Source organism: Streptomyces sp. H27-H1, assembly GCF_026627445.1.
Taxonomy (GTDB): Bacteria; Actinomycetota; Actinomycetes; order Streptomycetales; family Streptomycetaceae; genus Streptomyces.
This window is the reverse complement of record NZ_JAPNLJ010000020.1, coordinates 57672-113359: the sequence shown is the minus strand read 5'-3', so window position 1 is coordinate 113359 and position 55688 is coordinate 57672. Positions and strand designations below refer to the sequence as shown.

Sequence of the window (55688 nt, the reverse complement as noted above, 5' to 3'; positions counted from 1 at the left end):
CCCGCCCCGGCGTCGACTCCGAGATCTCGGTGCTCGGTGCGATCGAACCGGAGGCCGGCTGGCGGCTCTGGCAGGGGCCCGACTGGACCTACCCGGTCACCACCCTGCCCGCGCTCGAAGCGGTGCACGCCGCCAAGTCCCAGTCCCTGGAGGCCAGCGAGCGGCTCGACCGCGCGCTGCGCCGGGCCTTCTGGGCCGAGGGCCGCTGCATCTCGATGCGTCACGTCATCCTGGACGTGGCGGCCGCGACGGGCGCGGTCGAGGTGGACGAGCTCGCCGACGCCCTGGACACGGGCTCGGCGAGGGCCGCCGTGACGGCCCAGTACGAGTCGGCGCGCGAGGGCCGGGTCAACTGCAGCCCGCACGTATTCCTTTACGACGGCACCGACATGGCCAACCCCGGCATCGAGGCGCACTGGGTGAACGGCGACTTCGGGGAGGGCTTCCCGGTGATCGACCGGGACCGCCCGGAGGTGTACGAGGAACTCCTCGCGCACGCCGCCCGGCTCCTCTGAGGCCTCGCCCGGTGCCGGGCCCGCCGGCTGACCGACCCGGCACCGGCGCCGTCCGTCAGACGCGGTCGGCCGCGATCAGGACGTACTGGAAGGAGCCGTCCTTGTAGGAATTGATGAACGCCTCCTCGATGCCGGTGACCAGCGAGGACGTGGCCCGCAGCTCCCAGTAGGGCAGGGTCGCGGGCGTCAGGTCGATGACCGCCTGCGGCACGAGGCGGTTGTCGGCCATGGAGCGCAGGTACTCCCGGCGGGAGTGGATGTTGCACTCGAAGTGCGCGTTGATCTGGGAGACCCACTTCGAGGGCTGGCCGTAACGCGGGTTCCAGCAGCCGGTGATGGTCACGTACCGGCCGCCGACCTCCAGGACGCGGGAGTGCTCGGCGAAGAGGTCGTCGAGGTCCACGTACATGCTCGACTCGTTGTTCCACGAGGCCGCGGCCTGCCCGGTCTCCAGGGGCGTGCCGAGCATGTTGCAGACGCGGGCCCGGACGTGGTCGTCGATACCGAGCTCGCGGGCACGCTGATTGCCGAAGTCTGCCTGCTTGGCGGACAGGGTGACACCCTCCACCTTGCAGCCGAAGCGCTGGTGGGCCATGACCATCGAGCCGCCGCGGCCGCACCCGGCGTCCAGGAGCGTGTCCTCCCGGCCGATGGGTCCGAGGTGGTCCAGGAGGAGTTCGGCCTGCGCCGACTCCAGCCGGTGGAGCTCGGCGACCAGCTTCTTCTCGTACGCGCTGTCGTCGGTGTCGCCGAGGGCGGAGTGGTCGACGTCGCCGATGCCGTAGTGGTGGTGGTAGAGGCCGTCGACGTCGCCGAGGCGCAGGTTCACGGGCCTGGCTTCGTTGTTCCAGTAGCGGGCGATGTCTCCCTGGTAGGGGGTCGCCGGCCCGGGGATGATCACGGAGGCGGGGGTGGTGCCGTTGGTATTGGTGGTGAGATCAGTACTGGTCACTGATAGGTCCGTCCTTACCAGAAGTCGGGCAGGCTGTAGCGATAGGTATTGGTCTGGTGCCAGTAGTGGTTGCCGTCGACCCATACGGCGACTCCCCGCAGGAAGCGCAGCACGGTCGGCACGGGGCAGGCGGCGGCCAGGGCGGCGGCCTCTGCCTCGAAGGCGTGCATGAGGTCGTTGTGGACCTCGACCGCCTTCAGGTAGGCCTCCCTGTCGGAGGTCCGCTCCCGCTCGGCGATCACCACGGGAAGGTTCATGTGCCGCCCGGGGGCGGCGAGTTCCTTGGTGTACGAGTACAGGTCGTTCACGATGGTGGTGGCGTTGCCGGCGAGCGCGATGACCCGTTGCATCTGCGCCTGGGCGTGCAGATCGGCCGGCAGCTCGTACCCGCCGACGGTGTCGGTGATGGTGGGGCAGGGGCGGAAGTTGTTGAACTGCCGCATCGCCAGGTACTCCCACACCTCGGGGACGTACTCCGTCTGCGTCCAGGCCGCCTCCGCCAGGTACCCCAGGTGCAGCCGGGCCATGTCGTGCCGGTAGCGGTCCGCCTGGGAGGGACTGGCCTGCCGGAGGAAGTACTCCATGGCGGAGCTGTAGGCGCGCCGGGGCGCGTCCGACTGGAGCGAGCCGGCCCACTCGGGCTCGTACTCCTTCGTCGTGTGGAGCGGGTCGAGCGCGGTGTGGGCCAGCAGGAGGCGTCCGCCGAGGCCGATGGGCGAGCCCCCGTGGTCCTCGCAGTAGCAGTCGTCGAGCGCGTTCTCGGCGACCATCAGCCGGGTGGCGACCATCAGGTGCTCGACGGTGGGAGCGTCCGGGTGACAGGCGACCATGTAGCGCCCGACATGGAAGCCGTCGAACTGGTTCTCCCAGTCGTCGGGGAACAGGTCGACCTCGTCCACCGCCCATGCCTTGATGCGGCGGCCGACCTCCTCCACGCGCACCGGGTCGGGCTCCGCCACGGGGTGGTGGTAGAGGCCCGGGACCGGAGTGCCGACCGCCGGTGCCCCGGGCTCCGCGGCCTCCGGAGCCGTGGGGGGATCCTCGCGGCGGGCCAGGTGCAGGCCGTGCGTGCCCAGACCGCTGGGTCCGCGCAGCAGCCGTTGCAGGGCGGCGCTCGGGACGGGACTAGGCGCGGATGGTGCCGGCGGGAGCGACAGGCCGGGCAGCGCGGGTGGGGCCGCCGGGAGCGACAGGCCGGGCAGTGCGGGCAGGACCGGCAGGCCGCCGGAGGCCTGGGCCAGAGCGCTGCCGAGGACATGGGCCCCGAACTGGGCCGCCGCGCCGGGCAGGCTCGACTGCAGAGGGGAGAGCCCGGGCTCGGGCATCCGTAACTCCTTGGTGGGGTGGATGGGCTGTCCCGGATCCCGGGCACGCCCGGCCGGCCGGGGGGCCTGGCTGTGGCCGGGCGGCCCGGCGGCGGGTGGGGTCGTCTCTTTCGGATCTTGTCGGGCGGACCCGTGATGTCCGGTGCCGTATGGGCGCGTTGTCGGGGCGCCCTCGTACTGGACGTACTCGGGTGCCCGGGCAGCGCGGCCAGGTGCGATGCCGGGCGCCGCGGGCCCGGCGGGATCCGAAAGGGGCGGCCTAGCCGCTCCTGCGGGCGATCTGCACGTTCTCCAGGACGCCGAGCGCGTCGGGCACCAGGATGGCGGCGGAGTAGTAGGTGGTGACCAGGTAGGAGATGATCGACTTCTCGTCGATGCCCATGAAGCGGACCGACAGGCCCGGCTCGTACTCCTCGGGGAGGCCTGTCTGGCGCAGTCCGATGACACCCTGGTTGTCCTCGCCGGTACGCATGGCGAGGATCGAGCTGGTGTTCTCCTTGGTGATGGGGATCTTGTTGCAGGGCAGGATCGGGACCCCGCGCCAGGCCGGGACCTGCTGTCCGCCGACGTCCACGTGGTCCGGGTAGAGCCCGCGGGCGTTCATCTCGCGCCCGATCGCCGCGATCGTGCGGGGGTGGGCGAGGAAGAACTTGGTACCGCGCCGGCGGCAGAGCAGCTCGTCCATGTCGTCCGGGGTGGGCGGGCCGGAGTGGGTCTGGATCCGCTGCTTGAAGGCGGCGTTGTGGAGCAGGCCGAAGTCGCGGTTGTTGACCAGCTCGTGCTCCTGGCGCTCGCGCAGCGCCTGGATGGTGAGCCTGAGTTGCTCCTCGGTCTGGTTCATCGGGCCGTTGTAGAGGTCGGCGACCCGTGTGTGGATCCGCAGAACCGTCTGGGCGATGGAGAGTTCGTACTCGCGTGGGTTCTGTTCGTAGTCGACGAAGGTGCCGGGGAGGTCCGCCTCGCCGGTGTGGCCGGCCGACATCGCGATCTCGGCCTCGCCGTGCTTGTTCTGCCGCTGCAGGGGCAGCGCGCTGAACTGCTCGATGTGCGCCTGGAGATGAGGCGCCGAGGACAGGATGCCGGCGAAGTCCGCGCGGGAGAGCGTGAGCAGGGTGCCGGGCGTCTCGGCGGTGGCGGTGTAGTCCCATCGGGCATCGGCGTCCAGCAGGGCGTTCTCGCCGAAGTGGTCGCCGTCCGCGAGTACCGCGACGGCGATCTCGTCGCCGTACTTGCCCGCGGAGGTCTGACTGATCCGGCCGTGGGCGATCAAGTGGATCTGCTCGGCGGGAGCACCCCGCTCGACCAGCACCTCGCCGGCCCGGAAGTCGCGCTGGACGCAGCGGCCGGCGATCGCCGTCAGCACTTCCTCGTCGTCGAAGCCGCGCAGCAGGGCCAGTTCGCCGAGCTCGCGCGGGATCACCTGGACACGGGCACCGTCCTGGACGAACTCGATGCTTCCGTCGCCGACGGTGTAGGTCAGCCGGCGGTTCACCCGGTAGGCACCGCCCTTGGTCTCCACCCAGGGGAGCATCCGCAGCAGCCAGCGGGAGGTGATCTCCTGCATCTGCGGGGCGGACTTGGTCGTGGTGGCGAGGTTGCGGGCGGCCGACGTGCCCAGGCTGGACTGCTTGGGCGGATCCAGCTGTGCTTCCGGGCTGGTGTCAACGGTCATCGGTCGAGCTCTCCTTCATCAGCGGGAACAGGAGGGCGAACGTCTGCCTGGCGTCCGTCCAGATCCCGGGGAACCGTAACTGCGGAGATCCACGCCAAACCCTGAAAAAACGATGCCGTTGCTTCCTTCTGGTGATCCTGTGACGCATGGGGTTTGTTTGGCGAAACGACGGTTTTCAGCCGGGGCCGGCTCCCCCGGGAGCGCACATCGGCCAGGACCGCCTGCGGGCTTCTCGGCCGGACCAGGCGGCAGAGCCGCACCACTCCAGGCGTTTACCGGGCACAAGCCCCTGCTCGCCGATCGCGGTGTTCGGCGAGCAGGGGCTCCGTCATTGGCCGGGCATTGTGCCAGAGGCGGGTGGGGCGGTCATGTCACGTGTTCCCGTGGGGTGCCACCGGGGTCTCCGGGATGGCGCAATGAGGGCAACGAACAGGGCGGACCCGCCGCCCCTCACCCCGGAAAAGGAGGACAGCCATGGCTGCCCTGATCCCCCTGCGCAAGTCGCTCCTCATCGCCGTCTCCGCCGTCGCCGCGCTCCTCGGCACCGGCTCGGCCTTCGCCTCGACGGGCTCCGCCCACCTGGCCAACGATCCCTCCGGAGCGAAAGTCCAACGCAGCAGTCCGGTGAAGAGCGCACTCGGCGGCCAGGGCAATGACACCGCGTATTACTACTACCACGTACAGGGACGTTGATCCGTGCTGTCGACCCGCGTGCCGCCCGGCCCCACCGGGGCCGGGCGGCACGGCAACAGGCGAGCTTTCGAGCGTGACCACCTCGGATTCCTGCTCGAACAGCAGCGGTACGGCGACCTGGTCCGCTTCGACGACGACCTGTACCTCGTGAACTCGCCCGTCCTCGCCGAGGAAGTGCTCAAGCACACCAACACCACCTACACCATCTCCAGGGACCTGCTGGGCGAACCGGCCGACGGCAGCCGCGCCTCCGAAGACCTGGCCCTGTGGATGCGGGCCCGCGCCCTGACGGGACGCGGCCTGAACCGGCCCAGCATGCGCGCCGTCGAGGACCGCCTCGCGGCGACCGTCGCCCGCCACGCGGAAAGCTGGCACACCCGCGGCAGGATCGAGGCGATCCCCGCACTGGAGGACCTCACCGCCCACCTCATCGCGGAGTTCTGTCTCGGGCCCGACACGGGCACGGTCCCCGACCTCCTCGCCCGCCTGCAGGACACGCTGCTGCCCCCCGCCCTGCCTCTGCCCACCCGCTGGCAGGCGCTGCGCAGGCAGCGCCTGCGCCGGGCCGGCCGCGACCTCGCCGACGAGGTCTCCGCCCTGATGCGCCGACGGCGCGCCACCCGGCAGGACGACTCCCCGCCCGCGGTCGCCGACCTCCTCGACACCGCCTGCGAGGAAGGCGCCATCACTCGCGAAGGCGCGACCAGCGTGATCGTCGCCAACCTGTTCGCCGCCCACGAGACCACGGCCGCCGCGCTCGCCTGGCTGCTCCTGCTCCTCGACCGGCATCCGCCGGTCCACGGACGGGTACGCGAGGAGGCCGACCGGGAACTCGCGGACCGGCTCCCCACCGCGGCCGATGTGCCACGGCTGGCCGTGACCGGGGCCGTCGTGAAGGAGACCTTGCGCCTCTACCCCCCGCTCTGGCTCATCCAGCGAACCGTGGAAGAACCCACCGAACTCGCCGGCTACCCGCTCCGGCGCGGCCAGCGGGTCGGCGTCAGCCCCTTCGTCCTCCAGCGCGACCCCCACCACTACCACCAGCCCGCCACCTTCGACCCGGACCGCTGGATGGAGCGCCCCGCCACCCCGCTGCCCAAGTACGCTTTCATGCCCTTCGGCGGCGGACCGCGCAACTGCCTCGGCACGCACTTCGCCACCACGGCCATGACCATCACCGCCGCGGCCCTCACCCGCGACTACCGGATCACCCAGGCCCCCGGCACCACGACGACCTTCGACACCCGCACCATCCTCCAGCCCCACGGACTCACCCTCGAGGTCGCCGCCCGCCCCCGGCCGTCCGGTCCCCGATGACCGGCCCGACCCCGGAACTCCGCGGGTCGGCGACTGGTTCCGCATACGAACGGGCGCACCGTGAGGTCTCCGGCCTTCGTGGAATCGACCAACACCTGCTTGACCGATCAACCGTCGGCACGTAACTTCGACCGCACCAACTCGTGAGCCCCCTGGAAGGAGACGAAGCCGGATGTCGACCATCTCCGTACCGCTTCGCCTCGCGCACCAGACCGCCTGGGCTCCGGGTCGTGTAGCGCACGGCTGCTGACCAGCCCTCTTCCCGGCGTGCCCGATCGCGGCCCCGGAACCTTTCCAGTACCTGTGTCACCACCTCTGTCACCACTTACGGCACCTCTCCGCGTGCCGATTTGTCGCGCTCCGGGTTATTGAGCTGCGACCCCTGAACGAGAAAGCTCCTGAAATGGCGACTAGGACTGTCCGATCGACCGCGCCCCGGAACGGGGACGCGCCGTGGTAGCGGCGCGGATCACGGTCAACGGGAAAGAGACACCGATCTCACCGGCCGCAGCCCACACCACGGTGCTGGATTTCCTGCGCGACCGCGGCCTCACCGGCACGAAGGAGGGCTGCGCCGAGGGTGAATGCGGCGCCTGCTCGGTCCTCGTGGCCCGGCCCGGGGTGAACAAGCCCACCGACTGGGTGGCGGTCAACGCCTGCCTGGTTCCGGCCGCGGCGCTCGACGGCCAGGAGGTCGTCACCTCCGAAGGCCTCGCCACCGTCGACGCATCCGGCGCACCGACCGCGTTGCACCCCGTACAGGAGGAGATGGCCGTCCGCGGCGGCTCCCAATGCGGTTACTGCACACCGGGGTTCATCTGCAGCATGGCCTCCGAGTACTACCGGCCCGACCGCTGCGCGCACTCGGCCGACGCCCCCGACGCCGCTTCCGAGTCCGAGTCCGGCTCCGGCTCCGGCTCCGAGCACGGTCCGAACGGTTTCGACCTGCACGCGCTGAGCGGAAACCTGTGCCGCTGCACCGGATACCGCCCGATCCGCGATGCCGCGTTCGCCGTCGGTTCGCCCCCCGAGGACGACGTCCTGGCGCGGCGCCGCGAGCAGTCACCGCCCGAGGCGGCCGCCACCGAATACGCCCAGGACGGCAGCGCGTTCCTGCGGCCGGGCACCCTGGCGGAAACGGTGCGGCTGCTGCGCGAGCGGCCCGAGGCGGTGGTGGTCGCGGGCAGCACCGACTGGGGTGTCGAGGTGAACATCCGCTCCCGTCGGGCGAGTTGCGTGGTCGCGGTCGACCGGCTGCCCGAACTGCGGGAGCTGCGCGTCGAATCCGGTCACATCGAGATCGGGGCGGCGCAGACGCTCACCGAGATCGAACGCCGCCTCGACGGCAGCGTCCCGCTCCTGGCCGAGCTGTTCCCGCAGTTCGCGTCCCGGCTCATCCGCAACAGCGCGACCCTCGGCGGCAACCTGGGTACCGGCTCCCCCATCGGTGACAGCCCCCCGGTGCTGCTCGCGCTGGAGGCCTCACTGCTGCTGGCCGACGCCGACGGCGAGCGCCAGGTCCCCCTGGCCGACTACTTCACCGGCTACCGGCAGAGCGTGCGCCGTCCCGGCGAGCTGATCCGCGCGGTGCGCATCCCGCTGCCGCTGTCGCCGGTCACGGCCTTCCACAAGATCGCCAAGCGGCGCTTCGACGACATCTCCAGCGTGGCGGTCGCCTTCGCGCTCGACATCGAGGACGGGACCGTCCGCAAGGCACGCATCGGCCTGGGCGGCGTGGCCGCCACCCCGATTCGCGCCCTCACCACCGAGGCGGCCCTGGAGGGCAGGGCGTGGACGGCGCAGACCGTCGAGGCCGCGGCCCGGGTCCTGCGGGCCGAGGGCACGCCGATGGACGACCACCGTGCCAGCGCCGGCTACCGCTCCGCGATGCTCGGCCAGAGCCTGCTCAAGCTGTACGCACAGACCACCGAGGCGGTGTCGTCATGAGCCATTTGTCCGAGCGTCCCGAAAAGCCCGTCGTCGGAATCTCGATGCCGCACGAGAGTGCCGGTCTGCACGTCACCGGCGCGGCGCTCTACACCGACGACCTGGTCCACCGCACCAAGGACGTACTGCACGCCTACCCCGTCCAGGTCATGAAGGCCCACGGCAGGATCACGGCGCTGCGCACCGAGCCCGCGCTCGCCGTGCCCGGTGTGGTCCGCGTACTGACGGGGGCCGACGTACCCGGCGTCAACGACGCCGGGATGAAGCACGACGAGCCGCTGTTCCCCGACACGGTCATGTTCCATGGCCACGCGGTCGCCTGGGTACTGGGCGAGAGCCTGGAGGCGGCCCGGCTCGGTGCGGCGGCCGTCGAGGTGGAACTCGACGAAGAGCCCTCCGTGATCACACTGCGGGAAGCGATCGAGACCGAGAGCTTCCACGGCGCCCGGCCCCTGATGGTGACCGGTGACGTCGACGCCGGCTTCGCCGACTCCGCGCACGTGTTCACCGGTGAGTTCCAGTTCTCCGATCAGGAACACTTCTATCTCGAAACGCACGCCGCGCTCGCCCTCGTCGACGAGAACGGGCAGATGTTCGTCCAGAGCAGCACCCAGCATCCCTCGGAGACGCAGGAGATCGTCGCGCACGTACTCGGCCTGCACAGCCACGAGGTGACCGTGCAATGTCTGCGGATGGGTGGCGGCTTCGGCGGCAAGGAGATGCAGCCGCACGGGTTCGCGGCCGTCGCCGCGCTCGGCGCCCGGCTCACCGGCCGGCCGGTCCGGGTGCGGCTCAACCGGACCCAGGACCTGACCATGTCCGGCAAGCGCCACGGTTTCCACGCCACGTGGAAGATCGGCTTCGACACCGAGGGGCGCATCCAGGCCCTGGACGCCACCTTGACCGCCGACGGCGGCTGGAGCCTGGACCTGTCCGAGCCCGTGGTGGCCCGCGCCCTGTGTCACATCGACAACACCTACTGGATTCCCAACGCACGGGTCGCCGGGCGCATCGCCAAGACCAACAAGGTCTCCAACACGGCCTTCCGCGGCTTCGGCGGACCGCAGGGCATGCTGGTGATCGAGGACGTCATGGGCCGGTGCGCGCCGCTGCTCGGCCTGGATCCGATGGAGCTGCGCGAGCGCAACTTCTACCGGCAGGGCCACTCGACCCCGTACGGACAGCCGGTCCCCCACCCCGAACGCATCTCCGTCATCTGGCGGCAGGTTCAGGAAGACGCCGCGATCGCCGAGCGCAAGCGGGAGATCGCGGCCTTCAACGCCTCGCACCCCGACACCAAGCGGGCCCTCGCGCTCACCGGGATCAAGTTCGGGATCTCCTTCAACCTCACCGCCTTCAACCAGGCCGGTGCGCTGGTGCTGGTCTACAAGGACGGCTCCGTCCTGATCAACCACGGCGGCACCGAGATGGGGCAGGGCCTGCACACCAAGATGCTGCAGGTGGCCGCGACCACGCTGGGCATCCCGATGCACAAGGTACGGCTGGCCCCGACGCGTACCGACAAGGTGCCCAACACCTCCGCCACCGCCGCCAGTGCCGGGGCGGACCTCAACGGCGCGGCGGTGAAGAACGCCTGCGAGCAGATCCGCGAACGGCTGCTCCAGGTGGCCGGCACCCAGCTGGGTACGAACGCTTCGGACGTGCGCATCGTCGAGGGAGTCGCGCGCGCCTTCGGCAGCGACAAGGAACTGGCCTGGGACGACCTGGTGCGCACCGCGTACTTCCAGCGGGTCCAGCTGTCGGCGGCCGGTTTCTACCGGACCGAGGGGCTGCACTGGGACGCGAAGGCGTTCCACGGCTCGCCGTTCAAGTACTTCTCCTACGGCGCCGCCGCGACCGAGGTGGAGGTGGACGGTTTCACCGGTGCGTACCGCATCCGGCGGGTGGACATCGTCCACGATGTCGGCGACAGCCTCTCCCCGATGATCGACATCGGTCAGGTCGAGGGCGGTTTCGTGCAGGGCGCGGGCTGGCTGACGCTCGAGGACATGCGCTGGGACTCCGGCGACGGGCCGAACCGCGGCCGCCTGTTGACCCAGGCCGCGAGCACGTACAAGCTGCCGAGCTTCTCGGAGATGCCCGAGGAATTCAACGTCAGGCTGCTGGAGAACGCCACCGAGGAGGGCGCGGTCTACGGGTCCAAGGCGGTCGGTGAACCCCCGTTGATGCTGGCCTTCTCGGTGCGGGAGGCATTGCGGCAGGCTGCCGCGGAGTTCGGGCCCGCCGGGATCAGCGTGGAACTCGCCTCGCCTGCCACGCCGGAGGCGGTGTACTGGGCGATCGAAGGAGTCCGCGAGGCCGGCGCCCGGTACGGAGGGCACGCGTCCGACGCCGGCGGGGTCGTCCCCGCGGACGCAAGCGCTTTGAGCAATGTCTGACATGGGCTGGATGGCCGCGGTCGCGCGGTTGCGAGCGCGCCGGGAACCCGGTGTGCTCGTGACCGTCGCGACCGTGCGCGGCCACGCGCCCCGCCGGGCCGGTGCCAAACTCGTCGTGGGCCCGACCGGAACCTGGGGTTCGATCGGCGGCGGCAACATCGAGGCCGTCGCCATCGACCGGGCGCGCGAGCTGAACGGCGCGGCCGATCCGGAGCCGGAGCTCATGGAGTTCGCCCTGAACGACAAGGTCACCGGCCGGCACGGCGTGCAGTGCTGCGGCGGAGCCGTCACCGTGCTGCTCGAACCGCTGCCGGTGGTCCAGGCGGTGGCCGTCTTCGGCGTCGGGCACGTCGGGCTGGAACTGGCGCGCATCCTGGCGCGCCACGACCTCGACCTGCACCTGGTCGACTCCCGCCCCGACATGCTCACCGACGAGCGGCTCGGCGTGCTTGTCGATGCGGTGGCGCAGGTCCACGTGCACCACACTCCCCTGCTTCCGGAGGCGGTGCTCGGGGAGCTGCCGCCCGGCACCCACGTCCTGATCATGACCCACGACCACGCCGAGGACGCCGCGCTGTGCGACGCCGCCCTGCGTACCGCCGGTCTCGGCTCGATCGGTCTGATCGGCTCCTCCGCGAAGTGGTCGCGGTTCCGGCAGCGGCTGGCCACCGAGGGCGGTCACGACGCAGCCGCCATCGACCGGATCACGACCCCGATCGGCCTGACCGGGATCACGGGCAAGGAGCCCGCCACGATCGCGGTGAGCGTCGCGGCGGACCTGCTCCGCACCTTCGAGCAGGACCGCCCTTGGGCGGTCCCGAACACCATTGCCGAGGTGGCGTACCCGACGGCCGCCGGCAGCGCGTGAGACCCGGCGGGCACCCGGCCCGGACGGCCGGGTCGGCGCCACCGGTCCGGCGCCCCCGCCCGCCGGTGGCCCGCTCCGCCGGTGGCCCGCTCCGCCGGGCTCGCCCGCTCAGTTCCCGCAGGCCCGTGCCGGGCGCCTGAGCAGGTAGGCGGCCGCGGCCAGGACGAGCACCGCCATGCACGCGATGAACACCAGCCCCGCACCCTCCAGCCCGAGGTGGCCCTCCAGCAGGCCCACCCCGATCACCGGCACCGAGATGCCCACGTACGCCACCAGGAACAGCGTGGAGATCACGGCCGCCCGCTGGTCCGCGGGTGAGGCATCGGCCACCGCGGACAGCGCCCCGCGAAACGTCAGCCCCTGCCCGAGACCGCCGACCAGGGCGCTCAGCACCACCAGCGCCAGCAGGTCCCACCGCAGCCCGCCGGCGAGCAGCGCCAGGCCGGCGAAGAGCACGGCGCACCCCAACGGCAGCGAGCGCCCCGCCCCGACCCGGCCGGCCGCCAGCTGCCCGGCGATCGACGCGAAGAAGGCCAGCGCGACGACCAGGCCGCTCACGGCGCGGTTGTGCACGCCCAGGGACTGCGCGAGGAACGCCGGGCTGACGGACGTGAACACTCCGAAGAGGGCGAACCCCACGAACGAGGCGATCGCCGCGGGCCCGAACACCGCCCGCACCTGCCGGGGCAGACCGGGCCGCTGCGGTCGTACGGTGCTCAGCCGACGCCGCTCACGCACTGTCTCCGAAAGCAGCAGCACGACGACGGCCGCGCCGGCCACCAGCGCGAGGTGCACCGCGAACGGCAGGTACAGCGGCCAGGAGGCGTACTGCGCGAGCAGCCCGGCGAGCAGCGGACCGCAGCCGAGCCCGCCCATGTTGGCGGCCGTCGCGACGAACGTGGCCCGCGAGGCGCCTCCGGGCGGGGCCAGCTCCATCACGTAGGCCGTGGCGGCTCCGGTGAACAGGCCCGCGGACAGGCCCGACAACAGTCGTCCCGCGTACAGCCAGGTCATCCCGTCGGCGCACAGGAAGCAGACGGCGCTCGCCGCCGAGAACCCGAGCCCCGCCAGCAGCACCGGACGCCGGCCCACGGCGTCGGAGGCGTTGCCGGCCAGCAGCAGCACACCGATGACCCCGAAGGCGTACACGGCGTACACCACGGTCACCATCAGTTCGGAGAAGCCGAACTTCTGCTGGTAGAGGCCGTAGAGGGGAGTCGGCAGCGTGGTGCCGGCCATGCACACGGCGAACACCGCTGCTACGAGCGAACACTGGCGCCACCCTTGTCGATCACCGTCCATGCCGCCGACGGTAACCCGTGGGACGCCCGGGGGCCCGGAACGGGCGATCACTCGGCTGACGGGGCCCCGGCCGCCCGCGTCAGTACACGAGCTTGTAGGTCACGTCCTTGGGGACCGGGTCCGGTGCGGTGTCGGTGTAGAGGACGCGGATCGTGGTGAAGCGCCGGACGTCGGGGTGCTCGGGCCAGACCTGCGGATTGCCCAGGGTCACCGTGACCGGGTAGGCGCGGAACCGGCCGGCCGCGCAGTACGGGCGGCAGTCGTTCACCATGTCGGTGCCGGTGGCCGTCGCGGTGCTCGAACCCCAGGTCTCCCAGCGGAGGTCGACGAGACGGTTGTTCCCGTCTCCACAGGCCAGGAGGTACTCCCCCGGGCGCATGTGGGCCTGCGAGGAGCAGTCGACGACCACGACCGGATCCTGTGGAGCCGGAATCCGGGCCGAGGCCGTTCCACCGGTCTGCGCGGAGGCCGGGATCACGGCGGCCGCCATCGCCGCCGCCGTGCACAGCAGGGTGGCCGCCCGCACCCTGCGCCGGGATGCGTGTGCGGGGCGGCCACCTGATGAAACGTTCACGGAAGACCTTTCTCGACCCTCTGCCCGCAGCCGGCACCGCCGCGGTATTCCCAGCTTCCCCCATCGGTGTGAACCGCGCACCTGCGGGAAACCGGCCCGGGCGACCGCCGGTATCACTTGTGCAGCAGGGCGCAGACGAAGTCCTCCTGGACGTCCCGGACCTGTGCGAGCAGGTCGGGGTTGTTGGTGAGGGAGGTCTGCGTGGTGATCGAGAAGGTCAGCGAGCGCCGGCCGTCCGCCGTGGCCGCCGCCAGCTGCGTATAGCCGGCCGTGTTGCCGGTGTGGCCGTACACGGCTCCGCAGCGCGTGGTGTAGCGGTAGATCGCCAGGCCCGCTTCGGTGCGGCCGGGCCCGGGGGGCTGGGACAGGGCGCCGGGGATGAAGGTGAACTGCTGGCGTCGGGTGCGCTCCGAGATGAGGGCGCCGCCCGCGTAGCCCCGGATGAAGGCGGTCAGGTCCTTCGGGGTCGAGACGATGCCCCCGGCCGCCCAGGCTCCCGAGGCGCCCACGGCCTCGCTGACGTCGACGGGCCCCTCCTGCGGGTCGATCTGGTAGCCGTGGAGGAAGGGCGTGGGCAGCCGGTATCCCTGGGGCAGGCTCGTGGCGCCCATGCCCAGCGGCTCGTAGACGAGCTCGCGCAGCAGCGTCTCGTACCGGCGTCCGGTGGCGGCCTCGGCCATGAGGGCGACGGCGATGTTGTCGGAGTTGGAGTACTGGTAGCGGCTGCCCGGCCGGAATGCGAGGCCCTCGTCGGCCACGAAGTCCAGCAGACGCCGGGAATCGAAGCGGTGGCGGGGGTCCGCGGAGACGATCTCGAGAAATCCCGGGGAGGCCGAGTAGTCGGGCAATCCGCTGGTGTGATTGAGGAGTTGCCGCAGCGTCACCCGATGCCACGCGGCCGGCTGTCCGGGCAGCACCTCGCCCACCGTGTCGTCCAGGTGCAGCCGCCCTCGGTCTACGAGACCCAGGGCCACCGCTCCCGTGAAGGCCTTGGCGACACTGGCGATCCGCATGTGGTCCGTCGCCCTGGGCGGCCGGCCGTTCTCCACGTCGGCCACGCCCGCCCGGTAGGTCTGGGTACGGTCGCCGTCGCGCAGGACGGCGATGACCCCGGGGGGACCGTCGGGCCTCTCCACCAGCTCCCGCAGCTCCTGGTGGAGGTCGGCGCCGGGCGGCGGATTTCGGCCCGCACCGGCCTGCGCGGGCTGCACGGAGACCGCGAGCAGGGCGCCGCACACGGCGGTGGCGGCAGCCAGGCGCAGCGACGGACGGGACCGGCCGAAGTGGCCGTACGGACGTCGGGACACGGAGGTACCTCCCGGGAAGACGGAACGCGGTGGCCCACGATGGCAGGAGCCCTACCGGTGCCGGCGGCGACGCGGCCGCGCACCCCCGAGCCGTGGCCCATCCGGCCCTGGCGGTGGCGGATGGGGCCGGATGGGCCAGGGGGCTGCCGTCCGCCGTGGAGTAGAGGCAGCTCAGCGAGCCGAACCCGCCGCCGTTGTGCCCGTACAGGACCACGGTGGAGCCGTCCGAGCAGGTGATCGTGCGGCGGGTGAGCCCGAGACCGCAGTCGGCCTGGACGGCCTTCCAGGGGCGGCCGGCGTACCAGTAGCCGGGCGTGGCCTTGTCTCCCGAACTGACCGTGCTGATGGCCGGGTTGACGATGCACTCGGGCCCGGCCCGGGCCGGGTCGCAGGGCACGCCGGGGAGTGCGGAGCCGGGAGCTCCGGCCCCGGTGGGGTTCAGGTCGGTCATCATCTGCGCGAGCTGCGCCGGGGGCAGGGGCCGGATGACCCGGCGGGTGATCTCGTCGGCCCACGGCTGTCCGGTGCGTGCCGCACGTGTGGTGTTGGTGGTGCTTGTCCTGGGTATGCCCCTCATCGCTCTCCCCCATGTCGCCGCAGCCGGGCGCAGCCGCCCGGGAGCGGGGAAACTACGCAGGTCGAGCCGACAAAGGGAGGGTCGCGGGCGAGCTCGGCGCATGCCCTGACGGTCGCAGTGCCCGGTGGCGTCGCGTCGGATTAGAGTTGTGAGGATCGCACTTTCGAATTCCGGTCCCGGTTCCGTGATGCCCCTTCCGCGCAGAGGGTGGCAGCGGGTACGGCCCGGTGCTTGCGGCTCCGTGGAGAGGAAGCAGGTTGAACCGGTTCGCCCGGCTGGCCACTCGTCTGCTGTCGGCCCCGCAGGGGCTCGTATGGCTGAACGCTCCCGGCGAGACGGCCGGGGCGGCTCCCGAGTGCTGGCCTGCCGAGCTGCCCGTCGCGCCGGCCGTGCTGGATCGGTGTCGACAGGTCGCGGAGCTCGGACAGCCCCTGTTCCTGCCGGTGGCCGGGGACGGCCCCCTCGCCTTCTCCTTCGCCGGTGTGCCCCTCGTGGGCAGCGCGGGAGAGTTCCTGGGCGTGCTCGCGGTGACGGACGTCGCCCGTCGCGCCTGGGGCGCGGACGAGGCGCGGGACCTGACGGACCTCGCGGGTGCCTGCAGCGCCCAGATCCGTACGCGCATGCGCTCGGGCGCGGCACTCCAGGCCCGGGAGGACGCGGAAAGGGCGGCGAACGCGGCCGAAGGCGAAGCCACCCGCATGCAGACGCTGCTCGACCGCTCGCAGCTGCTGCTGCGGGCATCCGAGGACCTGGCCGACACCAGGGGCCTGGACGATGTCCGCCGCCAGGTGGGAGAGCTGGTCAGCGGGGACCTGAAACCGTCGTACATCGGTATGGCCCTGCTCCGTCAGGGCATGCTGCACCGGGTCGCCGATCCGATCGACGGAGACATGCCCTTCGAGGACGTCCCCGAGCACTACGCCCTCGGCCCGAACTGGCCCACCGCCCGGGCGGTGCGCGAGAACCGCATGATCGTCATCAACGACCGCGCCGAACTCGCCGCCGCGTACGGCCCGGAGGCCGTGGCCGGATTCGACGCCCTGGACCTGCGCGCCGCCGCCTGCCTCCCGCTGCGCGGAACGCGCGGCACCCTCGGAACGCTCGTCCTGGGCTGGAGCAGCCCGTACCGCATCGACGTGGCGGAGCGGGCGATTTTGACCACGATCGCCGGGTACGCCGCCCAGGCCGTCGAGCGCGCACTCCACCTCGACGAACGCGTCAGCGCCGCCCGCGAGCTCCAGCAGGCCCTGCTGACCGAGCTGCCCGACGTACCCGGTCTGGAACTGGCCGCCCTGTACTGGCCGGCCGCGCAGGACGACATGGTCGGCGGCGACTGGTACGACGCCTACCCCCTGCCCGGAACTCCGGGCGAGGGTGCCACGGGGGCACTGGCCGTGACCGTCGCCGACATCGCCGGGCACGACATACGGGCCGCCGCGCTCATGGGCCAGGTCCGCAGCATGCTGCGGCAAGCCGACCACGACCACCCCGGGAAGGGCCCGGAACAAGTCCTCAGCGCCCTGGAGCGGGCCTGCCGACGGCTGGACCTTCCGGTCGGCGGCACCCTCGTCCATGCCCACCTCCGTCCCGAGGCCGACGGCCACTGGCTCCTGAAGTGGAGCAACGCCGGACACCCTCCCCCGCTCCTCGCCACCCCGGGCTGCGCTGTCGAACAGCTCACGCCGCACGACGTGCTGTTGCACCCCTCCTTGTCTCCGGGGCCCCGCAGTTGCGAGACCCGTCTCCTGGCACCGGGCAGCACGCTGGTGCTGTACACCGACGGACTCGTCGAGGAGCGGGGACGGGACATCGAGGAGAACATCGACCGCGTCGCCCGCCGGCTCGCCGCCCAACCGCCGGACGTTCCACTGGAGACACTGCTGCGGTCCCTCGCCGACATCGCCACCAACCGGGAGGGGGAGGACGACACCGTCCTGCTCGCCCTGCGCATCCGCGCCCACTGACACCCCGGGCGGCGCGAGCGGCGCGTACGAGCGGTTCCGATCGGGTCGGCGGCACCCTCTCCCGCTCCCGTCAGCCCCGCAGGGCAGGGAGCAGCTTCGCCTCGGCCCAGTCGAGGAAGGCCTCTTGGTGGCCGCCGCCGATCTGGATCAGGGCGACCTCCGTGAATCCCGCGTCGATGTAGGGGCATACCGCGCCGACGAAGTCCTCTACGTCGTCTCCGCACGGGATGGCGTCCGCGACGTCCTCGGGCCTGGTGTACTGCGAGGCCTGTTCGAAGCCGGCCGGGCCGGGGAGCTCCGCGTTGACCTTCCAGCCGGCGACCGACCAGCGGAACTGGTCGTGCGCACGCGCCATGGCCGCGTCGCGGTCGGTGTCGTAGCAGACCGCGAGCTGACCGACGCTCGGCTTGCCGGAGCCTCCGTACGCGCCGAACGCGGTCAGGAGATCCCGCTCGGGCTCGGTCGCGATGAGCAGATCGCCGTACCTGCCCGCGATCTCGCAGGAGCGGTCGCCGGAGGCCGCGATCCCGATCGGCGGCGGATCGTCGGGGAGGTCCCACAGTTTGGCGTTGTCCACATCGAAGTGGGCGCCGTGGTGGGTGACGGACCCGCCCGCGAGCAGGGAGCGGATGATCCCCACGGCTTCTTCGAGCATCTCCAGGCGGACGTGCGCGGCAGGCCAGCCCGCGCCGACGATGTGCTCGTTCAGGTTCTCGCCCGAGCCCAGCCCCAGCCGGAAGCGCCCCTGGGACAGGAGCTGCATCGTCGCCGCCTTCTGGGCGATCACCGCGGGGTGGTAGCGGAACGTCGGGCAGGTCACGTACGTCATGAGCGGGATCCGGGTGGTGGCCTGCGCGGCGGCGCCCAGGACGCTCCACGCGTAGGGCGCGTGGCCCTGGGAGGCCAGCCAGGGGAAGGAGTGGTCGGAGATGACGGAGAAGTCGAAGCCCGCGCGCTCCGCCCCCACCACATGGCCCACGAGTTCCCGCGGCCCGGCCTGCTCGGTCATCATCGTGTACCCGATTCGCGTCATATCGGGCGCCTTACCGCTTCGGCCCGGTTGAAACGTGCCCGGCGGCGCCCCTACATCCCGATACCACCGTGCACGTCCGGAGGCCGGGGCGCTCAGAGGCCGAGGTCGAGGAGGGCGTTCTCCACGACCTCGGTGAGCGCGGGATGGATCCAGTACGGCGACCCGGCGAGGGTGGCGGCGTCGATGCCGAGGGTCGCCGCCACGACGAGGGGCTGGATGAGCGCGGACGCCTGCGGTCCCATCAGGTGGGCTCCGAGGAGCTTTCCGGTGCCGGGCTCGGCGAGCACCTTGCAGAAGCCGGTGGTGTCCTCCATCGCCCAGCCGTAGGCGACGTCGCCGTAACGGGCACTGCCCACCAGGTAGTCCAGCCCTTTGTCCCGGCACTCCTGCTCGGTGGCGCCGACCGAGGCGATCTGCGGGCTGGTGAAGACCGCCGCCGGCACCAAGTCGTGGTCGGCCGCGACGAGGCCGTCGGGGTGGCGCAGGTTGTGCGCGACGAACTCCGCCTCGCGGTTGGCCACGTGCTTCAGCGCCGTCGGCGAGGAGACGTCGCCGAGCGCGAAGACGCCTTCCGCGGTGGTGCGCTGGTAGGCGTCGACGATCACCCGGCCGTCGTCGTGCGTGTCGATGCCGGCCGGTTCGAGGCTCAGCCGGTCGCTGTTCGGGACGCGGCCCACGGCGACCAGCAGCATGTCCGCCCCACCGTGGATCCGTCGTCCAGGGTCAGCCGAAGCGCGCCGGGCCGACCACCGACCGCCGTGAGTTCCCGGCCCAGCCTGAGGTCGTGGCGGGATGCGGCCAGCTCCGTGAACCGCTCCGCGATCGTCTCGTCCAGCGGGCCGAGCAGGCGGTCCTCCTTCTCCACGACGGTGACGGAGGATCCCGCCGCGGCGAACACCTCGGCCAGCTCGACGGCGATGTACCCGCCGCCGAGGATCGTCAGGCGCCGGGGTGGAGCATCGATGCGCATGACGGTGTCGGACGTCTCGTAGGGCAGATCCGAGTCCGCGGCAGGCCCCGGCACCAGGGGACGACCGCCCACCGCGATGACGATCTGGTCGGCGCTGACGTCGAGAGCCCCCTCCGCCCGGTCGATCCGCAGGGTCCTCGGGCCGGTGAACCGGGCCCTGGCCTCGTACACGGTGACCGAATCCTCGTCCCGACGCCCCCGGCGGCCCTGCTCCCGCTCGGCGTCCAGCCGGCCGAAGACCCGGTCGCGCATCTCGCGCCAGCGCACTGCTCCCGGTACGGCGTCCACGTCGTAGTGCCCGGCTTCCCTGACGGTGCGGGCTACGTGCGCGGTGTAGGCGAGCATCTTTCTCGGGATGCATCCGGCATTGAGGCAGGTTCCGCCGAACCACCGCTCCTCCACGATGGCCACGTCGAGCCCGGCGAACGAATCGTCGATGACGGCGTTGCCGGAACCCGCACCGATGACGACGAGATCGTGGTGGCGCATCCGTCCAGCCTACGAGGCCGTTTCCGCCCCGGCGCGCCGAGGCGGAGCCCCCGGCCGTCGGCGGGCCCCGCCGAATCGGTCCCGCGCCTGCGGGCCGGACGCCGCCGCCAGGTCTACCGTGGAAGGGTCCCGTCCCACGTGAGCGGCAGATGAGGCTGGCAGCTGTGTCTACGTCGAGCCACGAGATCCCCGGTGTCCCCTGCTGGGTCAGCCTGCTCGCGCGGGACCTCGAATCAGCGCAGCGGTTCTACAGCGCCGTGCTCGGCTGGGATTTCCGCCCCACCCACCTCGGGAAGGGCGTCCTGGTCGCCTTCAAGGGCGGGGCCCCCGTCGCGGGCCTCGGCGCGCTCACCGCGGCGGTACGGATGCCGGCGGTGTGGACGCCGTACTTCGCGGTCGAGGACGCCGACGCGACCTCCGCACGGATCCGGGAGCGCGGCGCGACCATGGCCGTCGGTCCCCTGGCCTTCGGCAGCGGACGGGCCGCGCTGGCCGCGGACCCCGCCGGGGCCGTCTTCGGGTTCTGGCACGGCGAGGCGGTCCCCGACTGGTCGATGGGCCGTGGAAACGCCCCGGCCTGGCTGGAACTGCGGACCCGGGACGCGTTCGCCGCCGCCATCTTCTACGGAGAGGTCCTCGACTGGGACAGCGAGCGCCCCGGCAGCTGCACCGTCTCCTACGAGCACGACCACGTCGTCCTGCGCCACGGCCACGGCACCGTCGCCCGCATCAGCGGCGGCGCGCTCGAAGCGGCCCCGGACCCGGAGGTCCGCCCCCGCTGGCACGTTCACTTCCACGTACCCGACCTCGAAGGCACGGTCGAGGCCGCCACGGGGCTGGGCGGCAGGGCCGCCTCCCCCGTACACACGTCCACCACGAGCCGGTGGATCGTCCTCGCCGATCCCGAGGGGGCCCTCTTCACCGTGGTGACGCCCCAGCAGTGACGCTCCAGCGGTGACGCTCCAGGACGCGCAGGCCCGAGCGGGACACAGCGTGCGACGGGGCCCCGCCCCGCCCCCGCTCACGCCGGGTGACCGGGCGAGAGGTCCGCGACGTCGCTGAACCTGACCAGGCTCGGCCGTACCGGGCCGGGAGGACCCACCTCGACGGGCACCAGCAGGAAGCCGACGTGGTCACCGGCGTCGATGTGCTCCGCCACCCGGCCGATGAACCAGGCGCAGCAATCGGTGAGTACCGGGGTTCCGCCCCGTTTCGCCGTCCACTCGATTCCGGCGAACTTGTCGGTGTCGTCGCCGCTCTCCCCGCCGAACAGTTCCGCCACCCCGTCCTGTCCGCCGCGCAGGGCGTGCACCCCCAGGAAGGAGCCCCGGCGGGCGATGCGGTAGGTCCGGTTGGCCTTGGAGAGCCAGACCATGAAGCGGGGCGGATCGATCGAGCATTGCGAGGCGAAGCCCACCAGGCAGCCCGCCCGCTCCCCGTCCGCCGCGGCCGTCACCACGTACACGGGGTAGTCGAGCGCGTCGGTGAAGCCGTCCAGGTCCATGACCGCCTCCCCGTCAGCCGCCGTCGCCGGGGCGGGCCGCGGCGGGGGCCGGCGGGATCGCGCGCAAGGCGGAGCGGCCCTGCCCCCATGCCTCGCGCAGGTGGGCGTCCAGGCGGTCCTCCAAGTAGACGGTCGCGTTGCAGCCGAAGGCGATGTCGGCTTCGAGGTGGGGCTCGTCCGCGAGGAGGCCGCCGATGACTTCGCGCCGTACGACCTGTTCGTGGACGGCGTCGGCCTCGACGTGCTCGAGGTAGAAGCGTTCCGCGGCCGGGCCCGCCGCGCAGCGCTTCATCGCCTTGGCCAAGCGGCGCGAACCGGGTGAGGAGGTGACTTCCAGGCAGGCGAAGTGGCCGACGAGCTCCCCGCGCCGGGCCCGGTGCAGGCCGAACAGGGACATGAGGTTGACGGTGGCGAGCAGCGGCGCCGGGGCGTGGTCCACGTACGCGCCGTAGGTGTGATCGAGGCCCAGGCCGTCCATGAGGTCGGCGAAGAGCCGCGCGTGGATCTCGGTCGCGTGCCCGGCCCCGAATTCGTCGTACTCGATCGCGACCATGCCCGCCTTCGCCCGGCCGGTCAGCCTCGGGATGACCCACGCGTGCGGGTCCGCTTCCTTCAGGTGGTAGAGGGAGCGCAGGGTCGCGTACTCGCGCAGCTGCCAGAGCTCGCCCTCGGTTTCGAGGTGGTGGCTGACGCTTCCCGTCAGGTCGATCGGTTCGACGAGCAGGGGGGCGAACGCCTCTTCGACCGACTGGGCGGTGTCCGGCACCTCGGTGCGCAGGGCGTGTACGAAACGGGTTTCCAGCTCCCGCCGCAGGCGCAGCAGGTCCGGGTCCCATTCGCGATCGTCGTCCACGCCGTGGAAGCCCCGGTAGTGGAGTTCGTAGAGCAGGTAGAGAGCGAGCTGGACGTCCTCGCCCCACGGGTCGGCCGTCAGGATGGACCTGGGGGCGTACGTGGGCGGGCGGCCTTCGCGCAGGGAGTCGAGGACCGCCTGCGACAGCTCGCCCCGCCCCTCCGCGAGACGGGGTCCCGTGCTCGTGGCGGCTGTGGTGGTCATCGGGTGCTCCTGTCCCGCGGGGGCGCGTCGGAAGGCTCGTCCGGCTCGTCGGGCCGGGGCGGGGCCGCCGGGGCCGCCACCCGGGGGCGGTGGCTCGTGTCGCACCACGGGTACGAGCGGCTGCGCCGGCAGGTGCACACGGCGACGACGAAGCGGTCGGAGCGGGCGACGGAGCCGTCGTCGAGGATGACCTCCACCGGTCCCTCGGCCAGGATCGGGCCCTGCGGGTCCGCGTCGCCGCGGCGGGCCGAGGAGCCCGGTCCACTGCGGTGCCGGGAGGGGGCGGGCCTGGACGAGGCGGGTGTGGACGGGTCGGGCCTGGACGAGTCGGGCCTGGACGGGTCGGGCGTGGACGGGTCGGGCGTGGACGGGTCGGGCGTGGACGGAGCCCGTTCAGGAGTACTGGGCACGGATGACCACCAGCTCTTCCCGTTGCTCACCGGCTTCGGCCAGGCCTCGGCTCTGCAGCCACTCGCGCCGCGACCTCAGGACCGGACCCCACGGAACGCGGGCCCGTGCCGTCACCCCTGCGCTGAATCCTTCGGCTTGCAGCCGCGCCACCGTGGCCGCGGGCTCACACATCGCCGAGTGCACCATCAGCAGGACTCCGCCCGGGCGCAGCAGGGACGGGGCGCTCGAGCAGATCCGGTCGATGACCTCACGCCCGTCCGGGCCGGCGTCCCATGCGCGGGCGGCCCCGCGGGAGGGCAGGCCGGCGCGCGGGGACGGCACGTACGGCGGATTTGCGAGGACGAGGTCGAACCGGCGCCCCCGGGTGCGGGTGGCGAAATCCCCGTGCAGGACGCGCAAGGGCAGCCGCCAGCGCACGGCGTTGATCCGTGCCGCGATCACGGAGGGCCAGGAGACGTCCACGGCGGTGACCCGTGCCCCGGCGTCCGCCGCGCACAGGGCGAGAGCGCCGGTACCCGTGCCGATCTCCATCACCTCCGTCGTCGGTCCCAGTTCCTCCTGGGCGAGGGCGTTGGCGAGCAGGAGCGTGTCGGCCTGCGGCCGGTAGACGCCGGGGAGGGCGATGAGCCGTCCGGGAACCACTCCCGCGGTCAGAGCAGTACAGCAGTACTGGGCACCAGGTCCTCCGAATCGTTCGGTTCTTTCGGTTCTTGCGATTCCTTCGATGAAATTTCGTCCGGCTCGTTCGAAGTCCGCCAGGGGCGGATCCAGCCTTTTGTAGACACGCAGCGGCTGCTTGTCGATACACGGCGGCTGCCCCGGGACTCCGGCCGTACCCGTCCCTCACTGATCTTCGGAGGAACACCCAAGGCTGCGGCCCGACCGCGGCCGTGTCGTCGACAGGGGTACACGAGCGGCCGTGCGGGTAGACCTTTAGGGACGACTCACGACGTCCCCGCGGTGCGTCCGCGCACGTGGAGACGTCCCGTCGGAGGAGCGGCACATGATCCGGACGGTTGCTACACCCAGCCTGACCAGCGTAGATGCCTGTCCCGACGCGGAGACGGCGCCCATCCCTGAGGACCTGCTCGGGGTGAGCACCGCGGACGCGAGGCATCTGTCGGTCGCGCTGCTGCGCCGGCTGACGGAGCTCGAAGAGGGCAGCCCGGAGTACTCGTACGTCCGTAACACCCTGGTCGAGCTCAACCTCAGCCTGGTGAAATACGCGGCGCGCCGTTTCCGTCACCGCAGCGAACCCGTGGAGGACATCATCCAGGTCGGCACGGTGGGCCTCATCAAGGCCATCAACCGGTTCGACCCGGAGCGCGGCGTGGAATTCACCACCTTCGCGATGCCGACCATCACCGGCGAGATCAAGCGCTTCTTCCGCGACACCAGCTGGGCCGTGCGGGTGCCACGAAGGCTGCAGGAACTGCGCCTCGACACGGCGAAGGCGTACGACGCCCTGGAACAGGACCTCGGCCACACCCCCACCGACGAGGAAATCGCCGAGCGGCTCGGGATCGACCGGGAGCAGCTGGCCGAGGGCCGGCTGGCAGCCCAGGGCTACTCAGCCCGCTCGCTGGACGCGCCCGTCCAGGAAGACGACGAGACGTACGCGAACCAGTCCGCGCTGGCCGACGAGGAGTCGGCGTACGACCGCATCGAATGCCTGGAGTCGCTCAAACCGCTCCTCGCCGAGCTGCCCGAACGCGAACGGCTGATGCTCTCCCTGCGTTTCGGCCAGGAGCTGACCCAGTCGGAGATCGGCGAGCGCATGGGCCTGTCCCAGATGCACGTGTCCCGACTGCTGGCCCGCACCCTCACCCGGCTTCACGCCGGGCTGCTGGAGGACGGGGTCGCGGACGCCCGTCCGGACGTCGGGGCTCGCGCGGGCGGAGCGTAAGGGCGGGAGCCGCTGCGTGACCGGGGCCGGTAGATGGTCGAGGTAAGAAGTGGGGCGGCGCACAGCCCTGCGACGCCCCGGGTGAACAGCAGGTAGCCGAGCGCGGTGGTGCCCAGGCCGAGCCGGCCGACCAGTGCGACCGCGGGCGGGGCCGCCAGTCCCTCCGGCGCCACGAGCAGGTACGGAGAGACGAGCAGCCCCGCGCACAGCACGCTGACCGGAGCCGCCGCACCGAGGTCCGCGCCGCGGGCGCACAGTCCGCTCACCACGGGGACGGTCCCGAAGGCCGCCGCGGTGGCCGCGGCGGCCTTCGGGACCCACCGACTAGAAGCACACCATGAGATTCCAGGCCCCACACCCACCAGGTCCGGGGCTTCACACCAAGCGGTCCGTCCTGAGGAGAAATCGAGGTGCCTACGGGCTTCGGCGCTGGCAGGCTGCGCGGATGAACCGTGAACAGATCTCCGAACTCGCCCACGCCGACCATCCGATCAAGTCTCCGATCGACGACGACTCGGTACGACTGCTGCTGGAGCGTGGTGCCCCGCGGGGCGACGAGCGGGTGCTCGACCTGGGGTGCGGGGGCGCGGAATGGCTTCTGCGCGCCCTGGCCGCGCATCCCGAGCTGCACGCCGAAGGCGTGGACATCTCCGAGGACGCCCTTCTGCGGGCGCGCGAGTCCGCGGACCGTCTGGGGCTGCAAGGGCGGCTCGCACTGCATCATCAGGAGGCTGCGGAGTTCCGTTCCCCGCACTCGTTCGACCTGGTACTCAGCGTCGGGTCCACGCATGCCTTCGGCGGACTGCTGCCCACCCTCGCGGCGGCGCGGGGGCACCTGGCTCCGGGCGGGCACGTTCTGATCGGTGACGGGTTCTGGGATCGGGAGCCGTCGCGGGAAGCCGTCGAGATGCTCGGGGAGTTCGCCGATCTGGCGACCACCCTGGACCGCGTCGTCGCCGACGGCTGGACCCCCGTCCACGGGCATGTCAGCACGCGCCGTGAGCTGGACGACTACGAGTGGGCCTGCTGGGGGTCGCTGGCCTCGTGGGCGTTGGACCACCCTGCCGATCCGGACAGCGCGCAGGTGCTCGAGACGGCCACGCTCCGCCGCGGCGAATGGCTGCGCGTGTACCGGGACACCTGGGGGTTCGTCAGTCTGGTCCTGCGCCGGACGTCCGACTGACCCCGGCGTAGGCGCCGGCGAGTTCTTCTGCCCAGCCGTCAGTAGGCGAAGCAAAGGGAATTCGAATGCATGACATGGGTTCGGTCGGGCAGATGGTGCTGCGGAGGTTGATAACTATGGTTCCCCTGCTTCTTGTTCTTCTGTTGGTCCTGATCCTCTTCGGTGCGGGTTTCGCGGTGAAGATTCTCTGGTGGGTGGCGATCGCCGTCCTGATCCTGTGGCTGATCGGATTCGTTGCTCGCCCGAAGAACAGCAGCGGTCGCTGGTATCGCTGGTAGCAGCGCCAGGACCGTCCCCGCCCCTCATTCGATCCACTTGCGTGAAGTGGCGAAGTCGGGGCAGGCGGAATGCGGTATGCCCGCCTTGCACGACGTACGGAACAAGGGCGATCGGCGGGTAACCTTTTCCCCGCCGGTCCCCATTGACCGGAGGAGTTGAATTCGCGTGACTGAACATGCGTGGAGTTACGAGCCGACCGCGGGCCACCTGGCCGGTATGGACCTGACCGGCTACAAGGTCGAGGCGACCGACGGCAGTATCGGCAAGGTCGACAAGCACTCCGACGAGGTCGGTGACGCATACCTGGTGGTCGACACCGGCGTGTGGATCTTCGGCAAGGAGGTCCTGCTGCCGGCGAGCACGGTCGTCAGGATCGACACGGAGGACCACAAGGTCTTCGTGGGCCGTACGAAGGAACAGATCAAGGACGCCCCCGAGTTCCACCGGGACAAGCACCTCGGCGACGCCGGGTACCGGGAGGAACTGGGCACGTACTACGGCATGGGTGGCCCCTTCGGCGGCCGCCTCCTCTGATCCTTCCCCCGCACCATGACGCCGGTCCCGGCACCCACAAGTGGGTGCCGGGACCGGCGTCATGGTGGCCGCGGCCGAAACCGTGGCACCGGTCGTCCCCGGAGGGCCGCCTCGCCCGGCGGATTCCGCGCCCCGTTCAGCCGCCCTGGAGCAGGGCTTTGGTGAGCGGGTGCCGCGGTGCGCCGATCAGGCGCGGCGCCGGTCCTTCTTCGACCACGCGCCCCGCGTCCAGGACCGCGATCCGGTCGGCCAGGGCGCCGGCCGCGGTGAGGTCGTGCGTGATGAGGACCAGGCCGAGGTTCGTCCGCTCCCGGAGCCGGTCCAGTACGCCGAGGACGGTGTGCTTGGTGGCAGGGTCCAGTCCGGAGGTGATCTCGTCGCAGACGAGGACCCGCGGCTGCGCCAGCAGCGCCCTGGCCAGTGCGGCCCGCTGGAGTTCGCCCCCGGAGAGCCCTCCGGGGCGGCGCTCGGCGAGGCTCGCGCTCAGGCCCAGTTCCTCAAGAGTGCGCGCCGCCGCCCGCCGGGCTTCGCCGGGATCGGTTCCCCGCAGCCGCACCGCACTGCGGGCGACCTGGTCGAGAACGGACCGGTGTTCGTCGAAGGCCGCCTTGGCGTCCTGGAACACGTACTGCACGGCGGCCAGTTCCGTACGGCTGCGGGAGCGCAGGCTGCGGGCCAGGGGGGCGCCGTCGAGCAGGACAGTGCCCTCGTACGCCGCGTGCAGGCCGGCCAGGCAGCGTCCCAGGGTGGTCTTCCCGCTGCCGGAGCGGCCGACCAGGGCCAGGCATTCGCCCGCCGCGACCGAGAGACCGATGTCGCTCAGCACCCGGACGGCGCCCCGCGCCGTCCGGTGCTTCGCGCTCACTCCTTGAGCGGTCAGACGTACGGGCCCCCGCGGGCGGGCCGCGCGTACGGCGCGGGGACCCGCCTTCACGAGGGGGGACAGGACCGACGACGCCGTCCCCCGGTCCACCACCCGGCCCTCCCGCATGACGATGACCTCGTCGGCCAACTCCCTTACGACGTCGAGGTCGTGGCTGAGCAGGACTACGGCGAGGCCTTGCCGCGCCACTGCCGCCAGCTGTGCGACCACTCCTTGTTTGGTGAGGGCGTCCTGCCCGGTGGTGGGCTCGTCGGCGACGATGACGCGGGCGCCCAGGAGCAGCGCCTGCGCCAGGACGACCCGCTGCTGCTGGCCGCCGGACAACTGGTGGGGGAAGCGGTGCAGAACGGCCCGGGGGTCCGGGATCCGGGCCAGGCGCAGGGCCTGCTCGATGCGCCCGCGGATCTCCGGCCGGCCGCCGCCCTGCCGCGCGGCGATGTCCCGCAGCAGCGTTCCCAGACGGCGGGCCGGGTTCAGGACGGCCGCGGGGTGCTGGGGTACGTATCCCACCGCGCCCTCCGCCGTCCGTACGGTGCCCGCGACCTTGGCGCCCCGCGGGTACTCCCCCAGCAGTGCGAGACCCGTCGTGGTCTTTCCGCTGCCGGAAGGTCCGATGAGGGCCGTGACCTTCCCTGCGTGCACCTCGAAGCTCACGCCGTCCACGACGGCGCGGGCGCCGATCTCGACGCGGAGGTCCCGCACGTGCGCGACGGGGATCATCCCTTTCCTCCTTCTTCCTGCAGAGCGGCGTCGAACAGCAGATTGGTGCCCATCGACAGCGCGGCAATGAGCAGGGCGGGCACCGCCACGGCCCAGGGCTGCAGGAACAGGCCCGTGCGGTTGCGGTCGACCATCACCGCCCAGTCGGCGGCGTCCGGCGGTACACCGACGCCGAGGAAGGCCGCCGTGGCCACCAGGTAGAGGGCTCCGGTCAGCCGGATGCCCACGTCGGCGGCGAGGGTGCGCCGCATGGAGCGGGCCACGTAGCCGAGGGCCGTGCGCCACCAGGACTCGCCCTGCATCCGCAGGGCTTCGACGGCGGGCCGGGCGGAGATCTCGACGGCGGCCGCGTGGACGACGCGTGCCGCGTCGGGTACGGCGGCCAGCCCGACCAGGACGGTCAGTCCGGCGGATCCCGGGGTGAGGGTGGCGGCGACGAGCAGCACCAGGAGCAGGGAGGGCACGGCGATGAGTACGTCCATCGGGCGCATCAGTGCCTCCTCCAGCCAGGTCCGGCGGGTGAGGGCAGCGGTGAGGCCCAGGGGGATCGCGACGAGGTAGGCGAGGAGGGTGGCCGCCAGTGCCACGAGGACCACCGGCCGCCCGCCGAGCAGGACTTGGTGCCAGACGTCCCGGCCGCTGAAGTCCGTGCCGAGCCAGTGCCCCCGACCGGCGGCCGGGGAGAAGGAGACGGAGCGCGGGCCGGCGGGGCCCGCCAGCAGCGGGCCCAGCAGGGCGAGGAGCAACGGTACGGCGAGGAGTGCGAGGGCGAGCGCGTACCTAGGGATGGTCTGTCGGGCATGCTTCATGCCGCCACCTCCGCGCGCGGGGCGAAGCGCCGTGCGACCAGGTCCGCGAGGAGGTTGACCACGACGGTGACGACCCCGAAGACGACGGCCAGGCCCTGGACGACCGGTACGTCGCGGGCGGCGACGGCCTCGATCAGTACGGTGCCCAGGCCCGGGACGACGAACAGGGCCTCCACGACGATCACCCCGCCGAGCAGCCAGTCGCAGGTGCGGGCCAGTTGCTGGGTGGCGGGCGCCAGGGCGTTCGGCAGGGCATGTGTCCAGCGGATCCGGGTCGGGGACACCCCGTAGCGCCGGGCGTGGGCGACGTACGGCGAGGCCATCGCGTCGATCATCCCGGCGCGCACGAGCCGGCTGAGGGTGCACACCGGCCGGGACAGCAGGACGACGACCGGCAGGACCAGGACGGCGGGCCGCGCGAAGACGTCCGTACCGACGGCGGTGGGTGGCAGCCAGCCGAGCCACAGCCCGAAGCACGCGGCCAGGAGCACCCCGAAGGCGAACTCGGGTACGGCGTGCACGGCGAGGGTCAGCGCGCTGACGATCCGGTCCAGGGGGCCTCCTTCGCGGCGGGCCGCGAGCACCCCGAGGCCGACGGAGAGCGGGACGAGCAGCACGAGGGTGGCGCCGGCCAGCAGGAGGGTCGGGCCGAAGGCGGCCGCGAGGTGGCCGGTGACGGGCCGGCCGGTGACCAGGGAGGCGCCGAGGTCACCGTGCGGCATGCCGGCGACCCAGTCCAGGAGCCGTTCGGCGGCGGGGCGGTCCAGTCCCATGGCCTCCCGGATGCGGGCGATGCGCTCGGGGTCGGGCTGGTCCCCGGCGAGCGCGACGGCCGCGTCGCCGGGCAGGGCCTCGGTGAGCAGGAAGACGAAGAGGACGACGGCCGCCGTCTGCGCCAGACCTAGGAGCAGGCGGCGGCCGGCCCACGACAGGTGGAGCGTCACGCGAGCCAGGTCTTGTCGAAGCGGGCCCAGTCGAGGGTGTTGGCGGGGGCCGCCCCGGACACCCCGCGCACCTTGGGCGCGGTGGCGACGATCCAGTCGGCGAAGCCCCAGATCAGGAAGCCGCCCTCGTCGTGCAGGCGGCGCTGCATGCGCTCGTACAGGGCTGCGCGCCGCGTCTCGTCGCGGGTGGACTGGGCCTGCTGGTAGAGGTCGTCGAAGTCCTTGTGCTGCCATTTGGTGGCGTTGGTGGTGGAGCCGGTCAGCAGCCGCTGCGAGATGTGGGATTCGATGGGCATCGCGCCGGACCGGTAGGAGGCGAAGGTTCCGCTGGACAGGATGTCCTTCCAGTAGGTGTCCTTGTTGCCCACCTTGACCTCGACGGTGACTCCGGCCTTCGCGGCCTGCTCCTTGAAGATGGCGGCGGCCTCGATGAATCCGGTGGCGGCGGGGGCGGTGTCGAGGGTGACCTCGAGCCCCTCGGCGCCGGCCTCCTTGAGCAGCGCGCGGGCCCGGTCGAGGTCCTGGACGCGCTGGGGCAGATGGGTGGCGTAGTACTGGTAGCCCTTGCCGAAGAGGTCGTTGCCGATCCCGCCCGCTCCGGAGAGGGCTCCGTCGAGGAGTTCCTGACGGTCCGCGATGAGGAAGAACGCCTGGCGGACCCGCTTGTCGTCGAAGGGCGGTCGGTCGGTCTTCATCACGAAGCCCTGCATGGCGCTGCCGGGGAGGCGGACCACCGCTATCCTCCCCCTGCCTTCGTGGGCGCGGGCCGTGGCCGGGTTCAGTTCGTGGGCGTACTCGACCTGGCCGCCCAGCAGCGCTCCGACGCGGGCCGATTCCTCCGCCGCGACGAGGAACTCGAGCTCGTCGAGGTACGGGGCGCCGTCCCAGTAGGCGTCGTTGCGTTCGAGGAGGAGGTTGCGGCCCGGCTTGAAGGACACGAAGCCGAAGGGGCCCGATCCGACGGGGCGGTCGAAGGAAGTGGTGTCCTTGGGGACGATGTACGCGCCGAAGGCCGCGAGGACGTTGGGGAACTCGGCGTAGGGGCGCTTGAGTTTGAACTCCACGGTGCCGGCGTCCGGGGCCCGGCTGGCCGCGAGGTCGATGGGCTCCAACGAGGCCTTGGCCCGGAAGGTGCCCTTCGGGTCGGTGATCCTGCGGTAGCTGTACAGGACGTCCTCGGCGGTGACCGGACGGCCGTCGTGGAAGACGGCGTCGCGCAGGGTGATGCGCCAGCTGTCGAGGGCCTCGTTCGGCTCCCACCGCTCCGCGAGGCGCGGGACCGGGGCGAGGTCGGCCCCGAAGTCGGCGAGCTTGTCGAAGAGCGCCTTGGCACGGGCGGCGTCGACGAACAGGTTGGCGGCGTGCGGATCGAGGGTCTCGTTCGCGCCGCCGCCCGCGAAGGCGGCGCGCAGCCGGCCGCCGCGCTCGGGGGTCTGGGACCCGGTGTTGCGGGCGTCCGGCCCGGTGGACCCGCCGGCGCCGCATCCGGCGGCGAGGGCCAGGGCGGTGGCGCTGCCGGCGATGACGAACCCTCTTCGGGCGAGGCCCCTGGGCTGGTCGTTCATGAGGTGCTGTCTCCGTTGCGGTGGTGGGGTGTGAGCCGGGCGATCAGGTGGAGGCGGTCGGAACTCGCGGTCCGGCTGGGGGCCTCTCCTTCGGTCCACGGCGGTTCGGTGCGCGGGCCGGGCCGGTCGTAGAGGGCGAGGACCTCGAAGCCGGCCGTGGCGAGGAAGTACCGGAGCTCCTGCGGGAAGAGCAGGCGCCAGGCGGAGTGCTGCTCCGCAGGGGGCGCGCCGTCGTCCGCGGTCCAGATCCGGCGGCGGCGCAGCAGCTGCGCCGGGTGGTCTACGTACAGGGTGGTGCGGGAGGTGTAGGTGACGCCCCGCCAGGTGGCGGTCGCGGTACGGGGTCCGTCCAGGAGTTCGGTGTTGCCGAGGAAGAAGGCGCCGCCCCGCATCTCGGCGACGAGCAGTCCACCGGGGGTGAGGTGGGCGCGGCAGCGGGCGAGGAAGGCGGTGAGGTCGTCGTTGGTGTGGCAGTACAGCAGTGCGCTGTCCAGGCAGACGACGGCGTCGAAGGAGGCGTCGAGGTCGAACTCGCGCATGTCGGCCAGGTGGTAGGCGGGGCCGGGGTGGCGGCTGCGGGCGTGCGCCAGCATGGTGTGCGAGGTGTCGATGCCGGTGACCCGGCGGCCGGCCCGGTGGTGCAGCCAGGCGGCGTCGCGCCCGGTGCCGCAGCCGACGTCGAGGAGGCGGGGGCCGCAGCCGTATCGGGCGAGCACGTTCTCGGCCCAGCGGGCGGCACGGTGTTCCGGGTCGGGGAAGCGTTCCTCGTACAGCTCGGGATGGTCGGTGAGCAGGTTGGCTTCGGTCATCGGGGCCCGCTCCCGGGACGGGCTTGGGTGCACGGGGTCGCGGGGGCGGGGGCCCGGGGGGCGGGGACGGCCGGGAGGGCGCCCCTGCGGTGCAGAGAGGCGAGCGCGCTCGCCGACGCCAGCCCCAGGCCGAGGCACAGGGCCCATGGCAGCCAGGCCGGGCCGCCGTGTGCGGCGCGGTCCATGGTCCAGCCGACGGCCGTGTTCCCGAGGGCGGCCGCGAGGCCGGAGACCAGGTAGAACACCCCGTAGTACGTGCCGGTGAGGCCGCCCGGGCCGTAGGCCGGTATCAGCGCCATGACGAAGGGCTGGGCGATCATCACGCCTAGGTGGAGGAGCAGCGCGCCGGCGAGTACGGGGGCCAGGCGGGCCGGGTGCGCGCCGGAGGCGCCGGAGGCGAGCAGGGGCGGGAGGAAGGCGAGGCCCATGACGGCCAGCCCGGTCGCCATCCAGCGGGCACCGCTCCCCCGGCTCCCGAGCCGTCGGGTGATGCGCAGCTGGAACAGCAGGTTGACGACGGTCCCCGCGAGGAAGAGCAGGCCGGTGGAGCCGTCCCAGCCCGTGGCCCGGTACGCGGCGTGCGGGAGCAGCAGGTAGAGCTGGCTCTCCATTGCGTACATGCCGACCATGGCCAGTGCGAACGCCAGGAACCGCCGGTTGCCGAACACCTCCCGCAAGTCGCCCGCGACGGTCCCGGTCGGGCTGGGCGCAGGCCGGGCGGGCAGCACCACGCTCTGGGCAACGGTGAGCAGGGCGAAGATGCCGGCGGCGGTGAGCGCGGCCGCCTTGAAGTCGACGAGCAGCAGCAGGCTGCCGAGGAGGGGGCCGAGGAGCGCGCCGGTCGTGGCGAAGACGTTGAACAGTGCGAACGCCTCCGCCGTGCGGTCGCTCGACTCCTGGGCGATGTAGGTCCGCACGGCCGGGTTGAAGAGGGCCCCGGCCAGCCCGCTGAGTATGGAGGCCGCGAGCAGGACGGGAAGTCCGTCCCCGAGTGCGAACAGCGCGAACCCGAGCGTGCGCAGCGCGCATCCCGCGATGATCACGCCTCGGGCGCCGAGCCGGTCTGAGGCCGAGCCGCCGATCAGGAACAGGCCCTGCTGGCTGAGGTTCCGCAGCCCGAGGACGATGCCGACGAAGGCCGCGGAGAGTCCGAGGTCTTCGGTGAGGTGCGTGGCGAGGTACGGGATCAGCAGGTAGAAGCCGGCGTTGACGCCGAGCTGGTTGACGAGGAGAAGGCGTACGGCGAGGGGGAAGCTCCGTACGGCGGCAAGGGTTTTCACCGGGCGGCCTCCGCGTGGACGCGTGTGACGCCGAGCCCGGCGCGGCCGGAGACGCGTACGGCGCCGTCGGTTCCGCCGATGCCGTGCCACGGGTCGGCGGCGAGCAGGAGGTGTCCGTCGAGGTCCACCCAGCGGGCCCGGTCGGCGATGTGCACGGCCGGGGCCATGCCGAGCGAGCTGGCGGTGAGGCAGCCGAGCATCAGGTCGGTGCCGCTGCCGCGCAGGGCCTCGTGGATGCGCAGGGCGGCCCGTACACCTCCGCATTTGGCGAGTTTGACGTTGATGCCGTGGACGAGTCCGGCGAGCGCGAGCGCGTCCTCGTACGAGACGGCGTCCTCGTCGGCGATGACCGGGACCGGGGACTCCTTCGCGACGCGGGCGAGGGCTTCGGGGTGGCCGGGCGCGATCGGCTGTTCCACGGCGGTGACGCCGAGGGCCTCGAAGCGGGGCAGCAGGTCGATGGCCCGGCGTTCGGTCCAGGCCCCGTTGGGGTCGAGCAGCAGGCTCGCCCCGGGGGCTGCGGCGTGTACGGCGGCGACGCGTGCGAGGTCCTCGGCGGGGTCGGGTGATCCGGCCTTGACCTTCAGGACGCCGAACCCGCTCAGGGCGAGGCGGGCGGCCTGTGCGGCAGCATGGGCGGGCGCGACGATGCCGATCGTACGGGCGGTCCGTACGGGCGGTGCGGGTCTGGCGGTCCGTGTGCGCCCCGCCGGCCGGGCGTGGTCCGTGGCCAGCAGCTCGTGCGCGCTTCGGCCGGCCCGTTTGCCGGCCAGGTCGAGCAGGGCCGACTCCACCGCGGCGTACACCCCGGCGGGCAGACCGTCGTCCCGGTACTCCTCCCAGGCGGTCTCGGGATCGGGGAAGCGCTCGAGGCGCGGGCTCGCGGTGGTGAGGTGGTGGGTGATGCGGTCGGTGGGCAGGCCGAGGTACTTGCTGCTGACGGCCTCGCCCCAGCCGCGCAGTCCGCCGTGTTCGATCGTGACCCAGACGGCGTCGCGGCGGGCCATGACGGAGCGGGAGATCCGCAGCGGTTCGGCCAGTTCCAGTCCGGTGGTCCGCCAGGTGAGCTTCACGCGGCGCCGCCGAGGGGCAGTGCACGCGGGTCGAGGACCGTGCGGCAGCGGGCCCAGCCGGCGGCCTCGGCCGCCTGCGGATGCGGGATCTCCAGCGGGCGGTCGGCGAGCTCGGCCCGGTCGAGTCCGTGCGTGTGGCAGAAGTCGTCGTCGTAGACGGTGCCGAGATAGCGGTGCGGTCCGTCGGGGAAGACTGTGGCGACGACCGCCCCGGCCTCCATGCGGGCGGCCCAGGCGGAGACCAGGGCGACGGCCCCGGTGCTCCAGCCGCCGCTGACGAAACTGGTACGGGCGAGCCTGCGGCAGGCGTCGACCGCTTCGGCGGGGCCTACCCAGTGCACTTCGTCGAAGGCCCGGTGGGCGACGTTGCGCGGGTGGATGCTGCTGCCGAGTCCGCGCATCAGTCGGGGGCGGGCGGGCTGGCCGAAGATGGCGGAGCCGACGGAGTCGACGCCGATCACTTTCAGCCGCGGCCAGCGGCGGCGCAGCGGGCCGACGAGGCCCGCGCTGTGGCCGCCGGTGCCGACGCTGCACACCAGGATGTCCAAGTGGTCGAGCTGGGCGCACAGTTCGGCTGCCATCGGCAGGTAGCCGGCCGCGTTGTCGGGGTTGTTGTACTGGTCGGGCCAGTAGGCGTCCGGCGTCCTGCTCAGGACCTCGCGCAGCCGGGCGATCCGGGCCGCCTGCCAGCCGCCCTCGGGAGCCGGACGGTCGACGAGCTCCAGTCGGGCTCCGTAGGTGCGCAGCAACTGCCGCATGGACGGCTCGAGTTCGGTGTCGCCGACGAGGACGACCGGATGGCCGAGGGCCTGGCCGGCGAAGGCGAGGCCGATGCCGAGGGTGCCCGAGGTCGATTCGATCACGGGAGCCCCGGGCCGCAGTTCGCCGCGGCTGCGGGCTCCGCGCAGCATGGACACGGCCGCCCGGGCCTTCATGCCACCGACGCCGAGGCATTCGAGTTTCGCCCAGAAGCCGGGGTGGGAGTAAGGGAGTTCGGTACGGATCCGGGCGATCGGGGTACGGCCGACGAGCGGCAGCAGGTCGGGGTGGGCGAGGCTGCCCGGCGGGCGGTGCAGCAGGGGTGCGGTGGTCACCGGGTGCCTCCGTAGCGGTGGATGGCGCCGTAGCGGTGGATGACCGAGGGGCCGCCGTCGAGCCAGAAGAAGGGGTAGGGCTCGGCGGAGACGGCGCTCACCCCGGCTCCGAGGAAGCGCGGCAGGACGGCGCTGCCGGTCTGCGCGAACATGACGAGGGGCTTGCCGGTCGCCGCGGCGTGGTCGAGGAGCGGCTGGAAGGTGCCGTTGCCGAGGGTCATGCCGGAGGCGAGGACCACCTCGCAGGACTCCAGCTCCGCGAGGGCGTCCGTACGGACGGGCTCGTCCCACTCGGTGGCGCCGCCCTTGAGGTCGCAGGGGACGTAGCGGATCCCGCGCTCGCGCAGTGCCTCCAGGAGGGAGTTGACTACGCCGATGACGAGGACCCGCCCGGTCGGGGCCGGGGGGAGCAGGCCGACGACCGCGCGGGCCCGGGCTCGGGAGCGCTGCAGCGAGGTGCCTGCCGGCAGCGTGTGGGGGCGGGCTCCGTGGTCGGGGGTGTGCGGGCGCACATGCGTCAGGTAGGCGTCCAGTGCGGCGATCCGCACGGGGAGCAACGGGTGTCCGAGGAGGTCGGCAACGGTGGCACCGACGCAGTCGTCGAGCGCCGTCGCGGGCAGCGCTCCCGGCTCCACGGCGCAGGATCCCACGGCCCCGGCCAGGCGCAGGCTGAGCACCTCGTTGCGGTAGCCGCCGGCGCGGCCTTCGTGGCGTACCGCCTGAGCGGTGGTGAAGGCGAGCGCGATGCGCTCTTCGGCCGGGTCGGGGCCGTAGCCGCCGGTACGGACGCACTCGGTCAGCTGGTCGACCGTACGGACGGCCGGCTCGCGCAGGGCGGGAACGCTCATGCGGGCACCGCCGGACCCGGCTCGACGGAGCGCTCTTCGGACACACGCTCGCCGGGCGGACTGTCATCGGGCACGCGATCTGCGGGCGGACCGCCTGCGGGTGCACGATCTTCGGGCGGGCCGCCATCGGATGCACTCCCTTCGGCCGTACGTTGCTCGGGCGCCCGCCCTTCGGCCGCATCCTCCACGTACGTGGGGCGCAGGCGGGAGAGCAGCCGCTCGGCGGTCTCGCGGGCGCCGCCGCCACCGGTGTCGACGGTCATGACGTGGCCGAGGTACTCGTTGTTGCTGGTGGCGGCGCGTACGGTGCGGCCCGGCTCGGCGAGGGCGAGTTCGAGCACCTCGCTCCGCTCACGGATGTCGTCCGCGCCATCGATGCCGGCGAGGGTTCCGGTGGTGTCGGGCAACAGGAAGGCGACGGCCGCGCTGTGCACGCCCGTCGGCCGCGGGGTGAGGTCCGGCCTGCGACCGAGGGCGACGTCCAAGCACGCGGCGGCCAGGTCGACGCCCGTGACGTGGCGGACCAGTTCGGTGATCCGGTTTCCGGCCGGGCGGGGGTTGACCTCGACCACCCGGGGTCCTCGCGGAGTCAGTTTGATCTCGGTGTGGCAGACCACGTGGTCCAGTCCGAGAGCGTTGATCGCTGCCACCGCGGTGTCGACGGCCTCCCGCTCCAGCCCCGCGGCCATGCCCGCGGGGAACATGTGACCCGTTTCGATGAAGGCCGGGGCTCCGCCGATGCTCTTGTCGGTGACCCCGACCACGTGGGTGGCGCCGCCGAAGGAGACGGTCTCGACGCTGACTTCGGGGCCGGTGAGGAGTTCCTCGAGGAGGAGGACGGGACTGCGGTCCTGGCCGCGCGCGTTGACCGGGAAATCGGACAGCGCCCGGCAGGCCGAGTCCAGTTCGCGTTCGTCGCGGACCTCCCGCACCAGCATCCCGCCGCACAGGTCGACGGGCTTGACGACCAGTGGGTAGCCGATCTCCCGGGCGGCGGCCGCCGCCCGCGCCGTGTCCCCGCACACCGCGAACCGCGGGCCGGGCACCGCGGCCTCCGCCAACACCCGGCGGGTCAGCCCCTTGTGGCACGCCGCCTCGACGGCCAGGACGGTGGGCCCCGGCAGGCCCAGGCGCTCGGCGATGCGCGCGACCGCCGGCAGGTAGTAGTCGCAGGACGAGACCACCCCGTCGAATCCGAGGACCCCGTGCAGCCGCTCCACCAGCGGGAGCAGCGCGTCCACGTCGTTGGTGTCGGCCGTGACGACGTTGCGCGCCGCGAGCAGGGGGTGCGTCCCGTCGCCGGGAAGACCGGGGGTGGCACGCAGGTAGTGGTGCAGGTCCCGGGTGACGAAGGTGAACTCGTGCCCGCCTTCGCGGATCGCTCTGGGCAGGAGCCTGCTCATCGACCCCACCCAGCTTTCGACAACCAGCAGATGCCCCACAGGACTCCCTCTCAGACCGCCGTTACGGCTCTCGGGCACAGGTGTGCGGCAGACCGCCTGACAGGAGGCGTACCGCGGTGCCGGACCCGAGGAACGCTATCCGAAACCGTTTTCATTTCCAATAGTGGGGTGGGGTCTTCGCGATGCCCTGACCGCCGCCGCACGGCAGCCACCCGCCGACGTGCCGTCTTATACCGCCTCGGGTGGGTACGAGAGGGGCTGGAGTGGCAGCGGCCGGAAACGGACCGCGCCGAGAAGGCCGCGCGGACGGCCCGGCGAGGGGAAGTGCGCCGTCACCGGCGCTAGGCTCGGAACAGGCCTTGAAAGGGATGGTGCGCATGTGCCGCTGGTTGGCCTATTCAGGTACGCCCATGCTGCTGGACACCGTGCTCTACCGACCGGAGCACTCACTGATCAACCAGAGCCTGCACGCCCGGATGGGCGTCGAGTCGACCAACGGCGACGGGTTCGGCATCGGCTGGTACAGCGCGGACGGCGACGGGACTCCGGCGATTTTCCGCGACATCGGACCGGCCTGGAGCAATCGCAACCTGCGCGAGCTCTCCGCGCACGTACGCTCCCCGTTGTTCTTCGCCCACGTCCGCGCCTCCACCGGCTCGGCGATTCAGGAGACCAACTGCCACCCGTTCCGCCACGGCCGCTGGATGTGGATGCACAACGGGGCCATCGCGGACTTTCCCCGGCTGCAGCGCGATCTCTGCATGGCGGTCGACCCTGCGCTCTTCCCGTCCATCGAGGGATCGACCGACTCCGAGGTGATGTTCTACCTGGCCGTCACCTTCGGCCTCGACCAGGACGTCCCGGGCGCGGTGGCCCGTATGGCGGGCCTGGTGGAACACCTCGGCAAGGAACACGGCGTGCCGGATCCACTGCAGATGACGGTGGCGGTGAGCGACGGCGAGCGCGTATGGGCCTTCCGCTATTCCACTCAGGGGAAATCGCGCTCGCTCTTCTACAGCAGCAGGGCCGAGACCGTCCGGCATCTCCATCCCGAACTGGAATATCTCCGGGAGATCTCCGACGAGACGCGCATCGTGGTCTCGGAGCCCCTCGGTGACCTGCCCGGGGTGTGGAACGAACTGCCCGAGGCCAGTTACGCGGTGATCCCCTCCGGCCCGGACGCCGACTACCTGCCGTTCTTCCCGGATGCGGGGCACATCACCGCCGCAGGAGGCTGAGCGGAGCGGCCGAGGGCCTCGTACCGACGGGCGCCGCGCGACAGGATTGCGCCGCACCCGGCCGGGCAGGCGCAGGCGTACTCCACACGCACCGCACCACCCGCACGGAAGGGAACCCCAAGGTGAAATCCACACACCCGAACACCGGCGACGAACCGGAACCCGAAGGGCCCGGGCCGACGCCCGGGAGGCCGGATCCGGTACCGCGTGACCCGCAGCCCCCCAAGCCCGGACCGCGGCCCCGCGATCCCCGCCCGTCCCCTGACGCGCCGCCTCCCGACGAGCCGCCGGCGGTCCCGGAACCGCCCGACTGAATCCGGGGGGCCCGGGGAGCAGCTCGTCGAACAGGGCGCGGGCGCGGATATCCGCGCCCGCGCCGGACGACGGGCTGGGCCGGGGCTCCGGCCAGGGGGCCGGGCTCCCGTGTCAGACGCGCCGCCACATGGCCATGGCCCACGAGAACACCCCGAAGAGCACGAGCCCCACGGCGACGGCGACGAGCAGCCACGGACCGGCCGGGGTCCCGGCGAAGCTGCGGAGGGTCTCGTCGACGCCCCGCGCCGCCGACGGGTCGTAGCTGAGGGCCGCGTGTACGACGAACCCTCCGGCCGTGGCGAAGACCGCGCCACGGCAGATCCCGCCCACCGTGCCGAGGACCTCCACGGCCTTGTGTACCGGCTCCGACATGGAGGCGGTGTCCAGCTTGTCGCGGAACGTGCGCCGAGCGGCCTGCACGGCTATCACGATGCCGGCGATGGCTATGGCGAGTCCGGCCAGCCCCACGAGCCACTGACCCGCCGGCACGTCCAGGACCTTGGCCGTCACGTCGCGGGACTGCTGGTCACCGTCCTGGCCGCCGCCGCGCCCCGCGGCGAAGGTGAGCACGGAGTACGCGACGACGCCGTAGAAGACCGCCCGGGCAGCCGATGCAGCGCGCTTCGACGCCCGGTCCCCCTTTGGCCCCACCGCGCCGAACACCACCTCCGACAGCCGCCACAGCGCCATCGCGACCACCCCCGCCCCGATGACCCACACCAGCGCCGCGCCGCCCGGGTGCTCGGTAAGCTCCGCCAGCGCGCCCTGCCGGTCGGCCTGTTCCCCGGTCTCGCCGAACGCGATCCGCAGGGCGAGCACACCGACGAGTACGTACAGCACGCCGCGCGTGGCCAGCCCGCACCGCGCGGCGACCACCACGGCCCGCCGGGTGTTCCGCCCGTTCGCCGACCCCGTGCCCGACCCCGTATCGCCACGCCCCGCAGTTGCGTTCACGCCATGTCCCTTCCGGTCCGGTCGGACACCCGCCGACCGCTCACACCACGGCTGCCCTCAGGAACCCGCTCTATTCGGGGGCAGCGCCCTGCACGCGGACCCGGCCCGGAGCCGGCGGGCAGCAGGGAACGGCCCTTGAGGCGTCGCAGTGGAGGGGTTCGCGCAGTGGCTGGAGGGACGGACTGCCCGCGGCTGCGTCACGGTGGCGATCGGCACGGTGTTCTTCTGGTGGCCCCAGCGGCTGCTGCTCGGCGGCCGGGTCGCGTGGACCGCCCTGCTTCCCGGGGCGGTCGCGACCATGCTCGGGCTGCTCGGCCCGCGGGTCTTCTCCCGGCTCGCGTCAGCACCACGCCTCCCCCGGACCACGTCCTCATCCGTGATCCGGGCCGGCTACATGGGGTCCATGGTTCCGCTGCCTCGGCCGTTCTCCTGTTCGCTCTTCTCCCGGATGTGAATGGCCCTGTCCCTCAGCCGCTGCCTCTCGACGGGATCCTGCGCATGCGCAGCCGCCAGCTCCAGCTCTTGGGCCTTGTCACGCATTTCCCGGGCTCTCTGGCTCGGCCCGCTTTCATTGCTCATGGTCAGTCCTCGGATCGGGGGGAATCCGGCCCTTCCAGCCAAACACCGCCGGCACGAATGTGCCACCGCGGCCCGGACCGGAGGCGGCGTCCGCAGCCCGGGGCTCGTCAGCCGATGAGAAGGGGGCCGATCGAGGAGATCCTCCCCTTCACGGGCGCGCCGGTAGGAGCCTTCTGGGATTCGTACGCATACTCGGGGACGGTGGGGGCATTCGGCTCCTCGGAGGTTGATATCAATGGTTCCCCTGCTTCTGGTTCTTCTGCTCGTTCTGATTCTGTTCGGCGCCGGTTTCGCCCTGAAGATTCTCTGGTGGGTCGCGATCGCGGTGCTTGTGATCTGGCTTCTCGGGTTCATCGTCCGTCCGAAGAGCGGCAGTGGCCGCTGGTACCGCTGGTAGCCGGATCACCCGTCTGACCTGCGCAGCGGTGGGGCCCTCCCTGGTTCGGGGCGGGCCCCACCGCTGTGTCCTGCCGCGGGCCGCAAGGACACAGCCGCCCCGTCCTGACATTCAAGAAGAATCCGCGTTGTGTGAAACAGGGCGGTGTGGGCAGGCGAGTTTCCGGCGGCACACCGCGCCTTTCCGGTCGTTGGAATCGGGGAGAGAGCAGCAGGCCGCCGGTACCGATAGTGAAGGAGTTTTAGTATGACTGAGAACGTATGGGGCTACCGCGCCACGGTTGGCCATCTGAGCGGCGCCGATCTGACCGGTTACAAGGTCGAGGCGAAGGACGGTTCCATCGGCAAGGTCGACAAGCACTCCGACGAGGTCGGCTCCTCCTACATCGTGGTCGACACCGGACCGTGGATCTTCGGCAAGGAAGCCCTCCTGCCCGCGGGCACGATCGAGCGGATCGACGCCCAGGAGGAAAAGATCTACGCCGGCCGGACCAAGGCCGAGATCAAGGCGGCTCCGGAGTTCGACAAGGACATCCACCTGGGCAACCAGGCGTACCACCGGCAGGTCGGTGGCTACTACGACGGCCCGCACCGGGTCTGAACGGGGTGCGAGTCAGGGGCGGGGCGGCAACCGGGTGGTTGCCGCCCCGCCCCTGCTGTCTGCCCGGCGAGCGGCGCAGGCGTACTCGAGAAGGCCAACTTCCCTTCTCACGCCTGCACTTGAACCGCAAGGATGCGGCCGTCGCGGGTATACGCGTGACTGAGTCGAGCCGAGGAGGCGCTCCAGTGAGTACGCGAGGCGAAGCCCGCGAGACAGTCCGTCCGATACCCCGGGACCGACCCGACCAGCAGGCCGAGGCCGCCGAGGTCGACCCGCTCGACATCGAGACCATGGTCGAGCACGCCCGCCGGGAGCGGGAGGAGCCGAAGGGCGCGAAGCCCCGTCCGTGACGTGAGGAGAGGCGCCCTGCGCGGCGCCGACCGCCACGCGAGTACCGAAGGTGCCGTCCATCCGGCGCGTTGGGTATGAAAAGGATTTATCGGGGGATATCGGGTAGTCGACGGTTTCAGCCCCGTCGAGCGCGGAGCGCTCCGCGGTACGGAACCGGGCCGACGGCTCGGTCCGGCCCCAGGGCGGTGCGAACCCCGACTCCCCCGATCAACGGAGAGGACATCATGGCCGCGAAGAAGACGACCAAGCCGAAGCCCACGACCACGAAGACCACCACGGCCCGGAAGGCGGCCGGCGAGTCCCGCGGCCCGGACAGGATCCCCGGAGCCCCGGCTCCCGAGCCGCCCGCACCGGCCGAGCCCAAGAACCCGCGCGACCCGTTGCCGCCCAAGGCCGACCAGCGGGGCCCCGCCGCACTGAGCCCCACGGGGCAGCCGACCGGGTCGCCGGCGGCCGCGGTGGCCCAGGGGGACGCCTACCTGACGACAGCCCAGGGCGCACGGCTGTACGACAGCGACCACTCCCTCAAGGCCGGAGGGCGCGGGCCCGTCCTCCTCCAGGACCACCACCTGCGGGAGAAGATCACCCACTTCGACCACGAGCGGATCCCCGAGCGCGTCGTCCACGCACGGGGGGCCGCCGCCCACGGCGTCTTCACCGGATACGGAACCGCGGCGAAGGTCACCAAGGCGGCCTTCCTCGGGAAGGGCGTCGAGACGCCGGTCTTCGTGCGGTTCTCCACCGTCCTCGGTTCCCGCGGCTCGGCCGACTCCGTGCGGGACACACGAGGCTTCGCGACGAAGTTCTACACCGGCGAGGGCACCTTCGACCTGGTGGGCAACAACATCCCGGTCTTCTTCATCCAGGACGCGATCAAGTTCCCCGATGTGATCCACGCGGGGAAACCACATCCGGACCGGGAGATCCCTCAGGCGCAGAGCGCCCACGACACGTTCTGGGACTTCGTGTCGCTGCACACCGAGGCCACCCACCACACGCTGTGGAACATGTCGGACCGGGGCATCCCGCGGTCCTACCGGATGATGGAGGGGTTCGGAGTCCACACCTTCCGCCTCGTCAACGCCAAGGGCGCCACCACTCTGGTGAAGTTCCACTGGAAGCCAAAGCTGGGAGTGCACTCCCTGATGTGGGAGGAAGCCCAGATCACCGCCGGTATGGACCCTGACTTCCACCGCCGGGACCTGGCCGACGCGATCGAGGCGGGCGCGTTCCCGCAGTGGGAGCTGGGGATCCAGGCCTTCCCCGACACCCCGGAGCAGATGTTCGAGGGCATCGATCTGCTGGACCCGACGAAAATCGTTCCCGAAGAGCTGGCCCCGGTCCGGCCGCTCGGCCTGATGACCTTGAACGCCAATCCGCAGAACTACTTCGCCGAAACCGAACAGGTCGCCTTCCACCCCGGCCACCTGGTCCCCGGCATCGACGTCACCGACGACCCCCTCCTGGCGGGACGGCTGTTCTCCTACCTCGACACGCAGATCAGCCGCCTCGGCGGCCCGAACTTCGGCCAGCTCCCCGTCAACCGGCCGCACGCGCCCGTGAACGACATGCTCCGCGACGGCATGCACCAGAGCGCGGTCCACTCCGGCGTCGCGCCGTACCGGCCGAACACCCTGGACGGCGGCTGCCCGTTCCTCGCGGGCGCGGACACGGGAGCCTTCGTCGACGTACCCGTCGAGCTGTCCGCGTCCCGCAAGGAGCGGGCGGCTCCGGCATCCTTCGACGACCACTTCAGCCAGCCCCGGCAGTTCTGGCTCAGCATGACGGCGGTGGAGCGCGAGCACATCGTCGCCGCCTACACCTTCGAACTGTCCAAGTGCTACGAGCAGACCGTGAAGGAACGCGTCCTCACCGTCCTCGCCAACATCGACACCGGCCTGTGCCACCAGGTGGCAGCGGGTCTGGGGCTGCCCGCCCCCGCCGCCACGAAGCCGCCGTCGGCGGCCGAGCCCAGTCCCGCGCTGTCCCAGCTCGGCAAGGCGTGGCCGCTGGACGGGCGGGTCATCGGCATCGTCGCCGGCCCGTACAGCGATGTGAAGGAGGTCGCCGCAGGGCGGCAGGCCGTGCTCGACGCCGGCATGCTTCCCCTGGTGATCGCCCCGGTCGGCGGCGCCCTCGGCTCGGGCAAGGCCGCCGTCACCGTCCAGCGGACGTTCGCCACGGCCCGGTCCACCGAGTTCGACGCACTGCTCGTCGCCGGAGCACCCGGCCCCGTGGCGGACGCCGTCGACGGCCGTGACCCGAAGGCAGCGCGGGGCAAGGGCGCACGGGGCAAGACCCGGGCCCCGCATTCCGTGGGCAGCGATCCCCGGGTCCTTCTCCTGGTCACCGAGATGTTCCGCCACGCGAAGGCCATCGGCGGCTTCGCCGGCGCGGAAGACGTCCTGGCCGAAGCCGGCATTTCAGCCGATGCCACCGGCATCGTCGCCGGCACGGACGCGGCCTCGACGGTGGAGGGGCTGGCGCAGCTGCTCTCCGAGCACCGGGTGTGGGACCGCTTCCCGGCAGCCGCCTCCACGTAGCCGGCAGGCCCGCACCAGAGGTGCGGACGCCGACGGCGGGGTCCCTGGAACGGGACCCCGCCGCCGTGCACGAACCTCTGCCGCCGTAGCCGCTCGGCTACCCGGCGACGGCTACCCGGCGACCCCGCTCACGCTGCCGCCTGGATCGCCGGGGAGACGGCAGCCACGGCCAGGGCGAGAGTGTCGTACACCCCGGGCCCCCGGGTACCGGCATGCGCCAGCAAGGCCCGACGGGTGTCGCTGTGACCGGAGACCACGGCGCACGGCAGCTGGGACTGGGCACACAGCCGGTCGGTACGCGCGATGGTGCTCACGGTCGCCGAGCCGATGGCGGAGCCGTGCAGCTCGAGCACGACGGACGAGGGACGGTGGGATGAGACGAGGCTGTCGATCTCCCATGCGACCAAGGCTCGGCTGTCGATATCGAGGTCGGCTTGCAGGCGGATGATCATCACGCCTGCGTCAGTCAGCTCAACGGGCAGCACGGACACTCCCTCTCTACGCAATCCCTGGGTGCTCTCCCCCGCAGATGCCCAGGCCCATGCGGTCTCATGCCCGTGCGGCGCCCTGTCCGGGAAGCCGGGGCTGCCGAGGTACGTGATCAAGCGTGCGGGACGCCTCCTCGAAAGGCCGCCCGAGGAGGCGGGAAGGGCCCGGCACCGCGTCAGGGGTGCCGGGCCCCGGCGTGCTCCTGCTCCACGACCTTGGCCAGTCGGGCCAGCATGCCCCGGTGCCGGAGCTGGAGCAGGGCCTCGCTCACGGGGTTGTGGAGGGTGCCGGCCGGGCCGCGAAGGGGGTGCTCGTCACAGATGACCAGGGTTTCCTCACCCCAGGGCCGGAGCACGAGGAAGATCCTCGCGGTACCCAGCGGGCCGAAGGACGCCTCGAGCTCCAGCTCCCTCCCCCGTTCCCGGTGCCGCACGGTCGTCACCCCCTCCCCCGTCCAAGGACCCAGCCGGACGCTGTAGCGGAGGCGGGCGCCGGGCTCGGGCCAGTGGCGATCGAGCGGCGTGGACTTCGACGGGCCCACCACCCAGTCGCTGTACCGGACCGGATCTGCCAGCACATCCCACACGTCCTGCGGGGAGCGGCGAATCAGCTGATGACGGACAGCCATGGAAGTGCACCTCCTGGCGCAACGAACGGAAGGCCGCCGGCGCCCCGGGCGGTCGTCTTCACGGTCATGGTGCGCGTACCCCGATGAACTCGCATCTCACACCGCACCCCACACCAACCCCGTCGCATGCATCCGGGGCCGTCCTCAGGGCGACGCGGCCACCGGCCGGTCCCCCCGCGGCCCGGCGCCGCACTCGACCTGCGGACCCCTGGCTCGCGCCCGGTCTCCGTCGTGCGGGCCGACTACCGAACGGGTACTTTCGAGGCCGAGGTCCCGCGAGGTCCCCGGCGAGGAAGCCCCGCGCTTGCTTACCCGAGACGGTGAGGATCGATGACTCCAGTGATTCCGCAGGATCCCGACGCGCTGAAGCAGTTCCTCACACGCGAGGTGACCGCGCTGCGCACCGCCGCGCGCCGGGACGCGGGGGTACGCCTGGACCACGGGCCGGCGGCCGGCGCCGAGCAGGACGGTGAGCCGGCGCCGGCTTGCCCCTGTGGTACGGGCGAGGGACCCGGGCATGCCTGCGGTGACGCGCCGGAGGGGCACGACCCGTGGGCGTGCGTCTGCGCCACGCTGCCGGCGATCCCCGTGTCGGCCGCGCTGCTGGTCCCCGTACGGGACGAGGACGGGCACACCGTGGACTTCACGGTCCGGGCGGGGAACCACGTCCGCTCGGCCCAATGGCTCGACGCCCCCGACCGGCAGATCGGCCGGCGGTTGCTCGAGGTCCAGCCCGGAGCCGCGGCGAGCGGTCTGATCGGCGCACTGGTCGGCGTACTGAGCGGCGGTCGCGCCCTGCAGGCGTACGCCGTCGACTACACCGAACAGCGGGGCGACGGCCTGCACCGTGCCCGGCTGCTGTACGACGCGGCGTCCTGCGGGGACCAGGTGCTGGCCACGTGGCGGCCCGCCCGCAACCGGACGGAGATGCTGTCGCTCGACGCGCAGTACATCGCCTCCATGGGCTGGGGCACGTGGGACCTGCTGTCCGGTGACACCCACTGGTCGGAGGGGCTCCACGCGATCTTCCGTACCGAGGAGAGACGCCCCCTGTCGTTGGTGGAGCTGTGCGACGCCGTGCTCCTGGACGACGTGCCGCGCTTCTCCAGGATGCTGGTCGCGCTCCTCGACGGCGAGGAGCCGGCCGGCTCGGAGATCCGTTTCAGCGTGCTCGGGGAGATCCGTACCCTCCACCTGGTCGGCCATCCCGTCATCGCCAGGGACGGCGTTCCGTGGGCGGTCCACCTCATCGCACGTGACCTGACCGCCCAAGTGCGCAGCCGCCAGCGGCTGGCGGCGACCCGGCGGCAGACCGAGCGGCTGCGCGAGGAGGCGGCGGTCGAACGGCGCGTGGCGGCGGCACTGCGGGAGGCGCTCCTGCCCAGCCACTCGGTGGAGCTCGCCCAAGCGGGACTCTCCGTGGCGGCCGCCTACCTGCCGGCGGAGACGGACGCCGCCGTAGGCGGTGACTGGTACAAATGCCGCCTGCTGCCGGACGGAAGGATCCTTCTCGCCATCGGTGACGCCTGTGGCCACGGTCTGAGCGCGGTTGCCCGGATGGCGCAGCAAAGACACGCCCTCGCGGGTCTCGCGCATGCGCCCGGTACCCACGCGGGGCAGCTGACGACCTGGCTCAACGAGCTGCTGTGCGGCGACCCCACCGCGGAGACCGCGACCGGGATCATCGGCCACATCGACAAGGAGCGCAACCTCCGCTGGGCGTGCGCGGGCCATCCGGCGCCCCTGCTGCTCCGTGACGGCCAGGCCTCCGAGCTCGCCACGGACCATCGGGGGCCGCTCTTCGGCATGCTGCCCGGGCACGAGTACGCGACCGCCACCGTCCCGCTCCGGCCGGGCGACCTCGTCCTGCTGTACACCGACGGGATGGTCGAGCGGCGCGGCGAGGACATCAACCAGGGCATCGACGCACTGCGCCGGGTGCTGGTGTCCTGCGCCGGCCTCAGCGCGCAGGACACCATGGACCGCATCATGAGCGCGTTCACGCCCGAGGACAACGAGGACGACACCTGCCTGGTGGCCGTGCGCCTTGACTGAACGCTAGTGCTGTGACCGGAGACGGGTGGCGGCGGCCTCCGCGTCGCGGATCACGCGTTCGGTGTCGACGTCGACGAGCCGGCCGTCGAGTTTGAGGGGACGGCCGTCCACGAAGACGGCCTCGACGTTCTCCGGGCGGCCGTTGAAGACGATCTGGCCGACCCAGTCGAAGCGCGGCGCGAAGTTCAGCGTGCCGGGGTCGAGTACGAGGACGTCGGCCCGTTTCCCCGGGGTGAGCGAGCCGACCCTGTCGTCCATACCGATCGCCTCGGCGCCCCCGAGCGTCGCGGCCCGCAGGGCGTCCTGGACCTGGGGAAAGACCGACGCGTCCATCGACCGTGCCCGTTGCAGGCCGATGGCGCTCTTCATCAGGGCGAAGAAGTCCGAGCTGTCGTTGGTGCCGCCGTCCTGTCCCAGCCCGAACTTGACGCCCCGGCGGGCGAGATCGGGCAGCCGCATGACACCCGAGGCGAGCCGCATGTTGCTCAACGGGCAGTGCGCGGCCCGGACGTCGTGCGCCGCCATGGCGGCGATCTCCTCGTCGGACAGATGGATCGCGTGGTTCATCAGCAGGCGGGGACCGAACGCACCCATACGGGTGAGCACTCCGACCGGGTCGTCCACGCGCTGCTCGGCACGTTCGAGGACGTGGCTGTTGAGCATGACGCCGAGGTCCTGGGCGATCTCCCAGTGGACCCGGTTCAGCCCCTCGATGGCCCCCGCCGCGTGGGTGGCGATCTGCGCCGAGGCCAGGGGCAGCGGGTCGATGAGTTCCTTCTTCACCCGGGGCAGGAGCGCCGCCTGCTGTTCCGTCTGGAACATGGCGTACGTGAAGCGCACGCCGGTGTCGGCCAGTGCCCGCACGTACTGCTCGGTGGTGTCGTACGGGAGGGCGTCCACCCAGTCCACCAGCGTGGTCACGCCGGACTGCACGGAGTCGAGAGCCGCCAGGCGAACGAACCGGTACATGTCGGCCGCGGGGATCCGCGAGAACGTCGCCCTGTTGCACTCCGCGAGCCAGCCGAAGAGGTCACGGTCCGCGCAGCCGCCGCGCATCGAGGACTGCCAGAGATGGGTGTGCACGTCTACGAATCCCGGCATCAGCAGCCGGCCGGAGACGTCGATCACCTTGGTCCCGGCCGGTACCGCGAGCCGCCGGCCGACCGCCGCGACGGCCCCGCCTCGCATCAGGACGTCCGCGCGCTCCACCGCGCCCAGGGGGCCCTCGCCCAGAGCAGGGTCCATGGTGAGCACCAGCGCGGCGTTCCGCAGCACCGTGGCCCGGCCGGCCGGGCCGGCCCCGGCGGGCGGGCCCTGCCTCGGCCGCGTCCGGGCGGCGCCGAGTGCGAACGGACTCGCCGCCACCATGCCCAGGCCGGCCAGTAACCTGCGGCGGCGGGGATCAGCGGGCGTGGGATCGGCGGGCGCGGTCTGTACGGTCTCTGCAGCCTGTGTGGTCTGTGCGGTGGTGCCGGAGCATTCGCTGAGCAGGTCCATGTCGTGCTACCTCCCGACGGAATGGCGCGGGGCGCTTCTGTGGACTCACTGTTCGTCAAGCACGTGGCGGCATGTATCCGGATGGTGCGCCCGTCAGGGCCGTCCCGATAGAGCCGCGTCAACAATTTGTTTCAAAAACGCACCCCGGGCCTTCACGGAGGGGGCGCGCGATGCCGTGCCGCACGCTCTGCCAGTAGGGGCTCCGGACGAAACCTCTGTCGAGCAGTCGGGGCGATCGACCCATACGCCAACTCAACGGGCCGGATTTAAAAGCCTGTTGACACTGCTTCGAGGCAGGCTGGCGGGGTATCCGCCCAGAGACGCCGCGCACGACGACGCTCTGGAGGAGCCATGCCCGGACTGTTCGCGAAGATCAAGGAGTTCAGCCGCAGCCCGCAGGGGCAGCGGACCATCGCCTCGGCCCGGCGCGCCGCGGCCGACCCCCGGCGGCGGGCGACGGCCCGCCGGATGCTCACCCGACTGCGCGGCGGCAAGCGCTGACGGCCGATCGACTGCCCCCTTCGGGAGCCGCTCCGCCTCCCGAAGGGGCACCAGAACCCGGCCGGCAGCCCGCCCACCGGCAACGACGCGCCGCGCATGGCCCCCAATTGACACGTGAGGTGGGGTTCCAGGACGAATCATTGCCGCGGAGGGGTCGCGATGCCCGCGGGTCTGCTCGCGGCCCTGGCCACCGGGACGGTCGGCGCGTTCGCGCTGGCGCGCACCGACATCGGGGTTCGCTGTCGGCCGCCCGCGACCGCGACCTCACCGCTCGGGCCCGCCCTGTCGCCGAGTGGCGGGCCACCACCGGCGACTGGCAGATCGCCTCCGTCGAGGCCCGTATGAGAACCGCACGATGCGGCGATGAGTTTTCCCGGTCCGGCCGGTCTACCGTTCGTCACGTGATCGGAAAGCGCGAAGCAGGAGGAGCGACATGAGCCAGTTGCTGCGGGTCCAGAACTTCGGCGTCTCGAGCGACGGGTTCGGCGCCGGTGAGGGCCAGAGCCTCGAGAAGCCGTTCGGCCATGCCGATCCGGGGAGCATGTTCGCCTGGGCCGGTGCCACCGCGAGCTGGCCGATGCGCTCCGACCCCGGTGGCAGCCGGGGTCTGGACGACTACTTCACGCGGGACTACGCGCGCAACATCGGCGCCGAGATCATGGGCCGCAATAAGTTCGGGCCGCAGCGCGGGCCCTGGCAGGACCACGAGTGGCAGGGGTGGTGGGGTGACGAGCCCCCGTTCCACACGCCGGTGTTCGTCATGACGCACCACGAGCGCCCTTCGTTCACGCTCTCCGACACCACGTTCCACTTCGTTGGCGGCGACCCGGCCGCGGTGCTCGCCCGGGCGAAGGAGGCGGCGCAGGGCCGGGACGTCCGGCTCGGCGGTGGAGCCACGACCATCCGGCAGTTCCTCGATGCCGACCTCGTCGACACCCTGCACGTGGCGGTCGCGCCGACGAAGCTCGGCTCCGGGGCCCGGCTGTGGGAGTCCCCCGATGAGCTGCTGGACCGGTTCCACCTGGACGTCGTGCCCAGCTCGAGCGGCGTGACGCACCACCTGTTCTGGCGGAAGTAGGGCCACGGGCCGGCCGGCGCGGGTTCCGTCACCGGCCGGCCCGCGACGCGCATCTCCGCGGGCGGCGCGGAGTGGATCGCCACCGCCGTGGGCAAGTTCCGATCCCACGGCCTGCACGTTCACCCACCCCTGAGCACCAGTCCCCCGCGGAATCGTCGCGCCGGCCGGCTCCCTGCCGCCTATAACCGCGCAGCTGTGATCGAAACCCCCCACCGGTCGACGAAGACATCACATTCAAGGGGCAAATATGAGACAGAGCAAAGACGTTATCTGCTCGTTATGAAATCGAAGGTGGGGTGGAAATGTCAGCATTTTTCATAGTTTCACGGGGCGCATTATCGGCACTTTGCACCTCGAGAAGGCATCGGCAAATATCATGCGCCATGCCAGTTACGTAACCCCTTAGGTCCATGCAATTTGCTCCAGCCCTGGGTAACTTCGGCCCGCATGACTGCTCATGCAGAACTGACCCGTTACAGGAAGACCCCGCCGATCACTCCGACGACCTCGCCCACCTCGACCACGTACATCGACCGCCCCCGCCCAGGTGACGGGCCCCTCCTGTGGCGCCTCGCTCGCGACTCCAGGACGCTGGACCTCAACTCGGCCTACAGCTATCTCCTCTGGTGCCGTGACTTCGCCGACACGTCCGCGGTGGCCCGCGACCCGTCCGGGCGCGCCATCGGCTTCGTGAGCGGATACCTGCGGCCCGACAGTCCCGGAACCCTGCTCGTCTGGCAGATCGCCGTCGACCAGTCCGCCCGCGGTCTGGGAATCGCCGGGGCCCTGCTCGACGGCCTCTCCGCCCGCGTGGCGGCAGAACAGGGATTGAGTTCCCTGGAGACCACCATCTCCCCCGGAAACTCCGCGTCGGAGCGACTGTTCGCCTCGTACGCCGCACGGCACGGCGCCACGCTCACGCGCGAAGTGCTGTTCACCGCAGATGAGTTCCCGGTCGGTGGGCACGAGCCAGAGATCCTGCACCGCATCGGACCGCTCCACTTCTGATCCCGGTTGCGCCCGGCGGCCGCCGCCCGCGAGCCTCGCCGGCAGCCATCCGGACCGCCATCGCGAACACCCCGTACCAAGCACCGCCCTGTACCAAACACCCCCGCGTTCATTGGAGAGTTACCTTGACCATGACCGAGCCGGTCCTGTCCGTCTTCGAGACCGTGGAGTCCGAGGTGCGAAGCTACTGCCGCGCCTGGCCCGTCGTCTTCGAGCGCGCCACGGGAAGCCGGCTGTACGACGAAGACGGCCGCGGCTACCTGGACTTCTTCGCGGGCGCCGGGTCCCTGAACTACGGCCACAACAACCCCGTTCTGAAGCGGGCCCTGCTCGATTACCTGGAGCGGGACGGCATCACGCACGCGCTCGACATGTCGACGACCGCCAAGAGGGCCTTCCTCGAGACCTTCCGGTCGCACGTCCTCGAACCCCGCGCACTGCCCTACAAGGTGATGTTCCCCGGGCCCACCGGGACCAACGCCGTCGAAGCGGCGCTCAAGCTGGCGCGGAAGGTCAAGGGCCGCGAGTCGGTCGTCTCCTTCACCAACGCCTTCCACGGCATGTCGCTCGGCTCGCTGGCCGTCACGGGCAACGCCTTCAAACGGGCCGGCGCCGGCGTCCCCCTGGTCCACGGCACCCCGATGCCCTTCGACAACTACCTCGGCGGCAGGACTCCCGACTTCCTCTGGTTCGAGCGCCTGCTGGAGGACCAGGGCTCCGGCCTCAACCATCCGGCGGCGGTCATCGTCGAGACCATCCAGGGCGAGGGCGGGATCAACGTGGCCCGCGCGGAATGGCTCCGCACCCTCGCGGACCTGTGCCGGCGCCGCGACATGCTACTGATCGTCGACGACATCCAGATGGGCTGCGGGCGGACCGGCGAGTTCTTCTCCTTCGAGGAGGCGGGCATCACGCCCGACATCGTCACGCTGTCCAAGTCCATCAGCGGCTACGGACTCCCCATGTCCCTGTGCCTGTTCAAGCCCGAGCTGGACCTGTGGGAGCCGGGCGAGCACAACGGCACCTTCCGCGGCAACAACCCGGCCTTCGTCACCGCGACCGCGGCCCTGGAGACGTACTGGGGCGACAGCGTCCTGCGCGAGCGGACCCTCGTCCAGGGCGGCCGGGTCGAGAGCGCCCTGCGCGAGCTGTGCGGCGAACACGCCCGGCTCGGCGCGACGTACCGGGGCCGCGGACTCGTCTGGGGCATCGAGTTCACCCGCAAGGAGCTCGCGGCGGAAGTGTGCCGCAGGGCCTTCGAACACGGCCTCCTCATCGAGACCTCCGGCCCCGAGGGCGAGGTCGTGAAGCTGCTCCCGCCGCTCACCGTCACCGGGGACGAACTCGACGAGGGCCTTGCCGTCCTCGCCCGCTCCGTCCGCGAAGCCGCCTGACCAGCACCCGCACACCACGAAGGGCACCACCATGATCGTCCGCTCGTTCCGGGACATCGAGGGAACCGACCGCCACGTCAAGGCGGCGTCCGGCACCTGGGAAAGCAAGCGCATCGTCCTGGCCAGGGAGCGGGTCGGCTTCTCCCTGCACGAGACCGTCCTGTACGCCGGCACCGAGACGTCCATGTGGTACGCGAACCACGTGGAGGCCGTGGTCTGCACGGCCGGGGAGGCCGAGCTCACGGACGAGGAGACGGGCCGGACCTACACCATCACGCCGGGAACCATGTACCTCCTCGACGGCCACGAGCGGCACACCCTGCGCGTGAAGCACGACTTCCGCTGCCTGTGCGTCTTCAACCCGCCCGTGACCGGCCGGGAGGACCACGACGAGAACGGCGTGTACCCGCTGCTCACCGAACCCGGCCACAGCTGACGTACGGAAGCACAGAGAGGAGAGGCAGGCACCACCATGACCCACGCATCCACCCGCACCCTGACCGACCTGTATCCGACCCGGGGCGCCGAGGAGGTGCTCACCGGCCGCGCGGACCCCGTCGTCTGGTCCGAGCCCGGCACGCCGGGGCCCTTCTGGGCACACGAGCTGGAGAGCTTCGAGCGCGACGGCTTCCTGCCCGTGGACGAACTCGTCACGCCCGACGAACTGGACGTCTACCAAGCCGAGCTGGACCGGATGCTCCGCGATCCCTCGACGCTGGCCGACGAGCGGTCCATCGTGGACCCCAAGTCCCGGCAGGTACGCTCCGTCTTCGAGGTCCACCGGATCAGCGAGGTGTTCGCTGCCCTCGCCTCCGATCCGCGCGTCGTGGGACGCGCGCGACAGATCCTGGGCTCCGACGTGTACGTGCACCAGTCCCGGATCAACGTCAAGCCCGGTTTCGGCGCCAGCGGCTTCTACTGGCACTCCGACTTCGAGACCTGGCACGCCGAGGACGGTCTGCCGCACATGCGCACCGTGTCGGTGTCCATCGCCCTGACGCCGAACCACACCACCAACGGCGGCCTGATGATCATGCCCGGTTCCCACCGCAGCTTCCTGGGCTGCGCCGGTGCCACGCCGAAGGACAACTACAAGAAGTCCCTCCAGATGCAGGACGCGGGCACCCCGTCGGACGAAGCTCTGACCAAGTTCGCCTCGGCCTGCGGCATCAAGCTCTTCACCGGCAAGGCGGGCTCCGCCACCTGGTTCGACTGCAACGCGATGCACGGCTCGGGTGACAACATCACGCCCTACCCGCGCAGCAACGTCTTCCTCGTCTTCAACAGCGTGGAGAACCGCCCTTCGAAGCCCTTCGCCGCCCCGGTGCGCCGCCCCGGATACATCGCCTCCCAGGACTTCACTCCCGTGCGCTGACACGGAAGGTCGCCCCGGCCCGGCCCCTGCCGGGCCGGGCGGGCCGGTCCCCCCACAGGTCGCCGAACGGGGGAGCCGGGATCTCCCGGCGCAGGACCGGCCGGCGGGGCCGTTCGCGACGGCCCGGTCTCAGCTGGCGGATCCCGCGGCCGAACCCGTCGCCAGGTCCGTGCCCCAGTGCGCGATCGCGGCGGCCAGGTCGAGGGGGCCGGGGCGCAGGCCGGAATCGGCGGCGGGCCAGTCCTCGCGGGGAACCCGCCACATCAGCTCGAACTCGTTGCCGTCGGGGTCCTTGGCGTAGAAGGACTTGGAGACCAGGTGGTCCGTCGCGCCGACCATCGCGCCGCGCTCGGTGATCTTGCGCCCCAGCTCCGCCAGCTCGCCGAGCGTGCCGACCTCCCAGGCCAGGTGGTACAGGCCGACCCGGCCCTGCTCGGGGCCGGGTGCGTCGGCGCCGATCGCGAACAGTCCGAGGTCGTG

55 protein-coding genes (2 of these 55 cut by a window edge) are annotated in these 55688 nt (G+C 71.6%); 25 read left to right on the top strand and 30 right to left on the bottom strand.

Annotated features, from left to right (window positions below; all coding sequences use genetic code 11):
* On the top strand, positions 1–515 hold the 3' portion of the coding sequence (locus tag OTB20_RS22560; protein WP_267820118.1) for a DsbA family oxidoreductase. Its footprint begins 169 nt before the window's first position; 515 of the gene's 684 nt are visible here — the last part of the coding sequence; the start codon falls outside the window, past its left edge; it ends in the stop codon at positions 513–515.
* 55 nt (positions 516–570) lie between these two features.
* Here the strand turns inward: OTB20_RS22560 and OTB20_RS22555 are convergent, their stop codons facing one another.
* From OTB20_RS22555 to OTB20_RS22545, 3 genes are all read right to left on the bottom strand, one after another.
* Positions 571–1467, bottom strand: a complete 897-nt coding sequence (locus OTB20_RS22555; RefSeq protein WP_267820061.1) for a geranyl diphosphate 2-C-methyltransferase — start codon at positions 1465–1467, stop codon at positions 571–573.
* A gap of 14 nt (positions 1468–1481) precedes the next feature.
* Complete coding sequence (locus OTB20_RS22550; RefSeq protein ID WP_267820059.1) at positions 1482–2792, bottom strand: family 2 encapsulin nanocompartment cargo protein terpene cyclase; 1311 nt, start codon at positions 2790–2792, stop codon at positions 1482–1484.
* 259 nt (positions 2793–3051) lie between these two features.
* Positions 3052–4464: a family 2B encapsulin nanocompartment shell protein gene (locus tag OTB20_RS22545; RefSeq protein ID WP_267820057.1), complete on the bottom strand. Its 1413-nt coding sequence runs from the start codon at positions 4462–4464 to the stop codon at positions 3052–3054.
* A 474-nt stretch (positions 4465–4938) separates the two neighbouring features.
* Here OTB20_RS22545 and OTB20_RS22540 point away from each other — a divergent pair, with 474 nt between their 5' ends.
* The 5 genes from OTB20_RS22540 (at position 4939) to xdhC (ending at position 11688) form a co-directional block, all read left to right on the top strand.
* Positions 4939–5157 (top strand): hypothetical protein, encoded by a 219-nt coding sequence (locus OTB20_RS22540; protein ID WP_267820055.1) that lies wholly within the window; start codon positions 4939–4941, stop codon positions 5155–5157.
* Positions 5158–5160: 3 nt separating this feature from the next.
* Positions 5161–6474, top strand: coding sequence for a cytochrome P450 (locus tag OTB20_RS22535; protein ID WP_267820054.1), 1314 nt, complete (start codon positions 5161–5163; stop codon positions 6472–6474).
* Positions 6475–6927: 453 nt separating this feature from the next.
* On the top strand, positions 6928–8421 hold the full coding sequence (locus tag OTB20_RS22530; RefSeq protein ID WP_267820052.1) for a xanthine dehydrogenase small subunit: 1494 nt from the start codon (positions 6928–6930) through the stop codon (positions 8419–8421).
* Entirely contained in the window at positions 8418–10820 is a 2403-nt protein-coding gene (gene xdhB / locus OTB20_RS22525) for a xanthine dehydrogenase molybdopterin binding subunit (protein WP_267820050.1), read from the top strand. The genes OTB20_RS22530 and xdhB overlap by 4 nt, the downstream gene beginning before the upstream one ends.
* A gap of 1 nt (position 10821) precedes the next feature.
* Positions 10822–11688 (top strand): xanthine dehydrogenase accessory protein XdhC, encoded by an 867-nt coding sequence (xdhC, locus tag OTB20_RS22520; protein WP_267820116.1) that lies wholly within the window; start codon positions 10822–10824, stop codon positions 11686–11688.
* Between the two features lie 108 nt (positions 11689–11796).
* Here xdhC and OTB20_RS22515 read toward each other — a convergent pair whose 3' ends face one another.
* The 3 genes from OTB20_RS22515 to OTB20_RS22505 form a co-directional block, all read right to left on the bottom strand.
* The gene (locus tag OTB20_RS22515) at positions 11797–12990 is read right to left on the bottom strand and encodes an MFS transporter (protein ID WP_267820048.1); all 1194 of its coding nucleotides are present in this window, start codon (positions 12988–12990) and stop codon (positions 11797–11799) included.
* Positions 12991–13069: 79 nt separating this feature from the next.
* Positions 13070–13564 (bottom strand): hypothetical protein, encoded by a 495-nt coding sequence (locus OTB20_RS22510; RefSeq protein ID WP_267820046.1) that lies wholly within the window; start codon positions 13562–13564, stop codon positions 13070–13072.
* A gap of 113 nt (positions 13565–13677) precedes the next feature.
* Entirely contained in the window at positions 13678–14871 is a 1194-nt protein-coding gene (locus OTB20_RS22505) for a serine hydrolase domain-containing protein (protein WP_420716462.1), read from the bottom strand.
* Between the two features lie 834 nt (positions 14872–15705).
* Between OTB20_RS22505 and OTB20_RS22500 the strand changes: the two genes are divergently transcribed.
* Positions 15706–17412, top strand: a complete 1707-nt coding sequence (locus OTB20_RS22500; protein ID WP_267820044.1) for a PP2C family protein-serine/threonine phosphatase — start codon at positions 15706–15708, stop codon at positions 17410–17412.
* A 70-nt stretch (positions 17413–17482) separates the two neighbouring features.
* Here OTB20_RS22500 and OTB20_RS22495 read toward each other — a convergent pair whose 3' ends face one another.
* The 3 genes from OTB20_RS22495 to OTB20_RS22485 form a co-directional block, all read right to left on the bottom strand.
* Complete coding sequence (locus OTB20_RS22495) at positions 17483–18445, bottom strand: LLM class F420-dependent oxidoreductase (protein ID WP_267820043.1); 963 nt, start codon at positions 18443–18445, stop codon at positions 17483–17485.
* Positions 18446–18537: 92 nt separating this feature from the next.
* Positions 18538–19137, bottom strand: coding sequence for an FAD-dependent oxidoreductase (locus OTB20_RS22490; RefSeq protein ID WP_267820042.1), 600 nt, complete (start codon positions 19135–19137; stop codon positions 18538–18540).
* Positions 19092–19904, bottom strand: a complete 813-nt coding sequence (locus tag OTB20_RS22485; RefSeq protein ID WP_267820040.1) for an FAD-dependent oxidoreductase — start codon at positions 19902–19904, stop codon at positions 19092–19094. The genes OTB20_RS22490 and OTB20_RS22485 overlap by 46 nt, the downstream gene beginning before the upstream one ends.
* 164 nt (positions 19905–20068) lie before the next feature.
* On the opposite strand from OTB20_RS22485, the gene OTB20_RS22480 reads away from it, so the two are divergent.
* Positions 20069–20848 (top strand): VOC family protein, encoded by a 780-nt coding sequence (locus tag OTB20_RS22480; RefSeq protein WP_420716461.1) that lies wholly within the window; start codon positions 20069–20071, stop codon positions 20846–20848.
* 77 nt (positions 20849–20925) lie between these two features.
* Here the strand turns inward: OTB20_RS22480 and OTB20_RS22475 are convergent, their stop codons facing one another.
* From OTB20_RS22475 to OTB20_RS22460, 4 genes are read right to left on the bottom strand one after another with little or no spacing between them, the layout of a single operon-like run.
* Positions 20926–21408 (bottom strand): flavin reductase family protein, encoded by a 483-nt coding sequence (locus OTB20_RS22475; protein WP_267820037.1) that lies wholly within the window; start codon positions 21406–21408, stop codon positions 20926–20928.
* Between the two features lie 13 nt (positions 21409–21421).
* Complete coding sequence (locus OTB20_RS22470; RefSeq protein ID WP_267820036.1) at positions 21422–22465, bottom strand: iron-containing redox enzyme family protein; 1044 nt, start codon at positions 22463–22465, stop codon at positions 21422–21424.
* Positions 22462–22875, bottom strand: a complete 414-nt coding sequence (locus OTB20_RS42825) for a CDGSH iron-sulfur domain-containing protein (protein ID WP_420716460.1) — start codon at positions 22873–22875, stop codon at positions 22462–22464. The genes OTB20_RS22470 and OTB20_RS42825 overlap by 4 nt, the downstream gene beginning before the upstream one ends.
* The gene (locus tag OTB20_RS22460; RefSeq protein ID WP_267820034.1) at positions 22859–23518 is read right to left on the bottom strand and encodes a HemK2/MTQ2 family protein methyltransferase; all 660 of its coding nucleotides are present in this window, start codon (positions 23516–23518) and stop codon (positions 22859–22861) included. The genes OTB20_RS42825 and OTB20_RS22460 overlap by 17 nt, the downstream gene beginning before the upstream one ends.
* 361 nt (positions 23519–23879) lie before the next feature.
* Between OTB20_RS22460 and OTB20_RS22455 the strand changes: the two genes are divergently transcribed.
* Positions 23880–24782, top strand: a complete 903-nt coding sequence (locus OTB20_RS22455; RefSeq protein ID WP_267820033.1) for a SigB/SigF/SigG family RNA polymerase sigma factor — start codon at positions 23880–23882, stop codon at positions 24780–24782.
* Here the strand turns inward: OTB20_RS22455 and OTB20_RS22450 are convergent.
* Positions 24710–25048: a hypothetical protein gene (locus OTB20_RS22450; RefSeq protein WP_267820031.1), complete on the bottom strand. Its 339-nt coding sequence runs from the start codon at positions 25046–25048 to the stop codon at positions 24710–24712. The two genes, OTB20_RS22455 and OTB20_RS22450, sit on opposite strands and share 73 nt — an antisense overlap.
* 179 nt (positions 25049–25227) lie before the next feature.
* Here OTB20_RS22450 and OTB20_RS22445 point away from each other — a divergent pair, with 179 nt between their 5' ends.
* The 3 genes from OTB20_RS22445 to OTB20_RS22435 all read left to right on the top strand — a co-directional run bounded on the left by OTB20_RS22445 (position 25228) and on the right by OTB20_RS22435 (position 26778).
* Positions 25228–25965: an SAM-dependent methyltransferase gene (locus OTB20_RS22445; RefSeq protein WP_267820029.1), complete on the top strand. Its 738-nt coding sequence runs from the start codon at positions 25228–25230 to the stop codon at positions 25963–25965.
* Positions 25966–26081: 116 nt separating this feature from the next.
* Positions 26082–26243: a hydrophobic protein gene (locus tag OTB20_RS22440; RefSeq protein ID WP_267820112.1), complete on the top strand. Its 162-nt coding sequence runs from the start codon at positions 26082–26084 to the stop codon at positions 26241–26243.
* Between the two features lie 166 nt (positions 26244–26409).
* Positions 26410–26778: a PRC-barrel domain containing protein gene (locus OTB20_RS22435; protein WP_267754344.1), complete on the top strand. Its 369-nt coding sequence runs from the start codon at positions 26410–26412 to the stop codon at positions 26776–26778.
* Between the two features lie 136 nt (positions 26779–26914).
* On the opposite strand, the gene OTB20_RS22430 is transcribed toward OTB20_RS22435, so the two are convergent.
* Genes OTB20_RS22430 through OTB20_RS22385 form a run of 10 tightly spaced genes read right to left on the bottom strand, consistent with a single transcriptional unit; the run spans position 26915 to position 38245 of the window.
* Positions 26915–28381, bottom strand: coding sequence for an ABC transporter ATP-binding protein (locus OTB20_RS22430; RefSeq protein ID WP_267820028.1), 1467 nt, complete (start codon positions 28379–28381; stop codon positions 26915–26917).
* On the bottom strand, positions 28378–29190 hold the full coding sequence (locus OTB20_RS22425; protein ID WP_267820027.1) for an ABC transporter permease subunit: 813 nt from the start codon (positions 29188–29190) through the stop codon (positions 28378–28380). Before OTB20_RS22425 ends, OTB20_RS22430 begins: the two co-directional genes overlap by 4 nt.
* A complete protein-coding gene (locus OTB20_RS22420; protein ID WP_420716466.1) occupies positions 29187–30143 on the bottom strand; it encodes an ABC transporter permease in 957 nt (318 codons plus the stop codon). Before OTB20_RS22420 ends, OTB20_RS22425 begins: the two co-directional genes overlap by 4 nt.
* A complete protein-coding gene (locus OTB20_RS22415) occupies positions 30131–31699 on the bottom strand; it encodes an ABC transporter substrate-binding protein (RefSeq protein WP_267820024.1) in 1569 nt (522 codons plus the stop codon). The genes OTB20_RS22420 and OTB20_RS22415 overlap by 13 nt, the downstream gene beginning before the upstream one ends.
* The gene (locus OTB20_RS22410; protein ID WP_267820022.1) at positions 31696–32508 is read right to left on the bottom strand and encodes a class I SAM-dependent methyltransferase; all 813 of its coding nucleotides are present in this window, start codon (positions 32506–32508) and stop codon (positions 31696–31698) included. Before OTB20_RS22410 ends, OTB20_RS22415 begins: the two co-directional genes overlap by 4 nt.
* Positions 32505–33788: an MFS transporter gene (locus OTB20_RS22405; RefSeq protein WP_267820021.1), complete on the bottom strand. Its 1284-nt coding sequence runs from the start codon at positions 33786–33788 to the stop codon at positions 32505–32507. The genes OTB20_RS22410 and OTB20_RS22405 overlap by 4 nt, the downstream gene beginning before the upstream one ends.
* Positions 33785–34861: an enolase C-terminal domain-like protein gene (locus tag OTB20_RS22400; protein ID WP_267820019.1), complete on the bottom strand. Its 1077-nt coding sequence runs from the start codon at positions 34859–34861 to the stop codon at positions 33785–33787. The genes OTB20_RS22405 and OTB20_RS22400 overlap by 4 nt, the downstream gene beginning before the upstream one ends.
* Positions 34858–35955: a PLP-dependent cysteine synthase family protein gene (locus tag OTB20_RS22395; RefSeq protein ID WP_267820017.1), complete on the bottom strand. Its 1098-nt coding sequence runs from the start codon at positions 35953–35955 to the stop codon at positions 34858–34860. Before OTB20_RS22395 ends, OTB20_RS22400 begins: the two co-directional genes overlap by 4 nt.
* A complete protein-coding gene (locus tag OTB20_RS22390; protein WP_267820015.1) occupies positions 35952–36803 on the bottom strand; it encodes a Rossmann-like domain-containing protein in 852 nt (283 codons plus the stop codon). Before OTB20_RS22390 ends, OTB20_RS22395 begins: the two co-directional genes overlap by 4 nt.
* A complete protein-coding gene (locus OTB20_RS22385; RefSeq protein WP_267820013.1) occupies positions 36800–38245 on the bottom strand; it encodes an ATP-grasp domain-containing protein in 1446 nt (481 codons plus the stop codon). Before OTB20_RS22385 ends, OTB20_RS22390 begins: the two co-directional genes overlap by 4 nt.
* Positions 38246–38583: 338 nt before the next feature.
* On the opposite strand from OTB20_RS22385, the gene OTB20_RS22380 reads away from it, so the two are divergent.
* Entirely contained in the window at positions 38584–39444 is an 861-nt protein-coding gene (locus OTB20_RS22380; protein ID WP_267820011.1) for a class II glutamine amidotransferase, read from the top strand.
* A 426-nt stretch (positions 39445–39870) separates the two neighbouring features.
* Here OTB20_RS22380 and OTB20_RS22375 read toward each other — a convergent pair whose 3' ends face one another.
* Positions 39871–40713, bottom strand: coding sequence for a DUF1206 domain-containing protein (locus OTB20_RS22375; protein ID WP_420716459.1), 843 nt, complete (start codon positions 40711–40713; stop codon positions 39871–39873).
* A gap of 148 nt (positions 40714–40861) precedes the next feature.
* On the opposite strand from OTB20_RS22375, the gene OTB20_RS22370 reads away from it, so the two are divergent.
* Positions 40862–41167, top strand: a complete 306-nt coding sequence (locus OTB20_RS22370) for a hypothetical protein (RefSeq protein ID WP_267820123.1) — start codon at positions 40862–40864, stop codon at positions 41165–41167.
* Here the strand turns inward: OTB20_RS22370 and OTB20_RS22365 are convergent.
* Positions 41104–41253, bottom strand: a complete 150-nt coding sequence (locus OTB20_RS22365; protein WP_267820109.1) for a DUF6381 family protein — start codon at positions 41251–41253, stop codon at positions 41104–41106. The genes OTB20_RS22370 and OTB20_RS22365 overlap by 64 nt on opposite strands.
* Before the next feature lie 274 nt (positions 41254–41527).
* Here OTB20_RS22365 and OTB20_RS22360 point away from each other — a divergent pair, with 274 nt between their 5' ends.
* The 4 genes from OTB20_RS22360 (at position 41528) to OTB20_RS22345 (ending at position 45183) form a co-directional block, all read left to right on the top strand.
* The gene (locus OTB20_RS22360) at positions 41528–41689 is read left to right on the top strand and encodes a hydrophobic protein (protein ID WP_267820009.1); all 162 of its coding nucleotides are present in this window, start codon (positions 41528–41530) and stop codon (positions 41687–41689) included.
* A gap of 246 nt (positions 41690–41935) precedes the next feature.
* A complete protein-coding gene (locus OTB20_RS22355) occupies positions 41936–42289 on the top strand; it encodes a PRC-barrel domain containing protein (RefSeq protein WP_267820007.1) in 354 nt (117 codons plus the stop codon).
* 185 nt (positions 42290–42474) lie between these two features.
* Complete coding sequence (locus OTB20_RS22350) at positions 42475–42639, top strand: hypothetical protein (RefSeq protein ID WP_267820005.1); 165 nt, start codon at positions 42475–42477, stop codon at positions 42637–42639.
* Positions 42640–42864: 225 nt separating this feature from the next.
* Positions 42865–45183, top strand: a complete 2319-nt coding sequence (locus OTB20_RS22345; RefSeq protein ID WP_267820003.1) for a catalase — start codon at positions 42865–42867, stop codon at positions 45181–45183.
* A 128-nt stretch (positions 45184–45311) separates the two neighbouring features.
* Here the strand turns inward: OTB20_RS22345 and OTB20_RS22340 are convergent, their stop codons facing one another.
* Together OTB20_RS22340 and OTB20_RS22335 are read right to left on the bottom strand one after the other, a co-directional pair.
* Positions 45312–45668, bottom strand: a complete 357-nt coding sequence (locus OTB20_RS22340; protein WP_267820001.1) for a hypothetical protein — start codon at positions 45666–45668, stop codon at positions 45312–45314.
* A 179-nt stretch (positions 45669–45847) separates the two neighbouring features.
* Complete coding sequence (locus tag OTB20_RS22335) at positions 45848–46300, bottom strand: SRPBCC family protein (protein WP_267820000.1); 453 nt, start codon at positions 46298–46300, stop codon at positions 45848–45850.
* A gap of 330 nt (positions 46301–46630) precedes the next feature.
* Between OTB20_RS22335 and OTB20_RS22330 the strand changes: the two genes are divergently transcribed.
* Complete coding sequence (locus OTB20_RS22330; RefSeq protein WP_267819998.1) at positions 46631–48355, top strand: PP2C family protein-serine/threonine phosphatase; 1725 nt, start codon at positions 46631–46633, stop codon at positions 48353–48355.
* Between the two features lie 3 nt (positions 48356–48358).
* Here OTB20_RS22330 and OTB20_RS22325 read toward each other — a convergent pair whose 3' ends face one another.
* On the bottom strand, positions 48359–49852 hold the full coding sequence (locus OTB20_RS22325; protein ID WP_267819997.1) for an amidohydrolase family protein: 1494 nt from the start codon (positions 49850–49852) through the stop codon (positions 48359–48361).
* A 351-nt stretch (positions 49853–50203) separates the two neighbouring features.
* Here OTB20_RS22325 and OTB20_RS22320 point away from each other — a divergent pair, with 351 nt between their 5' ends.
* The 6 genes from OTB20_RS22320 (at position 50204) to thpD (ending at position 55208) form a co-directional block, all read left to right on the top strand.
* On the top strand, positions 50204–50353 hold the full coding sequence (locus tag OTB20_RS22320) for a hypothetical protein (protein WP_267819995.1): 150 nt from the start codon (positions 50204–50206) through the stop codon (positions 50351–50353).
* Between the two features lie 433 nt (positions 50354–50786).
* Positions 50787–51431: a dihydrofolate reductase family protein gene (locus OTB20_RS22315; RefSeq protein ID WP_267819994.1), complete on the top strand. Its 645-nt coding sequence runs from the start codon at positions 50787–50789 to the stop codon at positions 51429–51431.
* Positions 51432–51878: 447 nt separating this feature from the next.
* Positions 51879–52439: a diaminobutyrate acetyltransferase gene (gene ectA / locus OTB20_RS22310; RefSeq protein ID WP_267819992.1), complete on the top strand. Its 561-nt coding sequence runs from the start codon at positions 51879–51881 to the stop codon at positions 52437–52439.
* A 125-nt stretch (positions 52440–52564) separates the two neighbouring features.
* A complete protein-coding gene (gene ectB, locus OTB20_RS22305; RefSeq protein ID WP_267819990.1) occupies positions 52565–53833 on the top strand; it encodes a diaminobutyrate--2-oxoglutarate transaminase in 1269 nt (422 codons plus the stop codon).
* Between the two features lie 31 nt (positions 53834–53864).
* Positions 53865–54269, top strand: a complete 405-nt coding sequence (locus OTB20_RS22300; RefSeq protein WP_267819988.1) for an ectoine synthase — start codon at positions 53865–53867, stop codon at positions 54267–54269.
* A 36-nt stretch (positions 54270–54305) separates the two neighbouring features.
* On the top strand, positions 54306–55208 hold the full coding sequence (gene thpD / locus OTB20_RS22295; RefSeq protein WP_267819986.1) for an ectoine hydroxylase: 903 nt from the start codon (positions 54306–54308) through the stop codon (positions 55206–55208).
* A 129-nt stretch (positions 55209–55337) separates the two neighbouring features.
* Here thpD and OTB20_RS22290 read toward each other — a convergent pair whose 3' ends face one another.
* On the bottom strand, positions 55338–55688 hold the 3' portion of the coding sequence (locus OTB20_RS22290; protein WP_267819984.1) for a VOC family protein. Its footprint extends 150 nt past the window's final position; 351 of the gene's 501 nt are visible here — the last part of the coding sequence; the start codon falls outside the window, past its right edge — the gene reads right to left on this strand; it ends in the stop codon at positions 55338–55340.

Excerpts from the sequence above, each read along its gene's own strand:
- OTB20_RS22325 (WP_267819997.1), bottom strand. The coding sequence starts at position 49,852 with ATGGACCTGCTCAGCGAATGCTCCGGCACCACCGCACAGACCACACAG.
- OTB20_RS22300 (WP_267819988.1), top strand. The coding sequence starts at position 53,865 with ATGATCGTCCGCTCGTTCCGGGACATCGAGGGAACCGACCGCCACGTC.
- OTB20_RS22415 (WP_267820024.1), bottom strand. The coding sequence starts at position 31,699 with ATGAACGACCAGCCCAGGGGCCTCGCCCGAAGAGGGTTCGTCATCGCC.
- OTB20_RS22485 (WP_267820040.1), bottom strand. The coding sequence starts at position 19,904 with ATGCGCCACCACGATCTCGTCGTCATCGGTGCGGGTTCCGGCAACGCC.
- OTB20_RS22380 (WP_267820011.1), top strand. The coding sequence starts at position 38,584 with ATGTGCCGCTGGTTGGCCTATTCAGGTACGCCCATGCTGCTGGACACC.
- OTB20_RS22360 (WP_267820009.1), top strand. The coding sequence starts at position 41,528 with ATGGTTCCCCTGCTTCTGGTTCTTCTGCTCGTTCTGATTCTGTTCGGC.
- OTB20_RS22495 (WP_267820043.1), bottom strand. The coding sequence starts at position 18,445 with ATGACGCGAATCGGGTACACGATGATGACCGAGCAGGCCGGGCCGCGG.
- ectA (WP_267819992.1), top strand. The coding sequence starts at position 51,879 with ATGACTGCTCATGCAGAACTGACCCGTTACAGGAAGACCCCGCCGATC.
- OTB20_RS22355 (WP_267820007.1), top strand. The coding sequence starts at position 41,936 with ATGACTGAGAACGTATGGGGCTACCGCGCCACGGTTGGCCATCTGAGC.
- thpD (WP_267819986.1), top strand. The coding sequence starts at position 54,306 with ATGACCCACGCATCCACCCGCACCCTGACCGACCTGTATCCGACCCGG.
- OTB20_RS22445 (WP_267820029.1), top strand. The coding sequence starts at position 25,228 with ATGAACCGTGAACAGATCTCCGAACTCGCCCACGCCGACCATCCGATC.
- OTB20_RS22490 (WP_267820042.1), bottom strand. The coding sequence starts at position 19,137 with ATGCTGCTGGTCGCCGTGGGCCGCGTCCCGAACAGCGACCGGCTGAGC.
- OTB20_RS22470 (WP_267820036.1), bottom strand. The coding sequence starts at position 22,465 with ATGACCACCACAGCCGCCACGAGCACGGGACCCCGTCTCGCGGAGGGG.
- OTB20_RS22365 (WP_267820109.1), bottom strand. The coding sequence starts at position 41,253 with ATGCGTGACAAGGCCCAAGAGCTGGAGCTGGCGGCTGCGCATGCGCAG.
- OTB20_RS22475 (WP_267820037.1), bottom strand. The coding sequence starts at position 21,408 with ATGGACCTGGACGGCTTCACCGACGCGCTCGACTACCCCGTGTACGTG.
- OTB20_RS22540 (WP_267820055.1), top strand. The coding sequence starts at position 4,939 with ATGGCTGCCCTGATCCCCCTGCGCAAGTCGCTCCTCATCGCCGTCTCC.
- OTB20_RS22425 (WP_267820027.1), bottom strand. The coding sequence starts at position 29,190 with ATGAAGCATGCCCGACAGACCATCCCTAGGTACGCGCTCGCCCTCGCA.
- xdhC (WP_267820116.1), top strand. The coding sequence starts at position 10,822 with ATGGGCTGGATGGCCGCGGTCGCGCGGTTGCGAGCGCGCCGGGAACCC.
- OTB20_RS22550 (WP_267820059.1), bottom strand. The coding sequence starts at position 2,792 with ATGCCCGAGCCCGGGCTCTCCCCTCTGCAGTCGAGCCTGCCCGGCGCG.
- OTB20_RS22440 (WP_267820112.1), top strand. The coding sequence starts at position 26,082 with ATGGTTCCCCTGCTTCTTGTTCTTCTGTTGGTCCTGATCCTCTTCGGT.
- OTB20_RS22345 (WP_267820003.1), top strand. The coding sequence starts at position 42,865 with ATGGCCGCGAAGAAGACGACCAAGCCGAAGCCCACGACCACGAAGACC.
- OTB20_RS22545 (WP_267820057.1), bottom strand. The coding sequence starts at position 4,464 with ATGACCGTTGACACCAGCCCGGAAGCACAGCTGGATCCGCCCAAGCAG.
- OTB20_RS22430 (WP_267820028.1), bottom strand. The coding sequence starts at position 28,381 with ATGATCCCCGTCGCGCACGTGCGGGACCTCCGCGTCGAGATCGGCGCC.
- OTB20_RS22335 (WP_267820000.1), bottom strand. The coding sequence starts at position 46,300 with ATGGCTGTCCGTCATCAGCTGATTCGCCGCTCCCCGCAGGACGTGTGG.
- xdhB (WP_267820050.1), top strand. The coding sequence starts at position 8,418 with ATGAGCCATTTGTCCGAGCGTCCCGAAAAGCCCGTCGTCGGAATCTCG.
- OTB20_RS22320 (WP_267819995.1), top strand. The coding sequence starts at position 50,204 with ATGCCCGGACTGTTCGCGAAGATCAAGGAGTTCAGCCGCAGCCCGCAG.
- OTB20_RS22410 (WP_267820022.1), bottom strand. The coding sequence starts at position 32,508 with ATGACCGAAGCCAACCTGCTCACCGACCATCCCGAGCTGTACGAGGAA.
- OTB20_RS22455 (WP_267820033.1), top strand. The coding sequence starts at position 23,880 with ATGATCCGGACGGTTGCTACACCCAGCCTGACCAGCGTAGATGCCTGT.
- OTB20_RS22330 (WP_267819998.1), top strand. The coding sequence starts at position 46,631 with ATGACTCCAGTGATTCCGCAGGATCCCGACGCGCTGAAGCAGTTCCTC.
- OTB20_RS22315 (WP_267819994.1), top strand. The coding sequence starts at position 50,787 with ATGAGCCAGTTGCTGCGGGTCCAGAACTTCGGCGTCTCGAGCGACGGG.
- OTB20_RS22515 (WP_267820048.1), bottom strand. The coding sequence starts at position 12,990 with ATGGACGGTGATCGACAAGGGTGGCGCCAGTGTTCGCTCGTAGCAGCG.
- OTB20_RS22390 (WP_267820015.1), bottom strand. The coding sequence starts at position 36,803 with ATGAGCGTTCCCGCCCTGCGCGAGCCGGCCGTCCGTACGGTCGACCAG.